49 protein-coding genes (1 of these 49 running past the window's edge) are annotated in these 57,671 nt (G+C 39.6%); 14 read left to right on the forward strand and 35 right to left on the reverse strand.

Annotated features, from left to right (window positions below; all coding sequences use genetic code 11):
* Positions 1-105: 105 nt before the first annotated feature.
* Entirely contained in the window at positions 106-978 is an 873-nt protein-coding gene (locus tag WAO84_RS12570; RefSeq protein ID WP_340066193.1) for a DMT family transporter, read from the reverse strand.
* A 177-nt stretch (positions 979-1,155) separates the two neighbouring features.
* On the opposite strand from WAO84_RS12570, the gene WAO84_RS12575 reads away from it, so the two are divergent.
* Positions 1,156-1,581: a Vmc-like lipoprotein signal peptide domain-containing protein gene (locus WAO84_RS12575; protein WP_340066194.1), complete on the forward strand. Its 426-nt coding sequence runs from the start codon at positions 1,156-1,158 to the stop codon at positions 1,579-1,581.
* 27 nt (positions 1,582-1,608) lie between these two features.
* Here the strand turns inward: WAO84_RS12575 and gldD are convergent, their stop codons facing one another.
* Genes gldD through mutY form a run of 4 tightly spaced genes read right to left on the reverse strand, consistent with a single transcriptional unit; the run spans position 1,609 to position 5,062 of the window.
* Positions 1,609-2,172 (reverse strand): gliding motility lipoprotein GldD, encoded by a 564-nt coding sequence (gldD, locus tag WAO84_RS12580; protein ID WP_340066195.1) that lies wholly within the window; start codon positions 2,170-2,172, stop codon positions 1,609-1,611.
* Complete coding sequence (locus WAO84_RS12585; RefSeq protein WP_340066196.1) at positions 2,169-3,491, reverse strand: gliding motility-associated protein GldE; 1,323 nt, start codon at positions 3,489-3,491, stop codon at positions 2,169-2,171. Before WAO84_RS12585 ends, gldD begins: the two co-directional genes overlap by 4 nt.
* Positions 3,492-3,517: 26 nt before the next feature.
* Complete coding sequence (locus WAO84_RS12590; protein ID WP_340066197.1) at positions 3,518-3,976, reverse strand: single-stranded DNA-binding protein; 459 nt, start codon at positions 3,974-3,976, stop codon at positions 3,518-3,520.
* Positions 3,977-4,024: 48 nt separating this feature from the next.
* On the reverse strand, positions 4,025-5,062 hold the full coding sequence (mutY, locus tag WAO84_RS12595) for an A/G-specific adenine glycosylase (protein ID WP_340066199.1): 1,038 nt from the start codon (positions 5,060-5,062) through the stop codon (positions 4,025-4,027).
* A 131-nt stretch (positions 5,063-5,193) separates the two neighbouring features.
* Between mutY and WAO84_RS12600 the strand changes: the two genes are divergently transcribed.
* From WAO84_RS12600 to WAO84_RS12610, 3 genes are all read left to right on the forward strand, one after another.
* On the forward strand, positions 5,194-5,484 hold the full coding sequence (locus WAO84_RS12600) for an HU family DNA-binding protein (RefSeq protein ID WP_340066201.1): 291 nt from the start codon (positions 5,194-5,196) through the stop codon (positions 5,482-5,484).
* A 269-nt stretch (positions 5,485-5,753) separates the two neighbouring features.
* Positions 5,754-7,298, forward strand: a complete 1,545-nt coding sequence (locus WAO84_RS12605; RefSeq protein ID WP_340066203.1) for an Rne/Rng family ribonuclease — start codon at positions 5,754-5,756, stop codon at positions 7,296-7,298.
* A 45-nt stretch (positions 7,299-7,343) separates the two neighbouring features.
* Positions 7,344-7,817 carry a regulatory protein RecX gene (locus WAO84_RS12610; RefSeq protein WP_340066204.1) on the forward strand — a complete coding sequence of 158 codons (474 nt, stop codon included), beginning with the start codon at positions 7,344-7,346 and terminating at the stop codon, positions 7,815-7,817.
* Here the strand turns inward: WAO84_RS12610 and WAO84_RS12615 are convergent.
* The 6 genes from WAO84_RS12615 to WAO84_RS12640 all read right to left on the reverse strand — a co-directional run bounded on the left by WAO84_RS12615 (position 7,807) and on the right by WAO84_RS12640 (position 14,290).
* Complete coding sequence (locus WAO84_RS12615) at positions 7,807-8,673, reverse strand: cupin-like domain-containing protein (RefSeq protein ID WP_340066206.1); 867 nt, start codon at positions 8,671-8,673, stop codon at positions 7,807-7,809. The genes WAO84_RS12610 and WAO84_RS12615 overlap by 11 nt on opposite strands.
* Before the next feature lie 79 nt (positions 8,674-8,752).
* Positions 8,753-9,850, reverse strand: coding sequence for a biotin synthase BioB (gene bioB / locus WAO84_RS12620; RefSeq protein WP_340066207.1), 1,098 nt, complete (start codon positions 9,848-9,850; stop codon positions 8,753-8,755).
* Between the two features lie 123 nt (positions 9,851-9,973).
* Positions 9,974-11,131 carry a beta-ketoacyl synthase N-terminal-like domain-containing protein gene (locus tag WAO84_RS12625; protein WP_340066208.1) on the reverse strand — a complete coding sequence of 386 codons (1,158 nt, stop codon included), beginning with the start codon at positions 11,129-11,131 and terminating at the stop codon, positions 9,974-9,976.
* A 100-nt stretch (positions 11,132-11,231) separates the two neighbouring features.
* Positions 11,232-12,500, reverse strand: coding sequence for an adenosylmethionine--8-amino-7-oxononanoate transaminase (bioA, locus tag WAO84_RS12630; RefSeq protein ID WP_340066209.1), 1,269 nt, complete (start codon positions 12,498-12,500; stop codon positions 11,232-11,234).
* Between the two features lie 13 nt (positions 12,501-12,513).
* On the reverse strand, positions 12,514-13,131 hold the full coding sequence (bioD, locus tag WAO84_RS12635; protein ID WP_340066211.1) for a dethiobiotin synthase: 618 nt from the start codon (positions 13,129-13,131) through the stop codon (positions 12,514-12,516).
* A 4-nt stretch (positions 13,132-13,135) separates the two neighbouring features.
* Positions 13,136-14,290: an aminotransferase class I/II-fold pyridoxal phosphate-dependent enzyme gene (locus WAO84_RS12640; protein WP_340066212.1), complete on the reverse strand. Its 1,155-nt coding sequence runs from the start codon at positions 14,288-14,290 to the stop codon at positions 13,136-13,138.
* A gap of 63 nt (positions 14,291-14,353) precedes the next feature.
* Between WAO84_RS12640 and WAO84_RS12645 the strand changes: the two genes are divergently transcribed.
* Positions 14,354-16,168 (forward strand): M61 family metallopeptidase, encoded by a 1,815-nt coding sequence (locus tag WAO84_RS12645; protein ID WP_340066213.1) that lies wholly within the window; start codon positions 14,354-14,356, stop codon positions 16,166-16,168.
* 64 nt (positions 16,169-16,232) lie between these two features.
* Here WAO84_RS12645 and WAO84_RS12650 read toward each other — a convergent pair whose 3' ends face one another.
* The 7 genes from WAO84_RS12650 to WAO84_RS12680 all read right to left on the reverse strand — a co-directional run bounded on the left by WAO84_RS12650 (position 16,233) and on the right by WAO84_RS12680 (position 27,147).
* Positions 16,233-16,508 (reverse strand): F0F1 ATP synthase subunit delta/epsilon, encoded by a 276-nt coding sequence (locus WAO84_RS12650; protein ID WP_340066215.1) that lies wholly within the window; start codon positions 16,506-16,508, stop codon positions 16,233-16,235.
* 29 nt (positions 16,509-16,537) lie between these two features.
* A complete protein-coding gene (gene atpD, locus WAO84_RS12655) occupies positions 16,538-18,046 on the reverse strand; it encodes a F0F1 ATP synthase subunit beta (protein ID WP_340066217.1) in 1,509 nt (502 codons plus the stop codon).
* 199 nt (positions 18,047-18,245) lie between these two features.
* A complete protein-coding gene (locus WAO84_RS12660; protein WP_340066218.1) occupies positions 18,246-19,763 on the reverse strand; it encodes an SGNH/GDSL hydrolase family protein in 1,518 nt (505 codons plus the stop codon).
* Positions 19,764-19,804: 41 nt separating this feature from the next.
* The gene (locus WAO84_RS12665) at positions 19,805-22,561 is read right to left on the reverse strand and encodes a TonB-dependent receptor (protein ID WP_340066368.1); all 2,757 of its coding nucleotides are present in this window, start codon (positions 22,559-22,561) and stop codon (positions 19,805-19,807) included.
* A gap of 90 nt (positions 22,562-22,651) precedes the next feature.
* A complete protein-coding gene (gene glmS / locus WAO84_RS12670; RefSeq protein WP_340066219.1) occupies positions 22,652-24,499 on the reverse strand; it encodes a glutamine--fructose-6-phosphate transaminase (isomerizing) in 1,848 nt (615 codons plus the stop codon).
* Between the two features lie 12 nt (positions 24,500-24,511).
* Entirely contained in the window at positions 24,512-26,314 is a 1,803-nt protein-coding gene (locus WAO84_RS12675; RefSeq protein WP_340066221.1) for a DUF4270 domain-containing protein, read from the reverse strand.
* 23 nt (positions 26,315-26,337) lie between these two features.
* The gene (locus WAO84_RS12680; protein WP_340066222.1) at positions 26,338-27,147 is read right to left on the reverse strand and encodes a glycogen/starch synthase; all 810 of its coding nucleotides are present in this window, start codon (positions 27,145-27,147) and stop codon (positions 26,338-26,340) included.
* A 108-nt stretch (positions 27,148-27,255) separates the two neighbouring features.
* On the opposite strand from WAO84_RS12680, the gene panC reads away from it, so the two are divergent.
* From panC to radA, 5 genes are all read left to right on the forward strand, one after another.
* Complete coding sequence (gene panC, locus WAO84_RS12685; protein ID WP_340066223.1) at positions 27,256-28,107, forward strand: pantoate--beta-alanine ligase; 852 nt, start codon at positions 27,256-27,258, stop codon at positions 28,105-28,107.
* Positions 28,108-28,131: 24 nt separating this feature from the next.
* Complete coding sequence (gene panD / locus WAO84_RS12690; RefSeq protein ID WP_340066224.1) at positions 28,132-28,482, forward strand: aspartate 1-decarboxylase; 351 nt, start codon at positions 28,132-28,134, stop codon at positions 28,480-28,482.
* A 2-nt stretch (positions 28,483-28,484) separates the two neighbouring features.
* Complete coding sequence (locus tag WAO84_RS12695) at positions 28,485-29,450, forward strand: lysylphosphatidylglycerol synthase transmembrane domain-containing protein (protein ID WP_340066226.1); 966 nt, start codon at positions 28,485-28,487, stop codon at positions 29,448-29,450.
* A 40-nt stretch (positions 29,451-29,490) separates the two neighbouring features.
* A complete protein-coding gene (locus tag WAO84_RS12700) occupies positions 29,491-30,636 on the forward strand; it encodes an alpha/beta hydrolase (protein ID WP_340066227.1) in 1,146 nt (381 codons plus the stop codon).
* Positions 30,637-30,733: 97 nt separating this feature from the next.
* A complete protein-coding gene (gene radA / locus WAO84_RS12705; protein ID WP_340066228.1) occupies positions 30,734-32,095 on the forward strand; it encodes a DNA repair protein RadA in 1,362 nt (453 codons plus the stop codon).
* Positions 32,096-32,097: 2 nt separating this feature from the next.
* Here radA and WAO84_RS12710 read toward each other — a convergent pair whose 3' ends face one another.
* The 5 genes from WAO84_RS12710 to WAO84_RS12730 form a co-directional block, all read right to left on the reverse strand.
* A complete protein-coding gene (locus WAO84_RS12710) occupies positions 32,098-33,135 on the reverse strand; it encodes an NADP(H)-dependent aldo-keto reductase (protein ID WP_340066229.1) in 1,038 nt (345 codons plus the stop codon).
* 40 nt (positions 33,136-33,175) lie between these two features.
* A complete protein-coding gene (locus WAO84_RS12715; protein ID WP_340066230.1) occupies positions 33,176-34,135 on the reverse strand; it encodes an OmpA family protein in 960 nt (319 codons plus the stop codon).
* A gap of 18 nt (positions 34,136-34,153) precedes the next feature.
* A complete protein-coding gene (locus tag WAO84_RS12720; RefSeq protein WP_340066232.1) occupies positions 34,154-34,918 on the reverse strand; it encodes an exodeoxyribonuclease III in 765 nt (254 codons plus the stop codon).
* Positions 34,919-35,051: 133 nt separating this feature from the next.
* Entirely contained in the window at positions 35,052-36,596 is a 1,545-nt protein-coding gene (locus WAO84_RS12725) for a glycine--tRNA ligase (RefSeq protein ID WP_340066234.1), read from the reverse strand.
* A 35-nt stretch (positions 36,597-36,631) separates the two neighbouring features.
* Complete coding sequence (locus WAO84_RS12730; RefSeq protein ID WP_340066235.1) at positions 36,632-37,555, reverse strand: hypothetical protein; 924 nt, start codon at positions 37,553-37,555, stop codon at positions 36,632-36,634.
* Between the two features lie 44 nt (positions 37,556-37,599).
* On the opposite strand from WAO84_RS12730, the gene WAO84_RS12735 reads away from it, so the two are divergent.
* Together WAO84_RS12735 and WAO84_RS12740 are read left to right on the forward strand one after the other, a co-directional pair.
* A complete protein-coding gene (locus WAO84_RS12735) occupies positions 37,600-38,292 on the forward strand; it encodes a ComF family protein (RefSeq protein ID WP_340066236.1) in 693 nt (230 codons plus the stop codon).
* 53 nt (positions 38,293-38,345) lie between these two features.
* The gene (locus tag WAO84_RS12740) at positions 38,346-39,950 is read left to right on the forward strand and encodes an Ig-like domain-containing domain (RefSeq protein ID WP_340066238.1); all 1,605 of its coding nucleotides are present in this window, start codon (positions 38,346-38,348) and stop codon (positions 39,948-39,950) included.
* Here the strand turns inward: WAO84_RS12740 and WAO84_RS12745 are convergent.
* The 4 genes from WAO84_RS12745 to WAO84_RS12760 form a co-directional block, all read right to left on the reverse strand.
* Positions 39,937-40,707 (reverse strand): amidohydrolase, encoded by a 771-nt coding sequence (locus tag WAO84_RS12745; protein ID WP_340066239.1) that lies wholly within the window; start codon positions 40,705-40,707, stop codon positions 39,937-39,939. The two genes, WAO84_RS12740 and WAO84_RS12745, sit on opposite strands and share 14 nt — an antisense overlap.
* 12 nt (positions 40,708-40,719) lie before the next feature.
* Positions 40,720-41,187, reverse strand: coding sequence for an ankyrin repeat domain-containing protein (locus WAO84_RS12750; RefSeq protein ID WP_340066241.1), 468 nt, complete (start codon positions 41,185-41,187; stop codon positions 40,720-40,722).
* 133 nt (positions 41,188-41,320) lie between these two features.
* Positions 41,321-44,002 carry a DUF5689 domain-containing protein gene (locus WAO84_RS12755; protein WP_340066242.1) on the reverse strand — a complete coding sequence of 894 codons (2,682 nt, stop codon included), beginning with the start codon at positions 44,000-44,002 and terminating at the stop codon, positions 41,321-41,323.
* Between the two features lie 6 nt (positions 44,003-44,008).
* On the reverse strand, positions 44,009-46,750 hold the full coding sequence (locus tag WAO84_RS12760; RefSeq protein WP_340066243.1) for a carboxypeptidase-like regulatory domain-containing protein: 2,742 nt from the start codon (positions 46,748-46,750) through the stop codon (positions 44,009-44,011).
* An 85-nt stretch (positions 46,751-46,835) separates the two neighbouring features.
* Here WAO84_RS12760 and WAO84_RS12765 point away from each other — a divergent pair, with 85 nt between their 5' ends.
* A complete protein-coding gene (locus WAO84_RS12765; RefSeq protein ID WP_340066244.1) occupies positions 46,836-47,876 on the forward strand; it encodes an endonuclease/exonuclease/phosphatase family protein in 1,041 nt (346 codons plus the stop codon).
* A gap of 64 nt (positions 47,877-47,940) precedes the next feature.
* Here WAO84_RS12765 and WAO84_RS12770 read toward each other — a convergent pair whose 3' ends face one another.
* The 6 genes from WAO84_RS12770 to WAO84_RS12795 all read right to left on the reverse strand — a co-directional run bounded on the left by WAO84_RS12770 (position 47,941) and on the right by WAO84_RS12795 (position 51,955).
* Positions 47,941-48,186, reverse strand: coding sequence for a hypothetical protein (locus WAO84_RS12770; RefSeq protein WP_340066245.1), 246 nt, complete (start codon positions 48,184-48,186; stop codon positions 47,941-47,943).
* Positions 48,187-48,211: 25 nt separating this feature from the next.
* Positions 48,212-48,460 carry a class I lanthipeptide gene (locus WAO84_RS12775; RefSeq protein WP_340066246.1) on the reverse strand — a complete coding sequence of 83 codons (249 nt, stop codon included), beginning with the start codon at positions 48,458-48,460 and terminating at the stop codon, positions 48,212-48,214.
* 383 nt (positions 48,461-48,843) lie between these two features.
* On the reverse strand, positions 48,844-49,284 hold the full coding sequence (locus WAO84_RS12780) for a hypothetical protein (RefSeq protein WP_340066247.1): 441 nt from the start codon (positions 49,282-49,284) through the stop codon (positions 48,844-48,846).
* 90 nt (positions 49,285-49,374) lie between these two features.
* Entirely contained in the window at positions 49,375-50,565 is a 1,191-nt protein-coding gene (locus WAO84_RS12785) for a lanthionine synthetase LanC family protein (RefSeq protein WP_340066248.1), read from the reverse strand.
* A 29-nt stretch (positions 50,566-50,594) separates the two neighbouring features.
* Positions 50,595-51,191, reverse strand: a complete 597-nt coding sequence (locus WAO84_RS12790) for a P-loop nucleotide/nucleoside kinase family protein (protein ID WP_340066250.1) — start codon at positions 51,189-51,191, stop codon at positions 50,595-50,597.
* The gene (locus WAO84_RS12795; RefSeq protein WP_340066251.1) at positions 51,191-51,955 is read right to left on the reverse strand and encodes a nucleotidyltransferase domain-containing protein; all 765 of its coding nucleotides are present in this window, start codon (positions 51,953-51,955) and stop codon (positions 51,191-51,193) included. The genes WAO84_RS12790 and WAO84_RS12795 overlap by 1 nt, the downstream gene beginning before the upstream one ends.
* A 52-nt stretch (positions 51,956-52,007) precedes the next feature.
* On the opposite strand from WAO84_RS12795, the gene WAO84_RS12800 reads away from it, so the two are divergent.
* Positions 52,008-52,769, forward strand: a complete 762-nt coding sequence (locus WAO84_RS12800; protein WP_340066252.1) for a class I SAM-dependent methyltransferase — start codon at positions 52,008-52,010, stop codon at positions 52,767-52,769.
* 35 nt (positions 52,770-52,804) lie between these two features.
* On the opposite strand, the gene WAO84_RS12805 is transcribed toward WAO84_RS12800, so the two are convergent.
* Both WAO84_RS12805 and pgi read right to left on the reverse strand, forming a co-directional pair.
* Positions 52,805-56,056, reverse strand: coding sequence for a TonB-dependent receptor (locus WAO84_RS12805; protein WP_340066253.1), 3,252 nt, complete (start codon positions 56,054-56,056; stop codon positions 52,805-52,807).
* Positions 56,057-56,212: 156 nt separating this feature from the next.
* Positions 56,213-57,671, reverse strand: the 3' portion of a protein-coding gene (pgi, locus tag WAO84_RS12810) for a glucose-6-phosphate isomerase (RefSeq protein ID WP_340066254.1). The gene runs 188 nt beyond the window's last position; the window shows 1,459 of its 1,647 coding nt (coding positions 189-1,647); its start codon lies off the right edge, out of view; it ends in the stop codon at positions 56,213-56,215.

Raw genomic sequence — 57,671 nt, forward strand, 5'->3', positions numbered from 1 at the left:
TTGATTCTTCTGAATATGTCATAAATAAGTCAATTTTGTGTCAACTTATTTCAGGACGGGACAGCGGTTAACCTTAAAAAGCATCCGGCTTCCGGGTGCTTTTTTTTATACTTTTCTATGAACCAAATACACTCCCAGCAGTATTACCGCTCCTCCCAATAATTGAAAGGCACTGAGTATTTCACCGTCCCAGATACCCCAAAAAATAGCCATTAACGGCATGGTATAGGTAACAGAAGCGGCAAATACGGGGCTTGATATGCTTATGAGTTTATTGAAAACCACTTTGGCCATAGCTGTACCAAAAAGAGCCAGTACAGCTACATATACCAGGGATTTCTGCATGGAGGGTGCCTTCCATACATCTGAAAAGAATCCGGTGGCATATAGAATAACCAGAGCCGGTAAAACAATAGTAACTAAATTACCGGTAGCAATGGTGAGAGGACTATATTTGGTAAGATGTTTTTTAATGATGTTAATATTAAAAGCATAACAAACAGAAGATCCAATTACCAATATACTGTACCAGTAGTTTTGACCGGGATTGAAATCACCACCTTTCACGATAAGCATAAGCGTTCCCAAAAGCCCTATAAATACTCCTATCATTTGCCTTTTGGTAATCATAACACCAAAAAAAATAATCCCGATAATTACTGTATTCAAAGGAGTTAGTGAATTTAGCATTGAAGCTACGGCACTGTCGATCTCTGTTTGTGCAAAAGCAAACAAAAAAGCGGGAAAAAATGATCCCAGAAAACCCGATATGGCGATCCAACCCCATCCTTTTCCTTTAATGTTTTTTAAAGTTCCGGATCCGACTACCAACAGAAAAAATGCTGTGAAAGCTATGCGAAGTGCTCCCATTTGATAAGGAGTTAACCCTATGAGTGCTTTTTTTATTAATATAAACGAGCTTCCCCAGATTATAGAAAGGGCAATAAGATACCCCCATTTGGCACTTTGACTCCCCATAGCCAACTACTTTTTTCAATTGAATTGCAAATGTGAGGTTTTTAAGTGATTTCCAGCAAATAGAAACCCGGTGTTTTTTTAACCTAGCTAAAAAGTATCTCTTGTTAAATAATAGACTTTCATTAGGCAGAGTACAGTATCTTTGCAAAAAATATACATAAATTCAACTCAAGTACAATGAAAAAAACAATGCTGCTGGCTATTATAGCCATAGCCACCATAGTAGTATCCTGTAAACAGGAAAAAAAGGAAGAGAGCCCTTCTCAAATGGAACAGATAATGGCTGTTCACGATGAAGTGATGCCCGAAATGAACACCATTAATAAATTGATAAGTGAACTGGAGAAAAAAACAGACACTACTGAAATGGCCATAAAATATCAAGAGGCCAAAACAAACCTTATGGATGCACATACCGCAATGATGGATTGGATGAAAGGTTTTGGAGATCGTTTTGATTCAGACGAAATTCTCAAAGGAAAAGCACTCACCGAAGAAAAACAGAAATGGCTGGATGAAGAAGAAGTGAAGGTAAAAGAGATGCGGGACAAAGTAAACAGCAGTATTGCCGAAGCAAAAAAGCTATTAGGATTAGAAGAATAGAACCAAAGCAGGGCAAAAGCCCTGCGTTTATTTCATATTGGTTTCCCACTTAAGTGTTTCCATAATGGTGCGTATGTCTTTTTTGAGATAATGGGCTGCGGGTAGAATAGAGTCGTAGTTTGGTTTTGCATAAAAATACAGGGCCCCTGTAAGAAAGTGTGTTGAATTGTCTGTGACATAAAATTGAGACTGGGAAGCTGCATTACCTCCTATCTCATAAAGCATTCCATATACCCTGGCCTCTGCGTTTTCAAATGGCTGCTCACTAATGTTATCTGCTTTGATAACATGTTCGTAAGTAAGCTTTTGTGCATCTCTTAATAAACTATCAAGATTATTGGCTACCTTTCTATAGGTTAAATGTATAGAAGCTTTCATAGCAGGATACTCCAGAACAAGCTGGCATGCCTGCGATGCCTTTAAAACAGCTTTTACATTTTTATTAAAAACAAAAGGGCAGTCATTTTCCAGGGGTTTATAAGAAGCCTCAGGATAATCAAGACGCAACATGGCTCTAGGCTTGGGAACAGGTTGTTCGCAGCCTGTAAGCGTAAAGATCAATATAAAAAGTACTGTGTAAAAAGTTTTCATGAAGGTAAGGTGACTTTTATCTGCTTAATACGTTTTTGGTCAAGTGCCTCTACCTTAAACGTATAATCGTTAAATGTTATTTTATCTCCGTTCTTGGGAAAGCTTCCTGCAATTTCAAGAACAAAACCTGCAATGGTTTCAGATTCACCTTTTCCTTCTTCAAAGGGCGCCTCATCTTTCAGTTTTATCACGCGATAGAAATCTCTTAAAGCAGTTTTACCCTCAAAAACATAATTAAACTCATCCAGTTTGGAGTAAATCAGGTCATCATCATCAAATTCATCACTAATATCACCAACTATCTCCTCTATAATATCTTCCAGAGTTACAAGACCGGAGGTGCCTCCATATTCATCAACTACAATAGCAAGATGATTTTTCATGTCTTGAAACTCTTTTAAAAGATCGTCAAGCTTTTTATTTTCAGGGACAAAATACGGTTCTCTTTTAAGCTTCACCCAGTCAAAACTCGATTTATTCAGGTAAGGTAAAAGGTCTTTCACATAAAGTACGCCGGTAACATCGTCTATATTCTCTTTGAATACCGGTACCCGTGAGTAGCCATTTTTTACAATTTCATCAATCACTTCTACGAATGTGGTTTCTTCACTCAAAGCAAAAATATCTATCCGGGGCCGCATTACCTGGCGGGTATCTGTATTTCCAAACGAAACAATTCCTTTAAGTATCTTTTGCTCTTCCTTGGTAGTATCTTCTTCTGAAGTAAGCTCCAGTGCCTGCGAAAGCTGATCTACCGAAAGATTTGATTTCTGCTTACCCAGCTTTTCGTGAAGATATAATGTTACGGCCCTCATTGGCATGGTAATAGGTGTAAAAAGACGATCCAGAAAAGTAAGTGGCAATGTCATAAAATGAGCAAAACGCACATTGTTCCTGCTCGCGTATATTTTGGGGAGTATTTCCCCAAAAAGTAGTATTACAAAGGTAACCAGACCCACTTCAAGCAGGAAACGCAACTCTATCCATCCAAAATATCGATAGGTAATATTCCCAAACAACTGGTCACTGATGGATGCGAATATCAGGACTATTGAAATATTAATAAAGTTATTAGCAACCAAAATAGTGGCCAATAATTTTTTTGGCCTTTGAAGTAGTTTTACCAATAGGTTACTTCTGGGGCTGTTGGATGCTGTTTCTTCATTGATCTCTGTTTGAGAAAGTGAGAACAAAGCCACCTCTGCTCCCGATACCAAAGCAGAACAAACCAAAAGCACAAGCAGTAATATTACTTTGATAATGAAATTACTGTCTGTAGTAACAAAAAGGATGAGCCAACTCGAGGGTTCAGGGTCCAAATATTCAGTTTTTGGTTATACTTCAATTAAAACGGAAGATCATCATCTTCTGCATTTTCCTGAACAAAGGTATCTTTTCGGGAAACAGGTTCTGTCTGGGACGGGGTCTGTGATGAAGGAACCGGCTTTCCGGTATCCATTGCTTCTTTTTTGGTGGTAAGAAAGGTAAAATCAGTTACCTGTATTTCGGTTGAATAACGAGTATTCCCGTCTTCTCCCTGCCACTGGCGGGTTTTTAACCTTCCCTCTACATAAATACGATCTCCCTTACTAAGATATTTTTCACAGACTTCTGCCGCTTTATTTCTTACCACAATGTTATGCCATTCTGTGTTTGTAACTCTCTCACCTGTCTGTTTGTTTACATAGGTTTCATTGGTTGCCAGCGGGAAACGCCCAATACTGTTGCCACCTTCAAAATAATGCATCTTTACATCATCTCCTAAATGCCCTATTAGCATTACTTTGTTTAATGTGCCACTCATAATTCTTTACTTTGTGTTTATATCAAATGTACTAAAAATTGCAAACTTCTAAAAACCGTAATCTTCCACAAAATTAGCAATCAAAACGGGAAAGGCATACTCTTTTATAGTATTTACCTCAGTACCGTTTTCAATTTCTGAGTCCAAATGTACAATCCAGAATTTAGTATGAATATGTTGATGTGAAAGTTTGTGTACTATACTTTTTTTATTGTAAAGCTCTAGTTTTGATTTTCTATCTCCAACAATATTTTTATAAAGGTCGCAGTTTGCAATTTCTTCTTCGGAAAGCTCATGCTCACTCTCCAGTAAAGGAAACTCATACAGGTGTTGCCATATATCTTTCGTAAGCCGTTGTTGTAATAGAGTGCTCTTCTTATTGGTAGCTACCAAATAGTTAAAATAGCGTTTTTTCACCTTTCCTTTTTTAAGTTTTACAGGAAGGTTTTTTACTTGTCCTGAATTAAAAGCAACACAATTGCTTTGTAAAGGGCAAAACATGCAATGGGGGCTTTGGGGTTTACATTGTCTCGCACCAAATTCCATAATGGCCTGATTGTATGTGCCTGGTTGTGATGTACTTATGTATTGTTTGGCTATTTCTTTAAAGATCTTCACTCCTTCTGTGGAATTAATAGGGGTATTAATACCAAAATATCTTGCCAGCACTCTGTAAACATTCCCATCTACTACCGGTACAGGTTCATTAAAGCAAATGGAAGCAATGGCGCTTGCCGTATAATCGCCAACTCCTTTTAATTTTAAAAGGCCGCGGTACGAATCAGGGAACTTTCCATGGTATTTTTCTACTATTTCACGAGCGGTAAAATGAAGGTTTCTTGCTCTGCTGTAATATCCAAGGCCCTGCCACAACTTCAACACTTCATCTTCTGAAGCAGCCGCCAGATCAAACACTGTAGGGTACACATTCACAAACTTCTCATAGTAAGGCAGCCCTTGTACTACCCGTGTTTGCTGCAACAGGATTTCAGAAAGCCATATGTGATAAGGATTGTTTGTTTTACGCCAGGGTAAGTCCCGTTTATGTTCATTATACCAGTATATAATAATTTCAGTAAAATCCATATTTCGTTCAAAAATTCAAAAGTAAAAGTTTATATAGTTAAATTTTAATTAATTAGGGTATAACTTTTGCCCAATTAATTTATATATTTGCAACCCCTAAAATTCATACAGTATAATAAAACAATTAAAAAATGACGAAAGCAGATATCGTAGCTAAAATTTCCGAGAAACTTGGAATGGAAAAAGGAGATGTACAGGCAACTGTGGAATCTTTCATGGATGAAGTAAAAAATTCATTGGAGAGTGGAGATAATGTATATTTACGCGGATTTGGAAGCTTCATAATAAAAACAAGAGCTGAGAAAACCGGTAGAAATATCTCTAAAAATACTACGATAAAAATACCGGCACACAATATTCCTGCTTTTAAACCTGCTAAAGTTTTTGTTGAAGGTGTAAAAAGTAGCGTAGAAGTAAAGTAATAATAAAATAAAGAATTAAGCATGCCAAGTGGTAAAAAGAGAAAGAGACATAAGGTAGCTACGCACAAGCGTAAAAAGCGAAGAAGAGCTAACCGACATAAGAAAAAGTAGTTTTATGCAACTACTTTTTCTTTTAAAAAATCCAACGTTCATTGAAATTGAAATTCTGTTGTATAAAACAGCATTTCACCGGGTTAAAAACCTGTGAAAAATTATTGTTTAATCCATCTGTATCGGTTTAAGCCGATATTGATACAAATTAATTCAGAGTGAATAAAGAACTAATTGCAAGATCTGGTTCCTCTGACGTTGATTTTGCCTTACTTAAGGATGGAAAACTAATAGAATTACACAAAGAGGAAGACGATAATGTTTTCTCAGTTGGCGACATTATGCTTGCCAAAATAAGAAAACCGGTTCCTGGTCTTAATGCCGCATTTGTAAATGTAGGCTATGAAAAAGATGCATTTTTGCATTATCATGACCTGGGGCCTAAGCTCACTACTTTGTTAAAATTCGTAAAAAGTGTAAGCACAGGTAAATTAAAGGATTTTTCCTTAAAAAACTTTCCATTTGAGCAAGATATAGACAAAGATGGCGTAATCACCAACGTCTTAAAATCTAATCAGTCTATACTGGTACAAATCGTCAAAGAACCTATTTCCACCAAAGGCCCTAGAATAAGCTCAGAGCTTTCAATAGCAGGACGCTATTTGGTATTAGTACCTTTTTCTGACCGTATTTCTATTTCACAGAAAGTAGAATCAAAAGAAGAAAAAGACCGCCTTAAAAGGCTGGTACAAAGTATTAGGCCTAAGGGGTTTGGAGTCATTGTTCGTACCGTAGCAGAAGGCAAAAAAGTCGCAGAGCTGGATAAAGATTTACAAAACTTGCTGAGTCGCTGGACCGCAATGTGTAAAAAAATCCATAAAGCTGAATACCCTTCAAAAGTTCTTGGAGAACTCAACAGAGCAGCCTCTATTTTAAGAGATGTATTTAACGATACCTTTACCGGTATTTATGTTGATGAAGAGACGCTTTATTATCAAATTAAAGACTATTTGCACGAGATCGCACCACATAAAGAATCAATTGTTAAGCTTTACGAAGCTTCAGTGCCGATCTTTGAAAAATTTGGTATAGAACGCCAAATAAAAACTTCATTCGGAAAAACGGTTTCCATGAGCAAAGGTGCCTATCTAATTATTGAACACACCGAAGCTCTTCACGTTATAGATGTAAATAGCGGAAACCGCTCCAACAAAGCAAAAACTCAGGAGGGTACAGCTCTTGAGGTAAATCTCATAGCAGCCACAGAAATCGCAAGGCAACTCCGGCTAAGAGACATGGGAGGAATCATAGTTATTGATTTTATAGACATGTCTAACAGCGAAAACAGGAGGAAGCTTTTCGATCATTTACGAAATGAGATGAGAGAAGACAGAGCCAAACACAAAATACTACCACCCAGTAAGTTTGGCCTAATACAGATTACTAGGCAACGAGTACGACCTGAGAGAAACATTAAAACCAGGGAGGCTGACCCTAGTGAAGCTGGTGAGATCGATGCTCCGATTTTGATAATTGACAAAATCTCTGCTGATCTCGAAAAAATAATTAATAGTAAAAATTACAAAAACGGTTTGGTGCTTAACACACATCCGTTTATAGCAGCCTATCTAACAAAAGGATTTCCATCCGTACGTTCTAAGTGGTTCTTAGAATACAAAAAATGGGTAAAAGTTTTACCTAGAGATGCTTACACATATTTAGAATACCGCTTTAAAGATAAAAGTGGTGCTGTAATAAAATAAAAAAAGCGTTCGCACTTTGCGAGCGCTTTTTTTATTTTTGAACCTATGGAAAAGAAGGTATCATACACACTCTCTGAAGCGATAAGTAAAATGGAGGCCTTTTGCGCTTACCAGGAAAGATGCCATAAAGAAGTAATTGAACGTCTTCGGCATATGAATATGATCCCTATATCTATCGATCATATAATGGGGCACCTCATTGAACATAACTTCCTCAACGAACAACGATTTGCCCGCAGTTTTGCCAGGGGTAAGTTCTCTATTAAAAAATGGGGTAAAAAAAGGATCGTAAATGAGCTAAAACTGCGTGGTATATCTAAATATAACATACAGGAAGCCCTTAAAGAAATTCCGGAAACTGAATACTATCAAACATTTAACAATCTGGCTCAAAAAAAATTTGATGCACTTACTGATACTAACCAGCTAAAGAAAAAGAAAAAACTTATTGATTATCTTTTATATAGAGGCTGGGAACCGGCTATGGTATATGAGAAAGCATATGAGCTTATACCCTGATACCTAAACTCTTATGCGTTTTAGTTATGGCCTGTTCATTTTTAAAATCAATCCAACGCTGCCCCTTCCACTTACGCATTACATTATCAAAATGACGCATAACCAACACATTATACGCCGCTTTGGCAAGGTTTGAGGGTTTTCTGGGAAACGAACGCAAACTCATAGAAAAACCCGGGGTAATATACTTCATATAATGCCAGTACCCTTCGGGCATATATAGTGTTTCACCATGCTCAAGATGGGCAATATAGCCTTTGGCATTTCGTAAAGCGGGCCATTTATCATAATCAGGATCATCAAAATCTATATCTTCCCTCGATATAAGGGAATGCGGTACCTTATACATATATTTTGACTGGCTTTGATCTAGTATTATACATTGTTTCTTTCCATGAAAATGAAAGTGCAGAATATTGGAGTAATCAATATCAAAATGCATAAATACTTTACTGCTTTCTCCTCCAAAAAAAAGCATAGGGAGCTGTTTTACCAGTTTCAAACCAATATCCGGCCATTCAAAATCATTTTGTAATGACGGTACTTCCTTCATAAGGTTATAAAGAAATATGCGATAATTCGTAGGCTCTTTTTTAAGGAGTTGTATATACGCACTCATCTTCATTTTAGCATGTGGTTCGTTAAAACCATCCTTATAATCAACCGGCCTGTCATCATACAGAGGAACGGTTTTTTCACCGGCCACTTCCGCAATATAATCCAGGCTCCATTTAGAATGCGCGTCCCAGTTCTTTGTTAAGTTTTCAATAACCAAAGGACGTTGTGGCTTGACATAGTTTTCTAGAAAATCCTTTTTGGAAATTGTTTTTACGCGCTGTATTTGTTTTAACTCCATAAACCGTAACCCTTAAAGCCCGACAAATTTAATAAAAGGTTTTAAAATTGTTATCTAATTATTACAGGCAGAAACTTATTTATGACTTTGCCATTTTCCCTTTTTCTTTCGCCAATTTGTTTTTCTCGATAGTGTGCCCGGGTCTGCTCCACTTAGGTTTTTCTCCCAAAGGCATTATTTGAGAGTCTTCTGCCTCAACAGTAACCGGTTGTTCCTTTTTATCAAAAGGTTTTTGAGGGGTAAGCCCCAGAGCTTTAAACATTTGCATGTCTTCGTTAACATCAGGGTTAGGTGTAGTTAACAGTTTATCTCCCGCAAAAATTGAATTGGCCCCGGCAAAGAAACACATAGCCTGGCCTTCTCTGGTCATTTGGGTTCTGCCTGCTGAAAGCCTTACCTGGGTTTGTGGCATGACTATTCGCGTAGTAGCCACCATTCGCACCATTTCCCAAATTTCTACCGGTTGCTGGTCTTCCATAGGTGTACCTTCTACTGCTACTAAAGCGTTAATGGGCACAGATTCTGGTTGCGGACTCAATGTAGATAATGCTACCAGCATTCCAGCCCGGTCATCAGGTTTTTCACCCATACCTATAATTCCTCCGCTACATACAGTAACGTTGGTTTTTCTAACATTGTTTATAGTCTTAAGACGGTCTTCATAACCTCTGGTAGATATCACTTCTTTATAATATTCCTCAGAAGTGTCCAGATTGTGATTATAGGCATACAAACCGGCTTCTGCCAGACGTTTTGCCTGATTCTCAGTTATCATACCAAGTGTACAACATACTTCCATATCCAGCTTATTAATGGTACGTACCATTTCCAGCACCTGATCAAAGTCTTCTCCATCTTTTACATTACGCCAGGCAGCACCCATACAAACTCTTGAAGAACCGGATGCTTTAGCTCTTAAGGCTTGTGCCTTTACCTGTTGTACAGACATAAGATCATTTCCGTCAATATCTGTGTGATATCGCGCTGCCTGTGGACAATAGCCACAATCTTCAGGACACCCTCCTGTTTTAATTGAAAGCAGGGTGGATACCTGTACCGTATTGGGATCGTGATATACTCTATGCACCGAGGCAGCTTTATACAGAAGCTCCATAAAAGGCATGTTGTAAATATCCAGTATTTCCTCTTTGGTCCAGTTGTTTCTTATTTCACTCATATTGTCTGTGATTGTGGTTTCAAAAATAACAAAACGAATTGGGTTTGCCCTACAGGGCTATTCAAAAAAGCTTCTTTTAACAATGAAGCATTTACGGGAGCTTTCTCATTATACGGTTCCCGGTTAAGGGAGCGTCAACAAAACGCTCACTGCATTCCCTCCAAAACCTACCGCATTAACCAAAACCTTTTTAATACTATCGGGAGCCTTTTGGCTAGTGAGATAAGGCACCTCAAAAAACTCCTGGTTTTTCATCATTTGTATGGCCATTTCAATACTTAACACTCCCGAAGCTCCAAATGTATGACCAATTTTCCATTTATTGGTAGTAAGTGCCGGTAGCCGATCTTTAAATATTTTCTCTATGGCTTTAAACTCAGAAAGATCTCCTTTTATGGTACCCGGTGCATGCATAATAATAACGTCGATCTTATTTTCATTAATACTCCCCAGGGCCATTTTCATAGATTTCTGAAAGCAAACGGCTTCTGCTGAAATTGAAATATTATGCTGAAGTGGTTCTGTAGCATAGCCCACTCCTTCAATATAAGCCAATGCATTGCTTTTTTCTCCTGACTCCAGGCAAATGGCTGCCGCCCCTTCTCCCAATACCATAGTATTGGTATTTTTTTTCAGGTCCAAAGCTCTACACGGGTATTCATCCATTTCGTTAGCATAAATCTTAAGGGCCTTCATTTGCGATATCGTAAAAGGGGTGAGGGAAGCCTCACTTCCTCCTACAAGAAATCTGTTGGCCATTCCAGACTGTAGCCAGGCAACCCCGTTCAATACAGCGTGAAGTGCTGTAGAACACGTAATAGAATGGGATATTTCCGGGCCACGGGCACCCAGGTCATTGGCTACCCAGGATGATATATTACCCAATGTTGTGGTAGGTGAACTTAAGGTTGATGATTTCCCTTTATTTAAAAACTCACTATAATATTTCTCAAATAAAGAAGTAGCTCCTCTGGAGGAACCTATGTTTATACCAAACTCTGTTTCTTTTTCCCAACCTGCATTTTCAAGAGCAACCCTGGAGGCATACATAGCGTATAACACTGTATTATCAAGAAACCGATATTTGGTATCGGCCTCTCTTAAACCTTTTATTTTGACACTATCTGCTTTTGATAAAGGAGCCATGAGAGCATTTTCTCCCTGCATTTCTTTGCTTACAATGGCATGCTGCGACCCTTTATAAGAAGTATAAACTTCCTCAAAACTGGTTCCTAAAGGTGAAACAGAACCTAATCCGGTAACTGCAATTTTTAACCGCATCTGGAAAAATTTGATACTAAATAAAACCGCAAAACTACCGTATTCCCATAACCCTGTCAAACAAAATCTTGTTTTTAGTGAATATGAGAAGTATCCTGCTTTACACTACTTCATCCAGAGCCTTACGTATTACAGTATAGACTTTATTTAATTGCTCTTCGTTAATTACATACGGGGGTAATATGTAAATGGTATTCCCCAGCGGTCTCAGGAAAACACCGTTTTTCATAAAAAAATGAAAAAGCCGGTCGCGCAAACTGCCATAACGCTCCATTTCTACATTTAACTCGAGGGCATAAATAACTCCTAATTGCCTGGTAGTTAAAACTTTTGCATGGTTTCGTATTTTATGATCAAACTGCGTATGCATTTCTGCAATAAAATGACGCTGCCGGGTAATGGTTTCAGACAAAAGTAACTCTATCCCGGCCAATGCCGCGGCACAAGCCGGAGGATTAGCTGTATAAGTGTGCCCGTGAAAAAAACCCCGTGAAACATCATCGTGGTAAAAAGCATCGTAAATATGTTGTGAGCAACTAGTTACTGCCATAGGCAGAAGTCCGGCAGTAAGTGCTTTGGAAAGACAAATAATATCAGGCTTTACCGCTATCTGATCACTCGCGAACAAAGTTCCTGTTTTTCCAAAACCGGTCATTACCTCATCGGCAATACTCACAATATCGTATTCTTTGCATAACTGCATGAGAAGCTCCAATACTTCTGCATCATATATTTTCATGGCGGCAGCCCCCTGCACCAGGGGTTCAAAAATAAACCCTGCTACATTACCCTTCCCGATCAGGTTCTTAAACTTTTGCAGCACCTCGTCCCGGTTGGTATCATCGGGAACGGGTATGCGTTCTACGGTTATAAAGAACTCTTCAAAAGGGCCGTTATAGACAGATAAACCCGAAGCTGACATGGCTCCGAAAGTATCACCATGAAAACCATTCTCCAGAGCTATAAGTACATTTTTTCCGGTACTTTTATTAAAATGGTACTGCAATGCCATTTTGATCCCTACTTCGGTAGCGGTAGAGCCATTATCAGAAAAAAAGAGTTTAGATTGATTTTCCGGTAATATATCTAACAATCGCTCTGACAGTTGTACCGCAGGCTCATGAGTAAACCCGCTGAATACTACTTGATCGAGCACTGTCATTTGCTGTTGCACTTTCTTTACAATATGCTCGTTACAATGCCCGTACATGGACGTGTACCATGAAGCGATGCCGTCTATATATTCATTTCCGTCTTCATCGTACAAAAGAGCTCCCTGGGCCTTTACCAAAGGAATCGCCTCCGGGTGAAGCTTATGTTGTGTTAAAGGGTGCCAGATGTTTTTTTTATCTCTTTCTTTTAAACTCATTCGAATTACTTCTTTATAAAGCCTGCAGCTTATCTCTCAGTGTATCTGCATATTCTTTAACTACATTCCTATCAAAATATGGTTCGTTTGTAATTCGGCCCAAAAAAGGTACTTTGCCCATTTTTGCAATAATACTTTCTGTGGTGGGATGTTCATCTCCACTAAAAAGAACTACAGGTTCGATACCGGCATCCTGAAGATATTTAAGAGTAAGCAAGGTATGGTTAATACTACCCAGGTAATGTCTGGAAACCACAATCACTCTGTAATCCGGTTGTATAATATCCATAATGGTATGCTCACTATTAAGAGGTACTAAAAGCCCTCCGGCGCCTTCTATCACTAAATGGTTTTTGGTTACCGGTTCTTTAATTGCAGGCAATGCAATGGTAACTCCATCAATTTCGGCAGCAGCATGCGGACTCATGGGTGTATGCAAGGCGTAACTGTTAGGGTGTATTACGGTTTTGGGGTTAGATATAAGCTTTTTAACTTTTATAGAGTCAGAATTGTCAAGATCTCCCGCCTGTACCGGTTTCCAATAATCTGCTTGGAGTGCCTCGGTAATAATAGCAGAAGCAATGGTTTTACCCACGTCGGTAGAGATTCCGGTTACAAATATCTTTTTCACGCTTTTATTTTTTTTGTGCAAAAGTAGCCAACAGTTTTAAAACCTCCTTCATTTCATTTTCTGTATTATAACTATGAATACAAAATCGCAATCGTTCTTTTCCTTCGGGAACCGTAGGTGCCAGAATAGGTTTCACTTCATACCCCCGGCCTCTCATTAATGAAGAAAGCTCTTTAACCTGTGAATTGCCAGGTACAACCGCTGAATAAATAGCGGAATTGCCCGGGATGAAAAGGTGTTCTAAACCATAATGTTCTATTTGATGTTTAAAAAAAAGAATATTTTGTCTTAATTTTTCAAAAGGCGCCGGAGTGGTATTAAAATAATTTACGGCACATAAAAAGGAAGCCAGTGCATGTGGAGGTAATGCCGTAGTGTATATAAGACTCCTGGCAAAGTTTACCAAATAATGTTTTAAAGATCCTGAACCCAATACGGCTGCCCCATGGCACCCTAATGCTTTACCAAATGTTACCAGTACCGCAAATACATAATCTTGTAACTTTAAATCATACACTAACCCTTTACCTTGTTTCCCAATTACTCCAATGGCATGTGCCTCATCTACTACCAGAAATAAATTATTATCACTGCAAAAATGACAAAGTTCTTTTAGATCGGGACTATCACCGTCCATTGAGAATACAGATTCGGTAACTACATATATGTTTGCCCCTTGCGGGAGGCTTACTGCTTCTATTTTTTCACGAAGGTTGGTTATGCTATTATGAAGATACTTATATCCTCTGGCATGGCTCATAGCTATACCGTCTCGTATAGAAGCATGTACGTACTCATCGTACAATATGATATCACCTCTTTGTGGCACCGAGGCAAAAAAACCTATATTGGCATCATAACCTGAGTTGAAAATAAGGGCTTCTTCTACCTCAAAAAAGCTGCTAAGGGTACATTCGGCAATTTTATAGAGTTTATGATTTCCTGTTAATAGCCTGGAGCCGCCAGCTCCATTTTCAACGATATTTTTTTCTTTTAAATAGCGGTGTGAATTATTAAAAATAACAGATGAACGGGCAAAGCCCAAGTAATCATTTGATGAAAAATCAATGAAAGCTTCAGGTTCACTTAAATACCGAAGGGAGCCTTCATTTTTTCTCAAATCCAGCTTTTGCTGTAACTTTTCAGGAAACCGCCTCATAGAACAAATGTACCACAAGATTTCTGTTTTTAAATGGTATATTAGAGAGCAAATTAAAGTTGTATGAGATCGTTATTTACCTTAGTATTCTTTTTTCTAATTACGCAGATAATCCAAAGCCAGGATAGCAGGTACACTATTTCGTTTGAAAATGCTGTTCACCACGAAGGAGAGGTACGTGCCAGTTTCCATAATCTGGAAAGCCGGGACGTATCTTTACGAATGAGCCGGACTTCTCCCGGCAGGTATGCCCTTCATGAATTTGCCAAAAACGTTTATAACCTTACAGTTACAGATGGGAATGGTAATCTTTTAGAAGTTACCAGGCCAGATCCTTATCAATGGGTAGTAACCGGGCACAACGGCACTATTCATGTGTCATATACCATTTATGCAAATCATGCGGACGGCACTTATGCCCAAATTGATGAAACACATGCTCACTTAAATATTCCGGCCACCTTTATCTTTGTTCCTGAACTGCGATATCGACCGGTGAAGGTAAACTTTAAGGCAAGAGAGGATCTTAACTGGAAAGTGGCCACACAGCTTAAACTTATGAAAGATGGATCGTTTTATGCGCCAAATCTGGATTATTTTATGGATAGTCCTACGGAATTAAGTGACCATTCTGTAAGGTCTTTTAAAGTAAATTCCGGAGGAAAAGAATATGAGATACGTTTTGTATTACACCACGAAGGCACTGAAACGGAGTTTGATACGTATTTTGAAAAAGTAAAAGCTATTGTTAAAGAACAAAAAGCAGTATTTGGTGAACTTCCAGAGTTTGATTATGGCACTTACACTTTTCTTGCATGTTACTTACCGCATGTGGCGGGTGACGGCATGGAGCACAGGAACTCTACTGTACTCACCAATACGCGAAGCCTTGCCAAAGGGGGTATGGAGCAAAATATAGGTACCGTATCTCATGAGTTTTTTCATGCATGGAATGTAGAACGTATTCGCCCGAAATCTTTAGAGCCCTTTGATTATCAAGCAGCAGATATGTCTGGTGCTTTATGGTTTGCCGAAGGCTTTACGAGTTATTATACCTCGTTAATACTTTGCCGGGCCGGACTTATAACCCCTGAGCAATACATTGAAGGGCTTAGCGGCACGTTTAACTATGTCTGGAACTCTCCTGCCCGTAAATATTTTAACCCGATACAAAAGAGCTATCAGGCGCCTTTCGTAGATGCGGCCAGATCTGTTGATGATGTAAATCGTGAAAATACTTTTATTTCTTACTATTCTTATGGAAGTATGTTAGGGCTTGCCTTGGATCTGGAATTACGCAACCTCAATGAAAAGTATTCACTTGACGGGTATATGCAAAAAGTTTGGCAGGCCTATGGAAAAACTGAAATACCTTATACACTTAGTGATCTCCAAAAGACCCTGAATACCTATACGACCAGTGATTTTGGTGATTACTTTTTTGACAATTACATCTATAAAAGTAATATGCCTGATTTTTCAAAGCTCTTTACATCGATGGGAGTAATGCTAAAGAAAAAATCTCAAAATGCCTATACGGGTATGGTAACGAGGCTTAGTAACGGGAAAGTAATTGTTTCAAGAAACGTAAAAGCCAATACGCCTGCATACCGTGCCGGACTTGAAAAAGGAGATGCTATTCTTGCCATAAATGAAAAACCGGTTTTAGACACAAACAGCCTGAGAGAGATCACAGAGGGGTTTGTTCCCGGCAATACGATTACTATAGATTTTGAGCGTTTTGGAAAACTCAGGAGAGCTACGCTATTGTTGGAAAAAGATCCTACATATCAAATTCAACTTTTTGAAAAAGAAGATAAAGCTCTGTCTGATAGTAATCTAAGGAGAAGAAAAGCATGGCTTTCTCCTAAAAGCTAAAAATATATCAAACTAAAAAACGCCAGGCATTGCCTGGCGTTTTTTTATCTTTAAGAAAAAGCGATCAGTCTGCTAAAACGATCACTTTATTATCTCTCATTTCTATGGTACCACTGTTAATAGGTAACAGAGTTTGATTGGTGTCTTGGGTAAACCTGGAAGCAACTTCTTTATGTAGTTGTATATCTCCATAAATCTTTACAGTGCCTTTTCCTAAAATAGATACTATAGGAGCGTGACCGTTAAGCATTTGGAATTCACCATTTACACCAGGTACTGCTACCGAATCTACTTCTCCGCTAAAAAGGGTTGCTTCTGGGGTTACTATTTCTAAAAACATATAATTTTCAATAAATTAAAACCAACCTGTTATGCTTCTGCAAGCATTTTCTCACCGGCTTCTATAGCCTCTTCGATAGTACCTTTTAAGTTAAAGGCTGCCTCAGGAAGCCTATCCAGTTCCCCATCCATAATCATATTAAAGCCTTTAATGGTATCTTTAATATCTACGAGTACTCCAGGGATACCTGTAAACTGTTCTGCCACATGAAAAGGCTGTGAAAGGAAACGCTGCACTCTTCTTGCTCTTCCCACTGCCAGTTTATCTTCTTCTGATAATTCTTCCATACCTAGAATAGCAATTATATCCTGAAGCTCTTTATAACGCTGTAGCAGCTCTTTTACACGTTGTGCACATTCGTAATGCTCTTTTCCAAGAATTTCGGGAGTAAGTATCCTTGAGGTAGAATCTAACGGATCTACTGCAGGATAGATACCAAGCTCGGAAATTTTACGCGAAAGTACAGTCGTTGCATCAAGGTGGGCAAAGGTAGTGGCTGGAGCAGGGTCTGTAAGGTCATCTGCGGGCACATAAACTGCCTGTACGGAAGTAATGGAACCTTTTTTAGTTGAAGTGATTCGCTCCTGCATGGCTCCCATTTCTGTTGCCAGTGTAGGCTGGTAACCTACGGCAGAAGGCATACGGCCTAAAAGCGCAGATACTTCTGAACCTGCCTGAGTGAAACGGAAAATATTATCAACGAAGAAAAGTACGTCTTTTCCCTGTCCGTCACCGGCTCCGTCACGAAAATACTCAGCTATGGTAAGCCCTGAGAGTGCTACACGTGCACGTGCTCCGGGAGGCTCGTTCATCTGTCCGAAAACAAAGGTTGCTTTGGATTCTTTCATAGATTCTTTATCTACTTTTGAAAGATCCCAGCCGCCTTCTTCCATAGAGTGCATAAAATCATCTCCGTATTTAATAATACCTGATTCTAACATTTCACGAAGCAGGTCATTTCCTTCACGGGTTCTTTCACCTACCCCTGCAAACACTGACAATCCTCCGTGTCCTTTGGCAATATTATTAATAAGTTCCTGTATCAATACTGTTTTACCTACGCCTGCACCACCAAACAATCCGATCTTACCTCCTTTTGCGTAGGGCTCAATAAGGTCAATTACTTTAATCCCGGTAAACAATACTTCAGCAGAAGTTGACAGGTCTTCAAACTTAGGAGCTTGCCGGTGAATAGGAAGCCCGTTAGCACCATCTTTGGGAAGATCACCAAGACCATCAATTGCATCTCCGATCACATTGAACAAGCGGCCATATATATCTTCGCCAATAGGCATCTGAATAGCATTTCCGGTAGCAGTTACTTCTACTCCTCTGCTCAACCCATCGGTAGAGTCCATTGAAATGGCTCTAACAGTATCTTCACCAATGTGCGACTGTACTTCCAATACTAACTTGGAACCGTCAGGTTTCACTATTTCCATGGAGTCATAAATTCTTGGAAGTTCTGCACCTGAAGAGAATGCTACATCCACAACAGGACCTATAATCTGTGCAACTTTACCTGTAACTTTAGACATTACTTAAGTATTTAATTTTTAGCTTAATGACTGCAACAAAAACGATTTGCGAAAATGCGGCAAAACTGTTGTTTTTTTGCGGTGCAAAGATATGTTTTTATCTTTAATTTTAAAGTTCTTTTGATCTTTTTTTTGAACTTAAAAAGGCGGGTCGAATATGATATTCGACCCACCTTTTTAAATTATATTTTCTATATGTTTATGGCAGTACTGCCGGATAAAGCGGATTAAAATCTGCTGCTTTAACCATTGGCAAATTTGAACCATAGGTATCGTTAATAGCTTTCATGAATTGATTGGCTATAAATGCGTATCCTCTGGCTGAGGGGTGCACGCCATCTAATGAAAAAGCGCCTCCAAAAACCAGTTGGTTCCTCAAGAAGAACTCATCAAAAGGCAATCCTGTATCAGCTATTTGCTGCAACAACCCGTTGGCATCTACAAAAGCAAGACCGTTTTGCTGCGCTACTGATGCAATGGTAGCATTATACTGATCTACAGCCACCCGAATTTCGGCTTCTTCTTCGGGCAACAGAACATCTTCATCACCTAATGGAAAGGTAACTCCAATAGTATTAAAAGGAGCAGGTACGCCTTCTTGTTCTTCCCCTATATCGGCAGATGCAGGCAGCAGTACAAGATCATTAGGTGTAGCATGTCTGGACTGGCCATATAACGATGCCATTAAAGCGGCCTGTTGCGCAGGGACACCTTCATTTTGAAGGGCTGCATTTAGCTGGGCAGAAAAATCGGTTAAATTTTCATCGCGAATAAGTAAAGGATTGGATTCGGTTGATGATAAAAGGTTGAAGCGATCTCCTTGTCCCAGAGCGGTCATAATCTGGATAACAGGTCCTATAAGTTGCTGATTGAGCTGTCCTGCCGTAGCAGCATCCAGAGGTACCGGATTGTAAGGAACGGTTGTAAAAAACGGGATTGAGGTTACGTAAGGAATGTTTGCTACTACCCCTTTGGCATCATTAGCGGTAAGTAATTGAACATAACCTGCGTAAACCTGAGCGAATACCGTTGGGTCTGTAATATCATTAGGCCCGTATGAAGTTGGGTCTGGGTTACCGGTCTGGTCGGTTCCTGTTCCTCCGGAAGTAGCATAAGACAGTACATCATTATTACCTATCCACAAGGAAAAGAAAGTAGGGTTTTGTGCTAGTGCATCACCAATAACACTGGCGGTTGACGAAGATGCAAATCTGGCAAAATACGGATTTGCTGCGCCACTTTCTACACCTGCTAAATTACCATAACCCTCTGCACCAAGGTGAAAGCTTTTTGCTCCGGGTACTCCCATATTATTGAAGGAACCGGAAAGAGAACTGCTTAAATCTGTGGTAGGATTGCCGGGTAATCTTGCCGGGCCTGAACCATTGAAAAATAAACGGTTTTCAAGTATTTGCATGGTTCCCAAAAGTACACCCCCCAGGTTATCATTCATTAATGGCTGGGTAAAAGTACCCCCTCCGGCAAGCGCAAACTGCGTTGCCAGAATATTAGGTGTTGAATTTTGCTGGCCGGCAATAAAGAGTGCTCCATCTGTAAAACCTGCAGTTAACGAGTTCCCCAAAGAAACATACGTTGTAAAGTCAGCTGTCCCTGAAGTTATTTCAACTTCGGTCACGATTTCGTTATCATCATCAGACTCACAGGCTATCAAGCCTAAAAAGGCAATAAATAACCATCTGTAACTTTTATTCATCATTTTTAACGTATTAATTTATACTGTTAGTTATGTCTAAGCTATTAATTATTGATGGTAAGCGATATATAATACTGCGAACCTAAATTACCGGTACCAAAAGCAGTAAAATATTCATCCCCTCCAATGTTAGTAGCACCCGCTTTAATGATTGATTTCAAGCTGGGTATTCTATAGTTTACCTGAGCATCTACCACAGAGAAAGAGGGTACATCCCCATCAGCAAAAGTAGCCTGCCAGAAGAAACTATCACTCCATCTGTAACTTACTTTAAAACCGAAGTTTTTAAACAAATCTGTATTGCCAATACTGGCTTTTACTTTGTGCTTGGGAGTGTTGAAACTGGTCCTGAAATCAGGTGCAGAAGCCTGATCAAAATACTGTTCTGCAAAGGTATAGTTGGCCTCAAGGTCAAATGTCTCAAATATTTTCGCACTTATTCCAATGGTGGCACCAAATGATTCTACGTTAGCATCAGAGTTGGTATAGGTTTGATAGGCTTTGAAGTCTCCCTGCTGTAAAGCTAAAAGAGAAAGGCTGTTATCTCCTACGGTACCGTACAAAGGCACAATAACGGTTTCATTTGCAATGAAGTTGTTGTAAATATTATAGTAGGTACTAAAATCTATGATTATTTTTCCTACCTGTCCACGGTATCCTATTTCAAAAGATTGTACTTCTTCCGGATCAACGATATCTACATCTGAAACTTCCGGAGTACCCCGCTGAACTGAGTTGAATGAGAAAGAGTTTTCATAGGCAGCTCTACCGGTAATGGTAGCCGTAGGGCTTCCTCCGTTAGCGGCTACATTATTTACATTAAAGGTTCTAACATCTCTGTCGAGGTTTTCCTCGGCCGAACCTACTAAAATAGCTCTACCAACATCCAGTCCAATAAAAAGATCTTGTGTGGTTGGGTTACGGAAACCGGTTTGATAAGAAGCTCTCAGATTATGATTTCTTTGATCACCCAATGTATATCCAAAAGAAACTCTGGGTGAAAAGTTACCATCAAATAATTGTGATTTATCGTAACGAACAGATCCTGTGAATTTGGCGCGGTCATCGGCAAATTTTTTCTGTATCTGGGTGTAGGCGCCTACTTCTGAATAAACAATAGGGCCATCGAAATCGGTAAAAATAGTCCCGAAAGAGTTTAATTTATACTCTCTGAAAGAACCTCCTACCTGGATATCTGCAAAATTCTCGGTGAGGTGGCTAAAGTTATAATTTACATCTACGTGACGTAACTGCGAAGCATCTTTAAATTGAGATCCTGTGGCAAGGTCGGGGTCTGTGGTTACTTCGTTAAATGCCTGTTGAAATTCGGGTGTTCCGGGAATTAGTCTTCCCGTATCAGCCGCTGCCCTTGCTGCTGCATGCGCCTGTTCGGCCGAAGCACCTCCCAGGGTAGCCTGTATAAAAGCTCCTGCATACTGCCCGAACCATTGTTGATCTGATTTCCACTTCCGGTTAATATTAATACCGGTAAATCTCATGTCATAAGAATCTCCGGCATTTTCATCGGTAATATAACCTCTTACGAAGAAGTTATCATTTTTAAATTCCAGTTTGTGCTGTTGTAAAAAGAAGTTTTTAATATTATATCGGTTAGCTCCCTGATAAAGTGTGGTTCCTCTACCAACCTTTCCATTGTATATGATCTCAAAGTCATCGGCAAAAGGCCTGTAATGTAAGGCAAAATCTGCTTTTACGCTTTCTGAATTATAGTTGGTGAGGTCTCTCTCTGCATAACCGGTTCGGCTAACGTCTTCCGCGGGAAGTAAATTGGAAGATCCTGCCGGAATAAGGCCTGCGGCCTCCAGATTCTCACCCACCCCTCTAATGTTCGTATTCACTTCATCACCATAAATATTGAGTCCGTCGTAGTTAGGATCTTCACGAGTATTTCCTGGATTTAAAACATCTATTTCGCTTACGGCAAACCAGTCGGTACCACGTAAATATGAAAAGTTGGCCTTAGCCGCGAATTTTTCTGAAAACTTATGGGCAAAACGAACTCCCAGATCCCAGAATTCATTATCACCGGCTGCCTCCTGAGAAGTAAGACCTGTTTTAACATAGGTGCTCACCCCCTGAAAATCAAAAGGGCTCTTACTGGTCATAAACAAAATACCATTAAAGGCATTTGCTCCGTACAGTGCAGAAGAGGCTCCCGGTAAAAGCTCTACGCTGTTCACATCCAGCTCGGTCATCCCTAAAAGGTTACCTAACACAAAATTAAGAGCGGGTGCAGAATTGTCCATCCCGTCAACCAATTGTACAAAACGGGTGTTGGCAAATGTGGCAAAACCCCGGGTGTTAATGGATTTAAAGGTTAAACTGTTGGTATTGATATCTACACCTTTTAGATTTTCAAGGCCATCATAAAAATCAACCGAAGAGGTATTTTTTATTTCGCGTAAACCAAAACGCTCTACGGATACCGGCGACTCAAAAATTCGCTCGGGAGTTCGCGAAGCAGATACCACGATTTCATCAAGCATAGTTTCTTCTTCTGAGAGGGTAACAATCACATTCTGGTTATTGGTGGTAATACTAACCGTAGCTTTGGTATAGCCTATACTGGAAACAGTTAGTGTAAACGGAGGTATCTCTGAAGTTCTCAAAGTGAAATTACCGTCAAAATCTGTAACTGCCCCCACAGTAAGGCCGGTAATCACAACATTTGCTCCCGGAACTGGCTGATTATTAGTGTCTATGACCTTACCTGTAATGGTTGTCTGTGCATAAGAGAAAAAACCCAAAAGCACGACAAATACAAAAAATCTAGTTCTCATCATCTTAATTGATTAGTAATTTGATGGGAACAATATACAGAATTTTACGAATCGTTTAAAGGCAATACCAAAAAAATATAAGAAATGTAATTATTCTACGGTAACGGATTTTGCAAGATTTCTGGGCTGATCCACATTACATCCTCTCATAACTGCAATATGATATGACATTAACTGTAAGGGAACTGTTGTAAGTAAAGGAGTTAGCGATTCCAGTGTTTCAGGCACTTCAATTACATGGTCTGCCAGATCTTTAATGATCTTGTCTCCTTCGGTAACTATGGCGATAATTTTTCCTTTTCGCGACTTTATCTCCTGTACGTTACTCACAATCTTGTCATAATGCCCTTTTTTGGTTGCGATTACCACCACAGGCATTTCTTCATCTATGAGTGCTATGGGCCCGTGTTTCATCTCTGCGGCAGGGTACCCTTCAGCATGTATATAGGAGATCTCTTTGAGTTTTAAGGCACCTTCAAGGGCAACGGGGAAGTTGTACCCTCTTCCCAGATAAAGGAAGTTTCTTACATCTTTGTAAATAGGAGCTATTTTTTTAATATATGCGTCCAGCTCCAGAACTTTTTCAACTTTAGACGGAATGGCATCCAGACCTGAAAGGAATTCGTGTATTTGAGATTTAGACAGGGTTCCTTTGGACTGAGCCAGTTTAAGTGCCATTAGTACCAGCACGGTAATTTGTGTGGTAAATGCTTTGGTAGAAGCTACACCTATCTCCGGGCCTGCATGGGTATATGCGCCGGTATGCGTTTCTCTGGCAATAGAAGATCCTACCACATTACAAACACCAAACACAAAGGCTCCTTTTTCTTTAGCCAGTTTTATGGCAGCAAGTGTATCTGCCGTTTCACCGGACTGGGAAATGGCTATAAGTATATCTTTTTCTCCAATAACGGGGTTACGATACCTGAACTCTGATGCATACTCTACTTCGACAGGAATACGTGCCAGATCTTCAAAAATATATTCGGCTACCAGCCCGGCATGCCAGGAAGTTCCGCAGGCCGCAATGATAATGCGGTTGGCATTCAGGAATTTCTCAAGATGATCATCCATTCCTGCCATTTTGATAATTCCCTTATTCGTAATAAAACGCCCCCGGAAAGTATCTTTTATAGCGCTTGGCTGCTCATAAATCTCTTTTAACATGAAATGATCAAAACCTCCCTTTTCAATCTGCTCAAGATTTAGTTTTAACTCCTGAACATACGGATCTACAAGAGAATCATCTTTGATCTTTCTTACCTTTACCTGTCTGCCACGTCTTACAATAGCCATTTCTTCATCTTCTAGGTAAATGGCATTGTTGGTAAACTCTATAAAAGGGGAGGCATCGGAAGCAATAAAAAATTCGTTTTCTCCTACTCCAATGGCAAGAGGGCTTCCTAATCTGGCCACTATAATTTCATCTGGCTTTGCTTTGTCAAATACGGCTATAGCGTATGCTCCCACTACCTGATTAAGGGCTACCTGAACTGCTTTTCCTAACTTAACCTTTTCGCTTTTCTTAACGTCTTCAATAAGGTTTACCAGTACTTCTGTATCGGTATCAGATTTGAAAACGTATCCTCGTTTTGTAAGCTCCTTTTTTAAAGGCTCATAGTTTTCTATAATCCCGTTGTGAATGATTACGAGATCTCCGGAATTGGAATAATGCGGATGTGAATTCACATCGTTAGGCTCCCCGTGAGTAGCCCAGCGCGTATGTCCAATACCCAGGTTCCCATTAAGTTGTATTTCGCTCTGTGCTTTTGTTTCCAGGTCCTTAACTTTTCCCTTGGTTTTTGACAACTGTATGGAAGACCCATCATAAAGTGCAATACCTGCACTGTCATAGCCCCTGTACTCCAGTCTTTGCAAACCCTTAATTATTACGGGGTATGCATCACGATAACCTATATATCCTACAATTCCACACATGGTTTAACCGGTTTATTTTGGTTCGGTGTAATAAATTTCAAGTTTAAGCTTATTATCTTCATCTTCCGGGCTTTCTACTTTACTCCCAAAAAGTACGGTTCCAAAAGGGTTTATAAAAGACGCCTGAGGTAATAATAACTCTTCGTTCCCATTCTTAGCAGTTGAGAGTGTAGGCAAATTGATATTTGAAGTAACTACTAGCCCCAAAGCCACATTAGTAGAATCTTTTCTTAAAACATTATTAACATGTTCAGTAAGGCGTATTTTATACCGTAATCCATCGCCATCATCTGTTCTTTCCAAGATACCGCCATAGGTGGTTCTGGAGGTTACCGGATTTTGGTCCTGAGTCAGATCAAACTGATAATCCAATAGTACTCTATTATCATTCAGGTTGTATAAGTAGAGCCTGAAAGGCTCTGGAATACCTCCTGCATTTTCAATGGCGGTCCTATCTACATTAAAAACAAGGTTTGCCTCATTAATAAGCCAGTTATTAGCCCTTACTTCTTCAAGAATAGGACCCTTTGACTCATTATCAAAAAGCCTGATCTCTGCATAATTACCGGCACCTCCTTTAAGATAAATTCGGGAGGATTCCTGAGAGGTGTCCACCGGGAAGGGCTCATTATCAAACAGATTAATTATATTCCCTGCAAGATTTAAAACGAAACTGGCGTCTTCTTCTCTTACGATTTCGTCATCACCGGGATCAGCAGTTCCTTTGGTATCTACGGTATCAAAATCATAACGTACATCTATACTGGCTCCTGTAAAATCAAACAACATCAAAAGGTTTTCTGTGTGACCGTATGTAGAAATTATAAATCCTCTGAGAAATTCCCTGAAGTTGTTATTATTGTCTAGCTGGGTTTTCCCTTCCATATCTATAAGGTTCTCCTGAAAGAACTGAGGGTCCAGTTCTATCCGCAATCGAGGACCTAAACGAGCACGTACGGTTTGCGATTCATCTTCATCGGTATTGGGATCATCATCATTGAAAAACAATACTTCTGAATCACTTATCTCGTAACTGCCATCAAAAACATTCGCTCCCTGAAAAGCAGAGAAATCCATGTCTGAAAAGTATTCCTGCGGAGTTTCGAAATTGTTATTGGGATCCAGATCTCTCAGGAAAAATGTAAGCTGATCTACCCTAATATTAAAATTACTTTCAATATTACCGTAAATAGAATCCAACTCAAATCTGCGAGCAAATGAATTTACAGCAGTATTGTTATCATCGGCATCACCAATTCCGTCACCATCAGTATCCGGATCTAATGGGTTGATACCCAGCCTGGTCTCTTCAATATCTGTAAGACCATCATTGTCACTGTCACTTTCAGGATCATCGGGATCTGCATCGAGACGATCTATAACTCCGTCGCCATCTCTATCATTGAGCACACTGTTTTCTGTAAAATAAGGAATATTTAAAAATACACGAGTCACCTCTTCATTTTCTTCAATGGTAAGCGGGTCAGAGTCAGCCGCGTTGGCATCTTCTACATCCTGACGCAAACGCCCAAAAAACGGGTTTCCTGTAGATAGTGTAACCTGACTCACAATAGATGCTGAACTTCTACCAAAAATATTATTATTGAAAGTTCCTAGCTGATATACCGGAAGCCGGTCTGTTCGAACTGAATTGACACTTCGATTATAGCTATACACTTTAAAAACCTCTTTGTTGGTTTCAAAATTACCTCCGCCAATAATATCTGTTCCAATTTCATTAAACTCTTCGTCGCAGGACGAAAGTACTATTAAGAGTGACATTACCCACAATAGCCTAGTAAATGTTTTCATCATTGCTTTCATTACAAATTACAGGGTTACACCAATACCTTGTCATGGTAAAACTGATCGTAGGCTTCTTCGAATTCGTAAATAGAAATATACGGAAGCACGGGCTTGTCTAATGCATCGATATATTCTTTTAAATCTTCCGGTATGGTTTCTGCCGCCACAACTACGGCATCTGAATTATTTACGGCTACCTTTAATAAACTGGAATAATCAGGGTTTTCCAAAGGTATTATATCCTCATCAGAAAGACCATCAAATTTTACCTTGTTCATCATCTGTTTGTCGAGAGTACCTTCAAAATCCTTGCCATACACTGAAGTTACTATTTTACTCTCTGCAAACAAAGGCTCATCTGCATAATATTTTTTAAGATACAAAGGCACAAGCGACGCCATCCAGCCATGAACATGTATAATATCCGGAGACCAGTTTAGTTTTTTGACGGTTTCAACTACCCCCTTAGCAAAGAAAATAGCTCTTTCATCATTGTCAGGGAACAATTTACCTTCTTCATCCGAGAAAGTGGCTTTTCTTTTGAAATACTCTTCGTTGTCAATAAAGTACACCTGTATTCTTTCTTTAGGAATTGAGGCTACTTTAATTATTAGTGGCATATCCATGTCATTTACCACCAGATTCATTCCAGACAAACGTATTACTTCGTGTAATTGATGCCTTCTTTCATTAATATTCCCGAACCTGGGCATGAAAATTCGTATCTGTCCGCCTCTGTCGTTTACCATTCTGGGACTTTCATATGCCATTAATGAAACTTCATTTTCAGGCAAATACGGTACCATTTCAGATGCGACAAATAACACTTTCTTATCCGTCATAAAAATTTTATGTTTTATTCACTACTCTGCTCAAAGTGTGCAAAATTACAAAAATTATGCCTAATTACTTTAAATTATATAAGTTTGCACGCGGTTAATTTTTTATGGATGCAAATTTTTCACCAAAAGCAACCCCTTACCGAATTTCTTGAACCATACATCGTTAAAAAACGAACTGTAGGGCTGGTCCCAACTATGGGGGCTCTTCACGAAGGACACTTGTCGCTGGTTAAACATGCTTTGCAGGACAATGATCTTGTAATAGTGAGTATTTTTGTAAACCCTACACAGTTTAACAATGAGGAAGACCTGTTACAGTATCCGCGTACTTTACAAAAGGATATTGACACACTTAAAAGCCTGGGGGAAAATTTGATCATTTTTAATCCCAGGGTAGAAGAAATGTATCCTGAAAATGAAAACCCCCGATCTTCTCAATTTGATTTTGACGGACTTGAGACTCTTATGGAAGGTAGTTATCGCCCGGGACATTTTAACGGGGTTGGCACCATAGTGAAAAAATTATTAGAAACGGTTACGCCCCAAAATGCCTATTTTGGAGAAAAAGATTATCAGCAACTTTTAATCGTAAAAAAACTCGTTCGTAAGTACAACTTTCCTGTAACTGTTATAGGTTGCCCTATTTTAAGAGAAGCAAATGGCCTTGCCATGAGTTCCAGAAATCAAAGGCTTCCCGATGATGTACGGAAGAAAGCCTCTATTATTTACAAAACATTACTCTTGGTTAAAGAAATGTTTGTAATACAGACTGCCTCACAAATTAAAGAACAGGTAGCTGCCTCTTTTAAAACAAAAAATGACTTCACACTTGAGTACCTTGAAATAGCGGAAACAGATAGCTTAAAATCAGCAGAACAAAAAGAAGAAGGTAAAACGTACAGAGCTTTTATAGCAGTGTATGCGGGTAATGTACGTTTAATAGACAATATAGAGTTATAGCTTTAAAATAATTACCTTTGCACCATGCAAATAGAAGTAGTAAAATCAAAAATACACCGGGTAACGGTAACTGGCGCCGACCTTAATTATATAGGCAGTATTACTATTGATGAAGACCTCATGGATGCTGCTAATATTATTGAAGGAGAAAAGGTTCAGATTGTTAATATAAACAATGGTGAGCGCCTGGAAACCTACGCTATTAAGGGACCCAGAAATTCTGGTGAAATCACTTTAAATGGCCCGGCTGCCAGAAAAGTACAACGAGGAGATATTATCATTATCATTTCTTACGGGATCATGGATTTTGAAGAGGCAAAGTCTTTTAAGCCGTCATTGATATTTCCAAATGAGAAAGACAATTCGTTAAACTGATCTTGAAAAAGAAAATAATTAACATTGCCAAAATTGTACTCCCGCTCTCGCTGGGAGTTTTTTTAATTTGGTATTCTTACCAGAATACTTCTCCCGAAGACCGGCAAAAAATATATACCAACATAAAAGAGGCCAACTATTTTTGGGTGACTATTTCACTTATATTTGGTTTGTTCAGCCATCTTTCAAGGGCCTATCGCTGGAACTTTTTATTGGCTCCTCTCGGATACAAACCCCGATTTATAAACAGTATTATGGCCGTTTCCATTGCTTATTTTGCCAATCTGGGAATTCCTCGATCCGGTGAAGTTTTACGAGCTACTACATTGGCCACTTATGAAAAGATACCCTTCCAAAAAGTCTTTGGCACCATAGTAGCCGAAAGGATCATTGATCTTATCATGCTCATGCTGGTTGTACTATTGGCTTTTGTTTTACAAACAGACACCATTCTGAATTTCTTTATGGAACGCGGGTTTAGTTTTCGCTCACTGGGCATTTTTTTGATTTTGGGATTATTGGGGCTTTTTGTTTTTTTCAGAATTATCAGAACCTCAGAATCCCGATGGGCCTTAAAAATCAAGTATTTTCTAAACGGTTTATTAGAAGGGGTGTTCAGTATTTTTCGTATGAAAAACAAATGGCCCTTTATTTTTCATACCTTTTTTATCTGGGGTATGTATATTGGCATGTTCTGGATCATTAAATACAGTATTGCCGGGACTACCTCGCTTTCTTTCAATGGTATTCTTACTGCTTTCATTGCCGGATCATTTGCCATTACAGCTACTAATGGCGGAATAGGGGTTTACCCACTCGCCGTTAGTAAAATACTGGAAATATACGGTATAGATTCTGTATCCGGAGATGCGTTTGGATGGATCATGTGGACCTCGCAAACGCTTCTCGTTGTAATTATAGGTACTTTGTCATTTATCTTGCTTCCGGTTCTTAATCGAAAAAAATAATTTCACACATCTGTCGTTATTTATAACAAACCTACTTATCATGAAAATCTTTTTTTCTGTCTTGTTGTTATTTTTTATTACAAATATCCGCGCCCAAACGGTAAAAGAGACTTTTGAATCTTATAAGCTCAATGAGAAAAGAGAGTTACAGATCTATATTCCTGAAAACTACTCAGAAGAAAAAACATACCCGCTTATTGTAGTGCTGGATGCAGAATATCTTTTTGATATAACCGTAGCCAATACCCGATTTTATTCTTACTGGCAGGAAATGCCTGAAGCGATTGTGGTGGGTATAAATCAAAACTACGACAATATTCGATATGAAGATTGTGATTATAGTGACCAGAATGGAATGCCACAGGACAAGGGTAATGCTTTTTTTGAGTTTATTGGCCTGGAACTGGTGCCTTATTTTGCTTCCAAATATACTCTGGCCAATTTTAAAGTAATTATAGGGCATGACGTTACTGCCAACTTCTCTAATTACTGGCTTTTTAAAGACAATCCTTTATTTGATGCATATATAACGCTTAGCCCTTCTTTTGCTCCAATGATGGAAGACCGGCTGCCCGAACGTCTTTCCTCTGTTCAGAATAAAAAGTTCTACTACCTGGCAACTTCAGATGATGATATTAAAGAAAATATTACACGTATTAAAACACTACATCAGCGTTTAAAACAAATAGAAAATGATAATCTAAAATATTATTTTGACGATCTGAAAGGGGCCAGTCATGTTTCACTGCCTTCGTATGCGCTTCCAAAAGCACTAGACCAGATATTTAAAATATTCAAGCCCATTTCTCCTGAAGAGTACAAGAAGCAGATCTTAACTATGGAAACACCGGTTTTTGAATATCTTGAAAACAAGTATAACACCATAGAAACCCTGTTTGGTTTTAAAAGGAAAGTAAGCCTTAACGATATTATGGCCATTTACGCAGCTACACAAAAAAAAGAAGACCTTCCCTCACTTGAGTTACTGGCCAAACTTTCGAAAAAAGAATACCCGGAAACTATGTTGGGGTTCTTTTTCGAAGCAGAATACTACGAACAAATGGGCGAACCTAAAAAAGCATTGCGTACCTACGAAAAAGCTTTTGGGATGCCTGAAATAGATTTTCTTACCAAGGATATGATGCTCGACAGAATAGATGCACTTAAAGCCGATTTTGGCTGGTAAATAAATAGACTCTTTACTTCTGGCAGTTTTGTTTTGATATTGCGAAAGCCCGGCTTATATTTAGCTGGCTTAACTACTATTTAAGGTTTTTACAATTATGGCAAAAATAAAAACGGCATTCTTTTGCCAGCATTGCGGGGCTCAATATGCCAAATGGCAGGGACAATGCAATACCTGTAAACAATGGAACACTATTGTTGAAGAAGTTATCCAAAAAGAAGAGAAAAAAGCATGGAAGGAAGAAACCTCTTCTGTTCAAAAAGTTTCAAAACCTTTAAAAGTAAAAGAAATAAGCAGTTCCCGGGAACTTAGAATGGATACGGGCGACCAGGAGCTTAATCGCGTACTGGGAGGCGGTATTGTTCCAGGCTCTCTCATTCTCCTTGGTGGTGAGCCGGGAGTGGGCAAGAGTACTCTACTGCTTCAAATATCGCTCAAGCTCCCTTTTAAAACACTTTATGTGTCAGGGGAAGAAAGCCAAAAGCAAATTAAAATGAGGGCAGAACGCATTCATCCCGATAGCGATCACTGTTATATTCTCACCGAAACCAAAACCCAGAATATTTTCAGGCAAATACAAAGTCTGGAGCCTGATATTGTCATTATTGATTCTATACAAACCCTGCACACCGATTATATAGAATCTTCCCCCGGGAGTATTTCACAAATAAGAGAATGTGCCGGCGAGCTTATAAAATTTGCCAAACAAACATCTACACCGGTACTCTTAATAGGCCATATTACGAAAGACGGCACCATTGCGGGACCTAAAATACTGGAGCATATGGTAGATACCGTCTTGCAGTTTGAAGGCGACCGCAATCATGTATATCGTATTTTAAGAGCACTTAAAAATAGATTTGGCTCTACCGCAGAACTGGGTATTTATGAAATGCTTGGTAATGGTTTGCGTGAAGTTTCCAATCCTTCAGAAATACTTATTTCAAAAAATGAAGAAGACCTTAGCGGGACCGCCATTGCCGCTACCGTAGAGGGCATGAGACCTTTAATGATAGAGATCCAGGCACTTGTAAGCAGTGCAGTTTACGGCACTCCCCAACGAAGCACAACGGGATATCACGCCAAAAGGCTAAATATGCTCCTTGCCGTTCTGGAAAAAAGAGTAGGTTTTAAACTGGCTGCCAAAGATGTATTTTTGAATATTACCGGGGGGATCACTGTAGATGATACCGCTATTGACCTGGCAGTGATAGCCGCCATTCTTTCCAGCAATGAAGACATAGCCATTCCTAAAAATATTTGTTTTGCTGCAGAAATAGGGCTCGCAGGAGAAATACGGCCTGTAAATCGCATAGATCAACGCATTCTGGAAGCAGAAAAACTGGGCTTTACTACCATTTTTGTTTCCCGATATAATAAAATAACCCTTAAAAACCCAAAAATCGATATCAGGCTTTCGGGCCGTATTGAAGATGTAGTACGTGAGCTTTTTGGATAAAACTACGGTGCAGGGTTGGGTATCTCATTGTGAATAGCGTTGATCTTACTCAGTAATTCTTCGTTCAGCTCTACGTCAATACTGTCAATATTCTCCTTTAGCTGCTCCATAGTAGTGGCACCAATAATAGTACTGGTTATAAAAGGCTGCTTATTTATAAAAGCCAGTGCCATTTGAGCAAGCCGTAAATCATAAGATTCTGCAAGGTCATAATAGTGCTGTGTGGCTTTTACTGAATTCTCGCCCATATACCTGGAAAACTGCGGAAACAGAGTAACCCTTGCTCCCGGGGGTTTTTCTTTTTTGAGATATTTTCCGGAGAGTGTTCCAAAAGCAAGGGGAGAGTATGCCAGGAGCCCCATGTTTTCCCGAATGCTGATCTCTGCCATTCCTGTTTCAAAAAGACGGTTGAGCAACGAATACGGATTTTGAACTGTGATCATTCTGGGTAATTGATGGTGCCTGCTTTCTTCCAGAAAGCGCATAGCACCCCAGGGCACTTCATTAGAAAGCCCAACATGCCTTATTTTACCCTGCTTTATGAATTCATTGAGTGACTCCAGTATTTCTCTGATGTTATCTTCCCAGGGATCGGAAGCATCATGAACATACCCGCGTTGTCCAAAAAAATTGGTAGAACGTTCCGGCCAGTGAAGCTGATACAGATCTATATAATCGGTTTGCAATCGCTTCAGGCTTTTATGAATGGCATCTTCAAGCTCTTCTTTTTTAAAACCTCCACTGCGTATATGGCGGTTAGACTTTGCAGGTCCGGCAATCTTAGTAGCCAGCACCACTTTATCGCGATTTCCGGTTTTCTTGAACCAGTTTCCTATAATAGTTTCTGTAGAGCCCTGAGTTTCCGGTTTGGCGGGGATAGAATACAACTCTGCGGTATCAAAAAAATTAACTCCTTTGTCCAGAGCATAACTCATTTGCTCATGCCCCTCTGCTTCTGTGTTCTGCTCTCCCCAGGTCATGGTTCCCAGGCATATTTTACTCACTTCAATATTGGTATGAGGCAGGAAAGTATATTTCATAGGCTTTGTAGTGCTAAGACTTAAAAATAGGTTATTTAGTTTACAACTGATTCAACAATCGGGTTACTTCGTCAAGTTTGGGAGTGAGAATGATCTCTATTCTTCTGTTTTTAGAGCGCCCTTCTGAACTGCTGTTGGAAGCTACAGGAGCAAACTCACTACGTCCGGCAGCCGTTAAATTTTTGGGATCTATCCCTTGATTTTCCTTCAATATTTGTACAATGGCAGTTGCTCTCTTGGTTGAAAGATCCCAGTTACCATTTAGTTGATTATTGCCTTTGTAAGGCACATTGTCGGTATGGCCTTCAATCAAAACAGCAATATCAGGATTCTTAGCCAGTACTTTTCCTAGCTCTACTACAGCACGGCGACCTTCTGCGCCCACGGCCCAGCTACCCGACTGGAATAAAAGTTTGTTTTCGAGGGAAACGTAAACTTTTCCGTCCCTTTGTTCAACCGTCAGGCCTTTTCCTTCAAAATCAAGTAATGCACGGGAAATGGCATCTTTCAAATCGGTCATGGCCTGCTCTTTGGCGGCAATAAGCCCTTCCAGCTCATCTACTTGTTTTGAACGGGCATCCAGTTGTTTTTTCAGTTCCTGTAATCTCTTATTTTCCTCTGCAAGTGCTTTCTCTTTTTCTTCAAGTTGTGACAATAACAGCCTGTTAGCCTTTACATTTTCTGCAATAGCTTTACTGCTGTTTTTTTCAAGGGCATCATATGAAGCCTGAAGGTTATCTAAATTTGCCTGGGTGGCAATATAATCTTGTTTGAGCTGTTCTCTTTCACTCACAGCTTGGTCATACTTCTTTTGTAAAGCTACCAGATCATTCTCCAGCCTGTTCCTGATTGCTTCAAGCTCCTGATTTTCGTCTGCCAGCCGGTTGCGTTCACCTTTCAAATTGGCATATTTTTCTTCAAGCTCTTTATACACTTTTGCAGAAACGCAGGATGTTAAAACGCCTGCCGCTAAAACCAGAAATACTACTCTTTTAATCATGATCATACCATTACATATTTAACTTTTTAACTCTACTACTACCGGACAATGGTCACTGTGCTTTGCCCCGGATAATATAACGGCTCTTTTAAGTTTTTCTTTTAAAGGTTCTGCCACCATGTGATAATCAAGGCGCCAGCCTTTATTATTGTTACGTGCATTTGCACGATAGCTCCACCAGGAGTATTGATGTGGTTCTTTATTAAAGAAACGAAAACTGTCAATAAAACCGTTTTTCATAAAACGGTCAATCCATTCCCGCTCTTCCGGTAAAAAACCGGATACTTTGGCATTCCTTACCGGGTCATGAATGTCGATCGCCTGATGACAGATATTATAATCGCCACTTATTATAAGGTTGGGTACTTCTTTCTTGAGCTCATTCACATACTCCTGAAAATCGGCCATGAACCTGAATTTTTGTTCTAACCTGGCATCATTGGTGCCAGAGGGAAGGTACAGGCTCATTATTGATACCCCGCTGAAGTCGGCACGTATGTTGCGCCCTTCAAAATCCATATAGTCTATTCCGGTACCATACTCTACATGATCCGGTTCTTTTCTGGATAAGATCGCTACCCCGCTGTATCCTTTTTTTTCTGCGCTGTACCAGTAGTGATATGGATAGCCTGCATTCTCAAAAAGTGAGGTGTCTAGCTGTTCTTTGTGCGCTTTGGTTTCCTGAAGGCAAATAACATCGGGGGCAGCATTTTGCAACCAGTCAATAAAGCCTTTATTGATGGCTGCCCGAATGCCATTTACGTTATATGAAATAATTTTCATGGTGAATGGTTTCCTGACAAGGACGCTAAATTAACTAATAAGTTAAAAAGGTAAAAGCCGAAAAACCACCAACGGATAAAAACGATCAAAATTGGCTTTTTTTTAACGATAAAAGGAATGCTATGGGGGTTACCTATTTCATTTTCATGAGCCACTGCCTCATTCCGGCTTCCTGTGAAATGATATGACGAACTTCATTGGTTTTTACCCGCTGCTGCTGCATGGTGTCTCTGTGGCGTATGGTAACGGTATCATCTTCCAGCGTTTGGTGGTCAACGGTTATGCAAAAAGGGGTGCCTGCGGCATCCTGGCGCCTGTACCTTCTTCCAACAGCATCTTTTTCATCGTATTGTACCGGAAAGTCCCATTTCAGATCTTCAATGATCTTTCTCGCTACTTCAGGAAGTCCGTCTCTTTTAATTAATGGCAACACTGCTGCTTTAAAAGGTGCCAATACTGCCGGTAATTTTAATACGGTACGCTGTGAGCCGTCTTCCAGGGTTTCTTCCTGAAGAGAATTTGAAAAAACGGCAAGGAACATTCTGTCGAGGCCAATAGATGTCTCCAATACATACGGCACATAACTTTCATTTATTTCATGATCAAAATACTGAAGTTTTTTGCCTGAATACTTTTCATGACTGGCAAGATCAAAATCAGTTCGGGAATGTATTCCTTCCAGTTCTTTGAACCCAAAGGGAAAACGAAATTCTATATCGCAGGCAGCATCAGCATAATGAGCCAGTTTTTCATGATCGTGGAAACGGTAATTTTCGGTACCCATCCCCAGGGACAAATGCCATTTCATTCGGGTCTCTTTCCAGTAGTCATACCACTCTTTCTGGGTACCCGGTTTAATGAAGAACTGCATCTCCATCTGTTCAAATTCGCGCATCCTGAAAATGAACTGGCGTGCTACTATTTCATTTCTAAAGGCTTTTCCGGTTTGGGCTATTCCAAAAGGTATTTTCATCCTTCCGGTTTTCTGTACATTCAGAAAGTTTACAAAAATTCCCTGAGCGGTTTCCGGCCTCAGGTAAAGATCCATAGCACTCTCTGCCGAAGCTCCCAAACGGGTACCAAACATAAGGTTAAACTGCTTTACATCGGTCCAGTTTCTGCTTCCTGTCTCAGGATCTGCTATTTCGAGTTCATCTATCAATGCCTTTACATCGGCCAGATCTTCATTTTCAAGTGACCTGCCGAGCCTTTTCAATATGGCTTCTTTTTTTTCAGTATAGCCAATCACTCTGGGATGGGTACTGATAAATTGCTCTTTATTAAAGGCTTCCCCAAAGCGCTTTGCCGCTTTTTCTGTTTCCTTTTGTATTTTTTCATCCAGTTTGGTAACATAATCTTCAACAAGTACATCTGCACGGTACCTTTTTTTGGAATCTTTATTGTCAATAAGCGGATCATTAAATGCATCTACGTGACCTGAAGCTTTCCAGGTAGTTGGGTGCATAAAGATAGCAGCGTCTATCCCTACAATGTTTTCGTGCATTTGTACCATAGCTTTCCACCAGTACTCTCGTATATTCTTTTTTAACTCTACGCCTTTTTGTCCGTAATCATATACTGCACTTAATCCATCGTAGATTTCACTTGATGGAAATACATAGCCATATTCCTTGGCGTGTGAAATTACTTTTCTGAAATGTTCTTCTTGATTTGCCATGCCGCAAAAATATATCTTTTGCGTGAATTGCCTGATTATTTGAGTTCAAAAGTAGCAGAAGAAAGTTTTTTTTCTCGGAAGAAAATATTTATGACATACAACCCTGCATGTGCTTTGCCTTCGTCACTTATTACGTAATCGCAGATATCAACGGGAACATCCTGAATATTTATACTAATCTCTTTACTGTAGGTGAGCACATTATCACCAAAACGCACTGTTTTTTTTGCTCCGAGAACATTATTTTTAGGATCGATAATTTGCAGATAAATAGTTTGCCCTATGCCTTTTAGTAAACGGTTGGGCAGTACTGTAAAACAAGCGCGAATGCGTTCGGTTTTATTGGCTCTGTTGGTTTCAATGACTTTGCCGTTAGATCGAAATTTAAAGGCGTTCCCCCTGAGCTTATAAATGGTTAATAAAGACCCTGAAGACAACTTATCACTGAGTTTTGAATTCTCTTTAAGCAGTGAATCCTTGTCACTAATAAGTATGTTATTGCTATCTTTAAGCGCTTCTGAATAATAATTAAGAGCTCGTATTCGTAATTTACTGCTGTCTATTTCTCTTTCCAGTAATAAATTCTTGTATTGAATAGAGTCTATGATCTTTCGATATCTCGTGTTCTCATTCCTTAAAATGGTAAGCTCATCTCTATAACGCTGCAGCACCTCATAATCTACTTCCATCAAGGAAATAGAATCTAATAAAACGGCAATTCGATTTCGGTTGTTTTTAATTTCCTCAACAATGACCCCTTTAGCTTCCGAAAGTTCACTGAAGTTCTCCTGCATTTGTTTGAGATCTTTAATGATCATTTGTTTTTCATTGGCAAGAAATGATGCTTTTTTTCCGCTTTCGCGGTAATTGAGGTATGTTACAAAAATCAGGGTAGCGATGGCCAAAAATAATATGCCTAAAATAATTTTTTGACCTTGTTCTTTATTCCTGCGCTTCATTTTTTTAAATTAGCGTTGGGACGAAGCCCTTTAAGCTCGTATTTATGCTGGTAAATATACTAAATGATATTCAAAGTGTATTCTTTCCTGATATTTGTTCGGGCTGCCATGCACATCTCGGTCATTATGAAAAAACGCTTTGCGTAAAGTGCAGGCATGATCTGCCCCTCACGCACTTTCATACCTTTCCTGATAATCTGATGGAAAAAATGTTTTACGGAAGAGTGCCTATAGAAAAAGCCACCGCATTCTTATGGTTTCAAAAACAGGGAGTAGTTCAAAACCTTATACATCACCTCAAATACAAAGGGCAGGAGCATATAGGCACCTTTTTAGGTAGCTGGATGGGTAGTGAACTAGCAGCTTCTTCTTTTTTTAAAGAGGTTGATTATGTGATACCGGTACCCCTGCATCAAAAAAAATTACGTAAACGCGGCTATAACCAAGTCACCACTTTTGCCAAAGAGATTGCTGATTCTCTCAAAGCCGTTTACAGGGACGATATTTTAAAACGCGTTACCCATGCACCAACCCAAACCCTAAAAAACCGGCTTACCAGATGGCATACAGACCAGACTTCTTTTGCTCTGAATACATCAGCAGGACTTAGTTACAAACACATTTTACTCACAGATGATGTAATTACCACCGGAGCTACTCTTGAAGCATGCACAGTAGCATTGAAAAGTCTCCCCGGAGTTAAAGTGAGTATTGCAACTATGGCAATTGCCAATTGATTTCTTCGTTACTAAAAATAATTGTTATTTTGCACATCAACGTTGGGGTCTTTATGAAGAAATTAGTATTCAAAACCGTAGTTTGTGTCATAATTCTGGCTACAATTGTTAATTGCGCACGTAGAGGCTCTCCTTCCGGAGGGGAAAAAGACATGACCCCGCCAGTGCTTCTAAAAGCTTCCCCCGAGTTAAATTCCACCAACTTTAACACTAAAAAAATACGCCTTAGTTTTGATGAGTTTGTGAAGATAAAAGACCTCCAAAAACAACTTATTATTTCTCCCCCTCCCAATACGATACCTGAAATACGGCCTCAGGGAAGTGCTTCAAAAAAAATTGAGATCATCATAAAAGATTCTCTTTACCCCAATACAACCTATGTGTTTAATTTTGGCCAGAGTATTGTTGATAATAACGAGGAGAACCCATTACCCTTTTTTAAGTATGTTTTTTCAACCGGAAATGAGATCGATTCGTTATCCGTATCAGGAAATATAACAGATGCACTGAACAGGAAATCAGAAAATTTTGTCTCTGTAATGTTATATGAAGTAGATTCTACATTTACCGATTCAATTATATACACTAAAACCCCAAAATATATTACCAATACACTGGACAGTCTCACTGCTTTTGAACTCTCCAATCTTAGGGAAGGCACTTATATGCTGGTAGCCTTAAAAGATATTGGCAAAAACAATCTTTTTGATCAAAAAACAGATAAGATTGCCTTTTTAGAAGAGTTCATTACGGTCCCTACAGATTCTGTATATACTTTAAAACTTTTTAAAGAGGTTACTAATTACGCTATTTACAAACCGATACATGCGGCCAAAAACCGAATTATTTTTGGTTATGAGGGTATGGGAGAGTTTATGGATATACAAATGCTTACCCAGGTGCCGGAAGACTATACGTACCGAACCTTAAAAGATCCTGTTAAAGACACCATTAATTACTGGTTTACTCCTTTTGAAGCCGACTCACTGGTTTTTAGAGTAGTGAACAATGAGTTTACAGATACCTTAAGTGTAAAGATGAAAGACCTGTATGCCGATTCACTTACGATCTCTCCGGTAACACGAGAACTGTCATTTACCAAACCTTTTACTTTATCTGCCAATATACCTTTAGCAGCTACCAACCAGGAGAAAATAACACTTATGGATGGCGATTCTACCGCAATCGCTTTTACCACCTCCCTCGACACACTCAAAAATACAATTTCGGTTTCCTGGGATACCGAACCTCAAAAAAGATATTTAATGCAGCTTTTCCCGGGGGCCTTGACCGATATGTTTGGTAATGTAAACGATACTCTTAATTACCCTCTTACCACTAAAAGCTTTGCTGATCTAGGAACCATTAACCTGAAATTACGGAACGTAACTTCATATCCTATACTCATACAACTAACTAACGACAAAGGAGAAGTGACGGTAGAAAAATATGTGGAAGCGCCTAAAGAGAGCCATGAATTTAGATATTTAGATCCGGGAGAATACTTTATCAGAGTTATTTTTGATACTAACAAAAACGGAAAGTGGGACACCGGGAATTATCTGTTAAAACAGCAACCGGAACGTATCAGCTATTTTCCGGGAGCGGTTGAGTTGCGTGCCAACTGGGAGCTACAGCAAACCTTTACTTTAGAATAAAATTATCTCTATCCTGTAAAAATTTCAGTTTATCACGATAATAGCCAATATGTTCTTTCTTTAGCGTAACCGTAGCTGCTGCTTCTTTTTCAGAAAAGAAAAGAGTATTTCCCAGAACATCATAGGCAGCAGAATGGCCTGAATATATATTTTGATTAACATCTTTCCCAATACGGTTAACGCCTATACAATAGGCCATATTCTCTATGGCCCTTGCTTTTAAAAGGGCATCCCATGCCAGTATTCGGGGCTGGGGCCAGTTGGCCACGTATAGTAACAAATCGTATTCCTGAGTATTTCGCGCCCATACCGGAAAACGAAGGTCATAGCATATTAACGGACATATCTTCCAGTCTTTATACGTAACCAGCAAACGTTCTTTACCAGATGCGTATGCCTTGTGTTCTCCGGCCAGAGTAAACGTATGCTTCTTATCATAAGTTTGAAAGCTACCATCTGGAAAAACAAAAAAAAGCCTGTTGTAATAGTTACTGTTCTCTTCAATTACCAAACTACCGGTAATAGCCGCCTGAAGCTTTCCTGCCATGGTTTTTAACCAGGTTACCGTATGGCCCTTTTCGGTTTCTGCTACACGTTCGGGACGCATGGTAAAACCACTGTTAAACATCTCGGGAAGTACTACAAGATCTGTGGCATCGGTTAATCCTTCCAGTATTTTTGTAAAATTTTGAAGATTGGCGTTTTTATCTTCCCAAAACAACTCGGTTTGAACCAGTGTAACCCTGAGTGACTCCATAAGAATTTCTGTTTAGCGGTTATCCAGCAAGTTTGCTATTTCATCCAGCCCCTGCATTTTAGCATGCATGGCAGCCGTATTTCCGCGGGCATCCCGAAGAGATATGTCTGCACCTGCATCTAAGAGTAAATGTATAATGTTCTTATGAGCAAAAGTAACCGCATAGATCAATGCCGTAGCATCGTTATAATTTACAGCATTTACATCTGCGCCTTTCTCAATAAGCTTTGCTGCCATACCTTCAAAACCTTTGAAACAAATACCCATTAATGCCGTATTACCGGAAGCATCTTTCCCATTTATATCGGCCTTATGCTCCAAAAGAACATCTACTACCTCTGAGCGGTCGTAATATGTAGCGAGAATAAGCGGTGTAGAGCCTCTCTCATCCTGGGTGTTGGCAAGCTCGGGCTGTTTGTCAAGTATTTCCTTAACCAGCCGGGCATCGCCATCTCGTATGGCATTAAAAAATTGTTGCATAGCCTTTAAGTTTTTAATTAAAACGTTTCGGGCGGATCCTTTTTTAAGGATTTCCGCCCGAAATTACTGAATTTATTCCTTTTTTTCAGCTTTTTTTAATGATATCAAACCGGGAAATGCCCCATAAAGCAAATCATTCCTCACGCCTGCCGGGTGTAAAGTCTTGGGGAGCATTCTGAGGCATATTGATCGTTCCCGCACCTCCCGTATCATTGTATAAAGTCCATTCAGAAAAATCATAGGAACTACGGCCTTCGGTAATAACCATACTCCTAACCGCCCGTCCATCTTCAAACTCGTGATTGGTGCCGGAACCGTCTTCACCCACTACGCCAAAAATATCTACCGTGTTCCCATTACCATCAACCAGCACCAGGTTGTCATCTCCGTTAGAGTCTGCGGGCCCGTTGGCTCCCGATACAACATCGGGCGGAAAACCGTAAACACTTTCAAAAATCTCGGCATTTGGAGACAACACAAGCGTACTACCGGCACTTATACGATATCCTGAAAGATCCAGTACAGAACTAACCTCTGTACTGGCATTAGTATATCTCAGTAATTGCCATCCTTCCAAATCCACATCAATATCTCCTGCATTATAAAGCTCCACAAACCGGGCCCCGGGTTCATTATTAGGGTCTGCCAGTTCTGAAATGATCACATTGACAGATTCATTTACAAAACATACTCTGTAAACACCTGTAAAATTGATGTCTTCAGGACCCCTTATCATAAGACCAGGTTTGTTCAAAAAAGTCATAATGCCTGTAATTTTACCCTTACCGGGTGGTATTTCATCATTCGCAAAAGTAGCTTCCGGGTTCATCCAAAATGGTAATTCGCCATTACAATTGGTAATAAACTCCATTTCAAGGAAAGTACCAGACGAAGCATTGAATTGAACATCATTAAAAACAACCAACTCACTTTCGTACATACCCTTTAAAACCTGAGCAAATGTCATCGGCTTGGGTTCGGGGATGTCTCCGGATTCTCGTGATAAGATATTAGAATTACCCAGGCCATTAATGGTTAGAACGCTATTTCCTTGTGTAAGAAAAGTATCTATTAAGGCTACCTCAACCATTGTACCTGCAGGCACTTCTTGAAGCGAAGAAAATGACAGTAATATGCCTGCCGTATTATCCTGAATGACAAGCTGATTGGCAGGAAGGTGCCCTGAGTCTTTATCTGAGATAACAACCCCTCGTATTTTTATGTTATCTGCTATTTGAAAGTTTTCTCCGGAAAGTAGATCTCTAACCGTACGTATTTCCCAAAGAGACGCCTGTTCAAAAATGTTACAACGGTCACCTGTCATATGTTCGGTATCCTGCTGGTCACGTATCATAAGCTGATACTCCCCGTCAGGCATGGATAGAATTCCGGTGATATCGCCATTACCGGAGGGTTGTACTTTATCTCCAAAACTGGCTGACCTATTGGTTCGCAACTGTATTCTGCGTCCTTCACAGTCGGTAAGCGTTGAAAAAGTATCTGAATTTGAGATCACAAAGGTTTTATTTTCTTCAAAGAATTGTACATTTTGAAGGGTCACCAAACTACCAATATCGCTTTCGTTTAAAGAAGTTAGTTGGGTGATCTTGGCCCTGGGCACTGCAATAGAATCTTCTTTGTAAATGTATCTGTAAAGATCTTCTTCCCGTATTGGTTCCAATCTGTCATTAAATGCCCTGCCTATTTTCCATTCTCCATCTTCACGGGCCAGAGATAAACCATGGGTTTTTAAAGTGAGTATTCTCCCCCTGTTATAGTTTTTGGTATAAAGTCTTGTCCCATCCAGTTCCAGCCTTATCCCTCCCGTACTATCCTGTATATAAATGGCTCTTGAAACGTTTTGTGTGGAGTCACTGGCAACCACTGTAGCCTGAATAATTTTATCATTTTCCAATGGTGTAAGTGAACCTGAATACGTGTTTTTAATTGCCTGTATGGTAGTGGTAGGGGCAGGAGGTTCACAGGTAAACTCTAAACCATCACAGCGTACTGCTTCAAAGTTAATATCCTGAAGGTCTCTAATGGTAAGTTGATACCTTGATCCTGATTTTCCCAACACTCCGGTAACAGAGCCACTACCCGTAGGCATAGGTGCCGACTGAAAATCTGAAAAACCACTATTTACCAGAGTTATCTGTCCTCCTTCACAACTTTGAAAAGGTCTTTCACTGCTTTCCTTAGGTTCTGCAAAAGGCAGACAAAGTGCTTCCGGAGACACCTCAACTCCGGTCACGGTTACCAATGTGTTTAACATAGTATCGTCAAGTTCTTCAACAGGAGTGATTGTAGGCGTTATAGCGGCTATATCTTCACAAGAAGCAAAAACATGTTCGTGAACCAGAGTTGCCGGTAATCTTCCAATGGAAAGGCTCCCTCCTGCATTTGGGAACAGCCCTCCCAGCTTGTGTATTCCTCCGCTTTGTCCTAGATACAAACCTTTAAGCTTTAGAGTTACTTTTTGGCCCTTATCAAAAAAAAGATGCATATCTCTTAAATCAATTTCTATTTGAAAGCCTTGCGAAGGTGCCACCGGACTATCCTGAAAGTGAAGAGTCCCGAAAAAATTTCCGGCTTTATCGGTCGATGTAACATATCCGTCAATTACCAAATCTTCCTGGATGCGTACAATTTCTCCCCGATATAACCCTTTTATCTGCTCAATGGTGGCATTTACCTGTGGGAGGTCTTCTCCGCAAAGCCGGGAGGGCGGTTTGAATTCATCTTCTACACAAGACTGGCACACAAGCAGTACCAGCCAAACAAAAGGTTGTATATAAAAAAGATTGTTTTTCACGTCCAATCAAAAATTATATGCCAGGTTAGCAAAAAACGTTCTCCCAAACCCAAACCAGTATCTGGGGCCAAAAGAGGGATTCCCTCTGGAAAGGTCTGCCGTAAATTGCCCAAAATTGCCATTTCTATTTTGCTCAAATCCGCCGGTTCTATAAGTAAGATCAAAAAGGTTACTTATACTGGCAAAAAAACTGATAAACCCTTTTTTTAATCTCCAGGATTTTCCTCCTACTACATTTAAAAGATACACGGGGTCCAGTTGCTCCTGCTTTAAAAGTCTTTGTACCGCATCTGGTGTAGCCTCAGGAAAGGGCTCTTCCGTTTCGGGATTTATTAGAAAACTTTGTGTACGTGCTATGTTAGAAATACTTATATAGTTTTCGGTTAAAAAGTTTGCTGTAGTGGCTATCCACCAGAACTCAGGAGCTCTGTATTCTATTCCCAGAGAAAAAGCAGATTGCGGGCCTGAAGGGAGCCTGTAGCCTTTAATATCTGCCTTACCCAAATCAACCCTTCCCTCAGGATTAATAAGCTCATCCGGATCTCCCGAAGTATCGAAATTAATAGCAACATTGGCCGTATCTGTATAATACGCCTTTCCTAAAGATGCCGCTGCGGTAAAGGTCACATCGGGGGAGAATTGATATTCCAGGCCCAATTCTGTTCCATAGTGTAATGTGTGTATCCCTGAGGTTACTTCCTGAACAAAATCACTCCCTAAACCGGTATTTACAAAGAAAAAACTAACATCGGTCTGGTTTTTAAAATTTGTATAATAGCCCGTAATTCTCCCTTTAAGCTGTGGCCATCTCAAAAAATATGTTATATCACCAGACGAGATACTTTCACTGGTAAGATCTGGCACTGCCTCGTTATTTTCTCTTGGATTTATAAATATATTTTGCAACAGTGGAGCTCTTTGTAAATACGCAGCATTAAGACTTAGGGCATTGCGTGAGTTAATACGGTAGGTTACCCCTCCCTTAAATCCGGCATTGGAAAAAGTGAGTTGCTCACTTTCACCTAGCGAATTTTCAGAAAACAACTCATTTAAAAAAAGACCTTCTCTCTGGTAATGAGTAGCTGATAAGGAGGCCGATAAAAAAGCTTCCCATTTTTTTACAGTAAAAATACTTTGCACAAACATATTCCATTCTTTGGCATATAATATATAGTTGTAATTGAAACGATTTCCAACAGTTTTATTGATCTTTCCATTGAGGTCATTTCGTGTATCTGTAAAAGGATCTATATCTTCATGATAGGAGGCTCCCAGCAAATCATCAATTCTCGCATAGTTGTCTGACTCCAGACTGCGATAGGTAATCCCGGCATCTATACGCAGGTTTTGAGAGATATTGAGATTTCCCAGAACCTGAGCAGTCAATACTGAATCATCTGTACGATCTTCCTGCACCAGATAAACACTTTTGCCATTTAATGACGGGGCCTCATTAGCCTGATATAAAATATCCCAATTGAGCTGAGGATCTCTTTGAAAACGTTCTTTCGCAAGGTTTGCATTTTCAAAATTACCGGAGCCGCTGTTTATGTAATTACTGGGTAAGTATCGAAAATAAACCGGGCTTGGGTTGGGTGCATTGAAGTGAGCAAGTCGTGTTCTCCCAAACTTTCCCGTTTGCCAGGTAACCCCCACATTAATATTCAGTTTTTCAGTTTCATAAAAATAATTAGCAATTACAATAGGCTCTTCAATGGTTCGTATTCTGGAATTTCTCACCTCTCCCGACTGTTTCCCCCAATGCGGATTGTATTGTCGCCCCACTAATTGAAAAACCTCCTCTGTAATAGCTGTACTCTGCCCCCTTCTACTAGAAGCAAGAATACCATTAAGTGTAAAGCTACTGTGCTCCCATGGTTTAAATTCAAGGCCAATAAATAGCGAATATGCATCATAGGGAGTACCTTCTATAAAACCGTTTTCCGCCCAACGGCCTGAGGCAGAAACACTGTATGCGAGTCCGGAAGGCTTCATACCAGAATGGTATGTTGCCATCGCCCTCCCCGCGTAGGTGCGATTGGACGCGGAAGAAGAAAACCGCATTCCGGGGCGGTAAGAACCCGCTCTCAGGTTAATATTGGTTACTCCTAATAAACTCCCGAATGACATAGAAGAAGGGGTCAGGGCATTGGTAAATTCCTGGTTTCTGGTAATGTCGTTAAGACCGCCCCAGTTGTTCCATTGTGGCCTTCCGTTAAAAAACTCGTTCATAGGAAGCCCGTTAAGCAAAACAGTCGCTTCTCTGCCGCCATAATTCCTTATCCGAAAGAATACCTGACTAAAATCAAAAGCGGCTCTGATAAGATAGATATCTCTCGTAGCCTGTAATAAACCATAAATACCATCAGAACCACTATCATCTGACAAATCATTTTCTGTAAGTGTGATAAGGGCATCTATCTGCTCACTGGAAAGATCTTTCTCAAGAAAAAGTATGCCCAGGTCCAGTGTTTTCCCTGGTATTTTTGAAACAGGGATTCGCTGTTCACGAAAACCCTGAACCGTTATTTTTAGAATATGTTTTCCCGAAGGAACTGTAGCCAATATAAATGTACCGTCACTCGCAGTAGTGGCTTTTACATTTAAGCCTTCCAGGGCAACCTCAGCAGATACCACTGCTTTTTCGGTTTGTAACTCCAGTATTTTTCCTCGTATTCCCGATCCATTTTGAGCCCAAATAAAACAACTGCACAGGGTGATGATTAGGGATAAAAAGTATCTTTTCATTTTAAAATAAAAAGTCCGAATATACTAAAAATGCTTTTTTTGAAAGTATTATTTTTATAAAAAAATAAGATTAAGATTACTTTATATGATACTAAAATACTTTCTTTTCGTTTTCTTCTGTTGGCCCTTTTTTGTGTTCTCTCAGGATAAAAAACAATACAAACTTCGCACCATTGCTTTCTACAATGTTGAAAATCTGTTTGATACCATTAACAACCCAGATACTTTTGATGATGACCGTACACCATTGGGCAAAGACCGCTGGACAGGGAAGCGTTATCAAAACAAATTGATGAATACTTCCAAAGTTCTCTGGGATATAGGCAGAAAAGTATCTGGTACTGCACCGGATATTATTGGGCTGGTAGAAATAGAGAACCGTGATGTATTGCAAGACCTTCTCAGTACACCCCCAATTAATTCACTTTCTTACGGTATTATTCATTTTGACTCTCCCGATAGAAGAGGGGTTGATGTAGCATTATTATATAAAACCTCTGTATTTACACCCGTTTCTTACACCTCGCTCCCCCTACTATTAAAAAATGAATTTAATGAACGGGAATATACGCGCGACCAGTTACTGGTTTCCGGTTTTATGGATGGTGAAGAAATACATTTTATCGTTAATCACTGGCCCTCCAGAAGAGGCGGTACTTCCAAGAGTGAACACAAACGGTTAAAAGCAGCTCTTTTGAATAAACAGATCATTGACTCTTTGCAACAAATACATCCTGAAGCAAAAATCATAAGTATGGGAGATTTTAATGATGACCCCACAGATGCCAGCTTTAAAAGGGTGCTCAGAACAAAAGGTATCAAAACCGATTCCGCCAGCCTATTGTATAACCCCATGGAAATGTTATTGAGAAAACATGGGGCAGGTTCATTGGCTTACCGGGATCGATGGAATTTATTTGACCAGTTTTTTTTCACATCATCATTATTAGACACTACAGGTAGTTCTCTACGATACTGGAAATCGGGCATTTATAACCCCTCATACCTTACCGTACCCTCGGGCCCGTATAAAGGATACCCGTTACGAACGTATGAGGGAGGGCGGTACAGAGGGGGTTACAGTGACCATTTTCCCATTTATATGTTTTTATTAAAGCCCATATAAACATAAAAAAGCCACTCTTAGAGAATGGCTTTTGGTAAGGAGCTTAACTTATTTGTACCTAGATCTAGCTACAGGTTGTCCTGCCTAAGCGTCCCGTATCGGCACCACTGCCGCCACCGCCACAGCGATTGGCACATTCAGTAAAACAGGTCTCACAGGAAGGTACCACTGTATCAGGAATACAGTTTATCTCACAGGTGTCACATAAAGTGTCATTAGAATTATTTCCTCCTTTAACTGCCCGCTGATTGCTAAAACTGGCAATTGATATTTTTTTGAGATGTAAACTTCTTACGGTTCTCTTTTTCATACTATTTTTTTTAGAGATTATAGGTTTAACTGCAACTTATCCATCCAAAAATCCCGGTATCGCCGCCGCCACCGCCACAACGATTGGCACAATCGGTAAAACAGGTCTCACAGGAAGGTACTACGGTATCCGGAACACAGTTTATTTCACAGGTGTCTTCACAAGTTTGATGGGGCTGTGTATTTCCTCCTTTTATGCCCTGGCTTCGCTTATTGTCAAGTTTGGCAATAAACTTTTTGTTAAGATTAAGATTTCTTACGGTTCTCTTTTTCATAGTGTAAATATTTAGATTTAAAATTATATTTTCATATACGGTACTCTGTTCATTATCATTCAAACGTCTATTATTACTAACAGGCACTGGAAAAGTAAATAGCATTATCCTGTTAACAAAATAATAATTATCTTACTTTCATTGTCAAAAGTAAAGCTTTCAAAATATTCTTTTTCTTAATATTTTTATAAAAGTTTTTTTCGTATGAAAAAGATTACCTAAAGTTAACATTGCTATTCGGAACTCTTTGATTTTGTAGAAGCTTTAAGATCTATCTTTACAGGAATACCTGATTCTAACTTAAAACAGATTGTTCAGGAAATCAGGATAAACGGCCATAAAAAAAGGCGCTTTCAGCGCCTTTATATAAGAGAAAAGTATGTTTAGCTAAACCAGTTATTATAAGGAATACGGCTTATAATTAAAAGTAAACCTATTAAGTAAAAGATGGCTATTTTCCCAAATTTACCTTTGCCTGTCACCTGCTTTTTATGTTTAGACCACCCTATAGTAATAAGCGTAATGGCTATTAAATTGGTTAACGGATGCTCTACCAGTAGTAACCTTGCTTCTGCGTTTTTCATGATACCTCCCATCCCCAATTCACTCCATAAAGAAAAGCGCTCGGAAATGAAATACAGAACCAGCCCTATGAGCAGTTGTATATGGGAAAAAATAAGCGCAAAAAGGCTTATTCGCAAGTCCTTGTTTTTAAAATCTCTGTTTCCGGCATATCCCATAAGGGCATTTATACCGGCAAACAATATTACTAACAGAGCCAGATAGGCCCAGTAGGAATGTAATACTTGTATAGCTTCGTACATATAGAAAGTGATTAAAAGGTTTTACGCAAAAATAAGGAATATCAGAATAAAATAGTGGGTTTATGATTATGGAAACCGCCGTTTACCTCTCTACGAAAGTAACAACATCTCATCCCATTCAGGATCAAAAGGTGCAATGGCACCCATAAGGGAGAGGCCCAAACCGGCATGTCCCAGTAAAAACCCGGTAAGATCTCTCCTCTCAAATGCTCCCGAATGTGTTCCGGAACCGGAGATCTGAAAGTGGCCTTTACTAATGTTTTGCAAGGTAATTTGATACCAGTAATTGGATGCAAATTTAAAATCGTCCATAGCGGTGGTTCGGTACAATCTATTAAAAATATGAGCTATTCCGGAAGTGCCGTGGCACATCCAGACATCTCTCACAGCATTGTCTTCCAGATTTTTACGATGTGAATTGTACCTGAGCATTCGTAGGGTTTCATCTTCCAAAGCATCATCCTTTAAAGCCTTCGATGTATTAAGAAGTACTGCCAGAATACCCAGATCTCCATAACACCAGGATAACTTGGAACCTGTTACCGGTACCGTTTTGTCGAATATAATTCTATTTGGAAAAAAACAATTATGCTTTCTGGAATCCAGGCGGTTTTTTAGAGCCAGTTGAACAACGAGATAAATGATCTCCTTACATTTGGGAACGTTAATCTGTTTTTGGTATGCTTTGGTTAACACAGCTACCAGGCCAAAGACACCATGCGATACCCCCAGATTAATACTGGCATTTTGATGCTCTTTGTCATTTTCCATAAAAAAACGATAGGGGTCATTTGCTGCTACTGTATGATCATAGAGGAAGTCTATAGCTTCGGCTATAACACCTTTAAAATCGACACTATTCTTTCTGCTTAAACAATACAACAGCATACCTGCTACTCCATAAAAAAACTCGTAATTCCCTTTTTTAAGAGTAAGTCTTATATTTTCTGTTAGGATGTGATCTATTTCCGGATCGTTAAAAGCATTATCAATTTCAACAAATCGGGATATGTGTTCCAGGAACCAGCCTATTCCGGCAATACCCGAGGAGTACAAACTGCTTTCCAGGGTTTCCTGTTCTAAAATATCATAGTATTTTTCAAGCTTCTCAATAGCCGTATCAAGATATTGTTCATCTTTGGTAAGATCATGGTAGTAGAAATAAAAAAGAATCTCTCCCGGTAACCCTCCGTTAACGGTATATAGGGTATTATCATACCGTCTCATAAAAGACGAGATCATGTCTAACTGCGAATGGATCTGATCTGAAAAACTGTACATGTGTTTTGAAACTGATTTCCGGAGGCGTTTTAAATAAGATCTTCCGGTACATTTATTACTAATTTTGAACTCTCTTCATTCATGGTTTGAAAAACATCAAATACCGGATCCACTTGTTTTAATACCTGTTTATTTTCGGTATCCAGGCGTAAAAAACCAAAACTATTTTTTTTCAGAAACTCCACATCAATAGGCTCCCATCTTGCTTTGAGGCGATCGAAAACCGCCGGAACATTCGTTTCTGTATATTGGGGCATTAAGGCATAATTTACCCCTCTGCGTTGTATTCTTTCTTTTGCAATTTGATCATTTGAAATGCACTCGACAACCATAAATTCAAATTGATAGTACTTTGCAATTTCATATATTTCTCTGCGTAGTTGTTCTGTGGTAAAATTAGTGTCGGCTATTACGTTACTTCCTTTTTTTAAGGATGCTACCATACGATAATTAAACTCTATAAAAGCGAGGAAATTCCTTTTTTCATCATACGCTGTAAAGCCCAGGTCTTTTCTAACCTCATCCAGGCTATGAACCACATAACTGTGATTTTTGCTAACTATTTGCCGGGCTATCGTAGTTTTTCCGGTACCCGGCAATCCGCATATCATTATTAATTTTGCCATTATTCTTCTATTAACAAGCTTTCGAAATTAACATTTGCACAACCGTCTATACAATCCCATATTCTCTCTGTAAAATGCTTAATGGTGCGTTCATCACTTTGCATGGCTTCCAGAAATAAACTCCCAAAATGAGTATCGGGAAATTCATCTATCACAAACCGCTCCCTAAAACCTGGATCAGACAAATACGTATGTAGCTTGAAAAAAGTATGTTGAAAAACACATTCTTTACCCAAAAATTTACTGTACCAGTTAAAGGCTTTTTGAAGGAACAGATAATAATACATCATCACAGGATACCCGGAAGGATGCTCTTTTAGCAGTTCTTCTTTATATTTCCAGAGATCATATACCTCCATTTGCATAGCACTTTGAGACGGCAGAGGGAAGTCACGCTCCATATATACCTGCGCTTCTCTCTGTAAGTGCGCTATTTCTCCGGTTTTATCTAATAGAATTTTACCTCTGGCTATCATACGGGCCTGAAAACGGGAGTGCATTTTTAGCTGTTCATAAAACAACTGGTAGGTTTCCGTTATAGGGTTTCCCAGGTAAGAAACCATATAACCGTTAATATTTAAAAGGCCTTTATCCCTTTTAACTGTTGAGGCTCCATAAATGATCCGAATATCTATATCGGAGTCTTCTTTAGCGTTCCCATATGCATAACTTCCCACCAGTAAAATCCCCAGCACTGCTTCCTTTTTTTCAAAAGCATAAATAATTCTGTTAATAGTTTCAGAAACCGTCGTATCGTGTACCATTAATAGTATTTAATTTTGGTAAATTTACGGTATTCAAGTGACATAAAATCTTATGAAAAATACAAATTATGCAAAAATTGCAGCTACCTACGATGCCTCTTCAAAGCGGCATATAATCAATAAAGACCCTATCATAGAGCTTTTAACCAGTACCAAAAACCCCATACGTATATTAGATCTGGGATGCGGCACCGGTAATTACCTGGCCAGACAAAAAGAAAGCTTTGCCAAAGAGCAAATTGAATGGTACGGGATCGATAAGTCTGCCGAAATGTTACAAGTAGCTAAAAACAAGCTTCAGAGTGTACATTTTACCAATGTTGCCGCAGAAGAGTTGCCTTTTGAAGATTCTTTTTTTGACTACATAGTATGCAACCATGCCTATCATCATTTTATAGATAAAACCACGGCTTTTGATCATGTAAAACGCTGCTTAAAACCATACGGACATTTTGCTATTAACAGTATTTACCCTCCCTATATGAAAAACTCATGGATATATCATTATTTTCCTCAGGCATTTGAAAGAGATAAAGAACGTTTTCTTGGCAAGGAAGCATTGTATGCTTTTTTCTCAAAAGCCAAAGGTTTCAAAACGTATTTGGATATACATGCTACGGTAAAGGAAGTTTCTCTATCCTATGTGCAGGAAGAGGCCTCCCTGCGCAATTATTCTCAACTGGATGTGGTGGACGATGATGTATATAAAAGGGGACTCGACCGGATCGCTCATGCTAAAAGTAAGAATGCGGAACAGGTTTTTGATTATGCCAAGATATTCCTGCTGGCAGTAAAAACAAAAAACCCATCCTGACAGGATGGGTTTTTTAAGTTTTATAAATAAACTTCTTAGTCGAAGATATATCTTACGCCAAATTGCATTTGCCATCTTGAGCTGGCAATGTCACGGTCATCAAGATCGATGAATCCATCTTCCAAACGGTCAAATCTTCTCGGGTCAAATGAGAAAGTTGGGTTAGGCCCTCCGGATCTGGTTTCGATAAGAGAAACCTCATTTCCGGGAACAAATCTTCTTTTACCCCAGTCTTTATTGATGAAGTTTGTAAAGTTAAAGATATCAGCAGTTAACTGAAGCGTATGTGTCTTGTTACCCACTTTAATACCGAAATCCTGAGCAAAACGAAGGTCTATAATGTGGTTCCAGGGTCCCTGTACCCCGTTACGCTCGGCGTACTCGCCTCTTCTTCCGTTAAGGTAATCATTACCTTCAATAAACTCATTAAGAGCCTGCCACTGCTGATCTGCAGTAAATACTACATTACCGTCTTCCACGATATCTACCAGGTTTATTTCACTCTGGTCACGTGGTATATAAATAAGAGCGTTATCTCTTGAATCGTCCCCTAAAAGATCTCTCCCTTCTCTATAGATAAAGGAATAGGGTGCGTTTTGAGATCCTTCATAGAAAAGACCAATGGTTGACTTGATCGTTTCTGTCCACTTAAACTCATAAGAGATGTTTGAAGTGATCCTGTGACCCTGATTAAAGTCTGAACGGGTAACAGGAAGATCAGAGTTTTTACCGTTTACGGTTTGGATGTTTCTCCACTGCGAACTGTTTTGAGATGAGGTACCATCAAAAATAGCGTTGGCTTCACCGTAAGAATAAGAAACTGACCCCTGGAAACCATTTTCAAATGGTTTTGTTAAGGTAAAAGCCACATTCCAGGAATCACCTGCGCTTGTGTTGGAAGCTAAGATAACCCGATTATACGTGTCAACAATACGGTCACGAGAATAAAAAGGTCTGTTGTCGGCCCCAACGAGGTTTCCAACAGGGCCTCCAATATTAAGGTTTTGATAATAAACGTCTGTAATATTATCGTTCCAGATGAAATCAGCACTGGCTACCAGACCCCACAAAGGAAGTTTTTGGTCAACTGCCAGGTTCGTTCTGAATCGCTGAGGTAATTTAAAATCAGGCGTAAATATGTTGATATCACCTCCCAAACCTCCTGATCCGGGTTGAACATGAACAGGTTGCTGGTTTACATCAGGGTTAAACGTTACATTACCCCCTAAATCACCTTCATCGGTAAAACCACCGGTTACCCCGTTGTTGTTAAATGTGGCAGCAGGCCATACTAAAGGAATTCTTGAAGTAAAGATACCAAGACCCCCGCGAATTTGAGTGCTACGGTCTCCGGTTACATCCCAGTTAAAACCTACTCTTGGCGAAACGTGTACAATTGAATTTATACCACGGCCTACGCGAGCCCCCTGCAGGTCTTTGCCGGCAGCTTCCAACAAAGCTACTCCTCTGGTATTAAAGTCTTCGTTAGCTGTTCCGTTTTCAAAGAAAGGAACATCAAAGCGAATTCCGGCAGTTACTTTAAGACGGTCGTTAAACTGAATTTCATCCTGTACGTACAGCCCTAGCTGAAACATATCAAATTCAGCAGCCCCGGCAGAAGCGTCCCCTATAGCATTCCCTCCAACAAGAGAGTATCCTTTTTCATAAACGTCAGCCGCACCACCATTAACAAAATCGTCTATAGTATCGAAAATATAGAAACCAAAGTTACTGGGGAAGAACAGATTTTTAATACTTGAAAACTCATTGTGCGTACCTAAAGTAATAGTATGCGCCCCTTTATAGATCTCAAAGTTATTGGTAATAGTAAATACATCCTGATCTAAAAGGTTAGCGGTTGAAAAACGTTCAGAACCAAACCTAAGACCCTGATTTGAAAAAGGGTTGTTACCATCTGAAATTACTACCGAAGGGAACGGATCTCCGCTAGGATCTCTGTCATCTCTTACTCGGGTGTATCCTAAGATAAAGCTGTTAGCTATATTGTCTCCCTGATAGTTCCACTCCAATGATCCGGAATGTGTAGTATTCACAAAAGTTTCAGAACCACTACTAAAACCAATTCTGTTATTATTTGAGTTTCTGGCCTCCAGATTATCTGCCTTTACGTAACGATAGGTTAAGATAAGCTTGTTTCTTTCATTGATATTGTAATCAAATCTCGTTGTAATCTTATCACTTACTAATGTTTGTGCAGCATCAAAAACACCGATATCATATCCATATCTGCTATCTACGAATGCACGTAGTGCCTGAATTTCTGCTAATGAAGAACTTCCCTGATAACGAGCATCAAAATCATACGGTTGCGGTACTTCCCGATCTTCTCTTTCGTAGTTGAAGAAGAAGAACAATTTATCTTTAATAATAGGGCCTCCTATACGGGCACCATAAGTGTTTGCTGTAAATTCTGCCAGTCTTTCTCTTTCACCACTAGTTAAGCTTTCCGGAGTTTTACCAGCCAGTTTTTCATTACGGAAGAATGCATACGCAGACCCTTTCCATTCGTTGGTACCGGAACGGGTAATAGCGTTTATGGCACCTCCGGAGAATCCACCAATTCTAACATCAAAAGGTGCTAACTGTACCTGAAAAGTTTCAATCGCATCAACTGAAAAAGGGTTAACCCCGGTCTGGCCTCCATTGGTACCAGAACCTGCCAAACCAAAAACGTCATTATTTACGGCACCATCTATATAAATAGCATTATATCGGTTATTTTGCCCGGCAAGTGAAATAGAGAATCCGTCATTATCTTCCCTTATTTGTGCCTGAGGTGTTATTCTCACAAAATCTACAATAGAACGTGAGGTTTGTGGCAATGTCTGGATGTCTCTTTGTGATACCGAAGTTTCCGCACCTGTTTTGTTAGGTCTGAAAAGACCTGTACCCTGCGCAGTAATAACTACCTCATCCAGCGCAGTAGCTGATTCCTGCATCTGTGCACTAATTCTGGCGCGTTCACCAAGTGCTAAGAAAAGGTCTTCTTTAACGAAATCATTAAAACCAATATAAGAAATGGTTATTCTATAAGGACCTCCCACACGCATGTTGGATATCCTGTAAAAACCGTCAAAATCGGTTACGGCACCATAGGTGGTACCGGTAGGAGTATGAATGGCTACTACATTTGCACCTGGTAGCGGTTCACCCTGATTGTCGGTCACCTTACCTCCTAAAGAAGATGTGGTAACACCTTGTGAAAATGCAGTGGTAGCTACCAAAGCTACGACCACAGTTAAAAACCAATTGTAAATTGCTTTCATTTGTTATTTAGTTTGTTTTGTGGTGCAAAATTGGGACTAATTGTAGTTATGCATATTAAGCTAATGTTAAATGTTTTAACATAGTTTATGAAAAAAGCTGTAAAACTCAGTTAGTTATTTTACAGCTTTTTAACATTTTAGTGACAATTTCCTGGTCTAAATCCTGTTTTTGTTAAAATGTTTTAACAAGTTTATGGTAGATGCATCATGATCTGTAAAATCTCCGGTTTTCATTTCCTTTAAAATTTTCGAAGCCAGTTGTTTGCCAAGCTCTACTCCCCATTGGTCATAGCTGTAAATATTCCAAATTACGCCCTGAACAAAAATTTTATGTTCGTATAAAGCAATGAGTGCTCCCAATGAAAAAGGTGTCAGTTTATTAATAAGTATGGTAGTGGTAGGCTTATTTCCATCAAACACCTTGAATGGAAGTAATTCAGCAATTTCATTTTCCGGCAAATTGATGGCTTCAAGCTCTTTACGCACTTCTCCGGAAGACTTACCATGTAAAAGTGCTTCTGTTTGCGCAAAGAAATTGGCCATTAATTTTGTATGATGTTCTTTTTCACCATGAAGGGGTTCAACAAAGCCAATAAAATCGGCCGGAATTAGTTTTGTACCCTGATGAATTAACTGGAAAAAAGCATGTTGCGAGTTGGTTCCGGGTTCTCCCCAGATAACGGTTCCGGTCTGGTAATTGGTTTTGGCGCCATTTCTATCAACACTTTTTCCGTTGCTCTCCATAATACCCTGTTGCAAATAGGCTGAAAACCTGTTGAGATATTGGGTGTATGGAATAATGGCTTCGGTTTCGGCTTCGAAGAAATTATTGTACCAAACTGTTAACATTCCCAGAATAACCGGAATATTTTGGCGCAACGGAGCCTTCCTGAAGTGCGTATCCATTTCACAGGCGCCTTTTAAAAGGGCTTCAAAGTTTTGATACCCTATTCCCAGGCTTATGGATAATCCTACGGCACTCCAAAGAGAAAATCGTCCTCCAACCCAGTCCCACATAGGAAATACATTCTCATCTGCAATCCCAAACTCTCTTATTTTGGTAAGGTTGGTGGAAACGGCTACAAAATGCCTTTCTATATCTTTGGCCTCTGCGTATTGCAAAAACCAGTTTTTTATGGTAGTGGCATTTGAAAGGGTTTCCTGAGTGGTAAATGTTTTGGAAACAATAACAAACAGTGTGGTTTCGGGATCGAGGGTTTTAAGGGTTTCTAAAACATGGTCTCCGTCCACATTACTTATAAACTTTAATTGAAGATGGTTTTTGTAAAACTGTAAGGCCTCGGTAACCATAGCAGGGCCAAGATCAGACCCTCCTATACCTATATTTACCACATGGGTAAAGGTTTTATTGGTAAAACCGGTTCTGGTGCCAGAGATCACTTCCTCAGAAAAACGCTTTATATGCCTTTTAACCGCTTTTATTTCGGGAACTACATTTTTCCCATCTACCCTAATATCTGCATTTTCATCAGCCCGAAGGGCAGTATGCAGAACTGCGCGCTTTTCGGTTTGGTTAATGACGTCTCCTGAAAAATATTTTTCTATAGCATCCTGAAGGCCTGAACTTTCTGCAAGTTTTATAAGAAGTTCTAAT

The sequence above is a fragment of the Ascidiimonas aurantiaca genome (genome assembly GCF_037646345.1).
GTDB lineage: Bacteria > Bacteroidota > Bacteroidia > Flavobacteriales > Flavobacteriaceae > Ascidiimonas > Ascidiimonas aurantiaca.

Excerpts from the sequence above, each read along its gene's own strand:
- WAO84_RS12660 (WP_340066218.1), bottom strand. The coding sequence starts at position 19,763 with ATGATGAATAAAAGTTACAGATGGTTATTTATTGCCTTTTTAGGCTTG.
- atpD (WP_340066217.1), bottom strand. The coding sequence starts at position 18,046 with ATGTCTAAAGTTACAGGTAAAGTTGCACAGATTATAGGTCCTGTTGTG.
- WAO84_RS12765 (WP_340066244.1), top strand. The coding sequence starts at position 46,836 with ATGATACTAAAATACTTTCTTTTCGTTTTCTTCTGTTGGCCCTTTTTT.
- WAO84_RS12575 (WP_340066194.1), top strand. The coding sequence starts at position 1,156 with ATGAAAAAAACAATGCTGCTGGCTATTATAGCCATAGCCACCATAGTA.
- bioB (WP_340066207.1), bottom strand. The coding sequence starts at position 9,850 with ATGAGTGAAATAAGAAACAACTGGACCAAAGAGGAAATACTGGATATT.
- WAO84_RS12800 (WP_340066252.1), top strand. The coding sequence starts at position 52,008 with ATGAAAAATACAAATTATGCAAAAATTGCAGCTACCTACGATGCCTCT.
- bioA (WP_340066209.1), bottom strand. The coding sequence starts at position 12,500 with ATGAGTTTAAAAGAAAGAGATAAAAAAAACATCTGGCACCCTTTAACA.
- WAO84_RS12725 (WP_340066234.1), bottom strand. The coding sequence starts at position 36,596 with ATGGCAAATCAAGAAGAACATTTCAGAAAAGTAATTTCACACGCCAAG.
- radA (WP_340066228.1), top strand. The coding sequence starts at position 30,734 with ATGGCAAAAATAAAAACGGCATTCTTTTGCCAGCATTGCGGGGCTCAA.
- WAO84_RS12735 (WP_340066236.1), top strand. The coding sequence starts at position 37,600 with ATGCTGGTAAATATACTAAATGATATTCAAAGTGTATTCTTTCCTGAT.
- WAO84_RS12745 (WP_340066239.1), bottom strand. The coding sequence starts at position 40,707 with ATGGAGTCACTCAGGGTTACACTGGTTCAAACCGAGTTGTTTTGGGAA.
- WAO84_RS12805 (WP_340066253.1), bottom strand. The coding sequence starts at position 56,056 with ATGAAAGCAATTTACAATTGGTTTTTAACTGTGGTCGTAGCTTTGGTA.
- WAO84_RS12700 (WP_340066227.1), top strand. The coding sequence starts at position 29,491 with ATGAAAATCTTTTTTTCTGTCTTGTTGTTATTTTTTATTACAAATATC.
- WAO84_RS12610 (WP_340066204.1), top strand. The coding sequence starts at position 7,344 with ATGGAAAAGAAGGTATCATACACACTCTCTGAAGCGATAAGTAAAATG.
- glmS (WP_340066219.1), bottom strand. The coding sequence starts at position 24,499 with ATGTGTGGAATTGTAGGATATATAGGTTATCGTGATGCATACCCCGTA.
- WAO84_RS12640 (WP_340066212.1), bottom strand. The coding sequence starts at position 14,290 with ATGAGGCGGTTTCCTGAAAAGTTACAGCAAAAGCTGGATTTGAGAAAA.
- WAO84_RS12750 (WP_340066241.1), bottom strand. The coding sequence starts at position 41,187 with ATGCAACAATTTTTTAATGCCATACGAGATGGCGATGCCCGGCTGGTT.
- WAO84_RS12790 (WP_340066250.1), bottom strand. The coding sequence starts at position 51,191 with ATGGCAAAATTAATAATGATATGCGGATTGCCGGGTACCGGAAAAACT.
- WAO84_RS12590 (WP_340066197.1), bottom strand. The coding sequence starts at position 3,976 with ATGAGTGGCACATTAAACAAAGTAATGCTAATAGGGCATTTAGGAGAT.
- WAO84_RS12625 (WP_340066208.1), bottom strand. The coding sequence starts at position 11,131 with ATGCGGTTAAAAATTGCAGTTACCGGATTAGGTTCTGTTTCACCTTTA.
- mutY (WP_340066199.1), bottom strand. The coding sequence starts at position 5,062 with ATGGATTTTACTGAAATTATTATATACTGGTATAATGAACATAAACGG.
- WAO84_RS12760 (WP_340066243.1), bottom strand. The coding sequence starts at position 46,750 with ATGAAAAGATACTTTTTATCCCTAATCATCACCCTGTGCAGTTGTTTT.
- WAO84_RS12600 (WP_340066201.1), top strand. The coding sequence starts at position 5,194 with ATGACGAAAGCAGATATCGTAGCTAAAATTTCCGAGAAACTTGGAATG.
- WAO84_RS12645 (WP_340066213.1), top strand. The coding sequence starts at position 14,354 with ATGAGATCGTTATTTACCTTAGTATTCTTTTTTCTAATTACGCAGATA.
- WAO84_RS12715 (WP_340066230.1), bottom strand. The coding sequence starts at position 34,135 with ATGATTAAAAGAGTAGTATTTCTGGTTTTAGCGGCAGGCGTTTTAACA.
- WAO84_RS12570 (WP_340066193.1), bottom strand. The coding sequence starts at position 978 with ATGGGGAGTCAAAGTGCCAAATGGGGGTATCTTATTGCCCTTTCTATA.
- WAO84_RS12615 (WP_340066206.1), bottom strand. The coding sequence starts at position 8,673 with ATGGAGTTAAAACAAATACAGCGCGTAAAAACAATTTCCAAAAAGGAT.
- WAO84_RS12730 (WP_340066235.1), bottom strand. The coding sequence starts at position 37,555 with ATGAAGCGCAGGAATAAAGAACAAGGTCAAAAAATTATTTTAGGCATA.
- WAO84_RS12650 (WP_340066215.1), bottom strand. The coding sequence starts at position 16,508 with ATGTTTTTAGAAATAGTAACCCCAGAAGCAACCCTTTTTAGCGGAGAA.
- WAO84_RS12780 (WP_340066247.1), bottom strand. The coding sequence starts at position 49,284 with ATGTACGAAGCTATACAAGTATTACATTCCTACTGGGCCTATCTGGCT.
- WAO84_RS12795 (WP_340066251.1), bottom strand. The coding sequence starts at position 51,955 with ATGGTACACGATACGACGGTTTCTGAAACTATTAACAGAATTATTTAT.
- WAO84_RS12775 (WP_340066246.1), bottom strand. The coding sequence starts at position 48,460 with ATGAAAAAGAGAACCGTAAGAAATCTTAATCTTAACAAAAAGTTTATT.
- WAO84_RS12785 (WP_340066248.1), bottom strand. The coding sequence starts at position 50,565 with ATGTACAGTTTTTCAGATCAGATCCATTCGCAGTTAGACATGATCTCG.
- WAO84_RS12740 (WP_340066238.1), top strand. The coding sequence starts at position 38,346 with ATGAAGAAATTAGTATTCAAAACCGTAGTTTGTGTCATAATTCTGGCT.
- WAO84_RS12720 (WP_340066232.1), bottom strand. The coding sequence starts at position 34,918 with ATGAAAATTATTTCATATAACGTAAATGGCATTCGGGCAGCCATCAAT.
- WAO84_RS12710 (WP_340066229.1), bottom strand. The coding sequence starts at position 33,135 with ATGAAATATACTTTCCTGCCTCATACCAATATTGAAGTGAGTAAAATA.
- WAO84_RS12675 (WP_340066221.1), bottom strand. The coding sequence starts at position 26,314 with ATGATGAAAACATTTACTAGGCTATTGTGGGTAATGTCACTCTTAATA.
- panC (WP_340066223.1), top strand. The coding sequence starts at position 27,256 with ATGCAAATTTTTCACCAAAAGCAACCCCTTACCGAATTTCTTGAACCA.
- WAO84_RS12770 (WP_340066245.1), bottom strand. The coding sequence starts at position 48,186 with ATGAAAAAGAGAACCGTAAGAAGTTTACATCTCAAAAAAATATCAATT.
- WAO84_RS12680 (WP_340066222.1), bottom strand. The coding sequence starts at position 27,147 with ATGACGGATAAGAAAGTGTTATTTGTCGCATCTGAAATGGTACCGTAT.
- WAO84_RS12665 (WP_340066368.1), bottom strand. The coding sequence starts at position 22,561 with ATGAGAACTAGATTTTTTGTATTTGTCGTGCTTTTGGGTTTTTTCTCT.
- gldD (WP_340066195.1), bottom strand. The coding sequence starts at position 2,172 with ATGAAAACTTTTTACACAGTACTTTTTATATTGATCTTTACGCTTACA.
- panD (WP_340066224.1), top strand. The coding sequence starts at position 28,132 with ATGCAAATAGAAGTAGTAAAATCAAAAATACACCGGGTAACGGTAACT.